Origin of the sequence: Ensifer sp. ENS09 (genome assembly GCF_014852425.1) — a bacterium.
GTDB lineage: Bacteria > Pseudomonadota > Alphaproteobacteria > Rhizobiales > Rhizobiaceae > Ensifer.
Genome location: NZ_JACVBP010000006.1, coordinates 221,292 through 277,991 on the forward strand (window position 1 = coordinate 221,292; position 56,700 = coordinate 277,991).

Annotated in this window: 53 protein-coding genes (2 of these 53 running past the window's edge); 33 read left to right on the forward strand and 20 right to left on the reverse strand. The window is 63.3% G+C overall.

Going from position 1 to position 56,700, the window contains the following annotated elements:
* The 3 genes from IB267_RS27800 to IB267_RS27810 all read left to right on the forward strand — a co-directional run.
* Positions 1 to 100, forward strand: partial view of a DUF1465 family protein gene (locus tag IB267_RS27800; protein WP_043610604.1) — the end only. Its footprint begins 419 nt before the window's first position; 100 of the gene's 519 nt are visible here — the last part of the coding sequence; its start codon lies beyond the left edge, outside the window; it ends in the stop codon at positions 98 to 100.
* 127 nt (positions 101 to 227) lie between these two features.
* Positions 228 to 497 carry a hypothetical protein gene (locus IB267_RS27805; protein WP_192450714.1) on the forward strand — a complete coding sequence of 90 codons (270 nt, stop codon included), beginning with the start codon at positions 228 to 230 and terminating at the stop codon, positions 495 to 497.
* A gap of 48 nt (positions 498 to 545) precedes the next feature.
* Positions 546 to 881, forward strand: a complete 336-nt coding sequence (locus tag IB267_RS27810) for a hypothetical protein (RefSeq protein ID WP_192450715.1) — start codon at positions 546 to 548, stop codon at positions 879 to 881.
* Between the two features lie 105 nt (positions 882 to 986).
* Here the strand turns inward: IB267_RS27810 and rpmE are convergent, their stop codons facing one another.
* Positions 987 to 1,208, reverse strand: a complete 222-nt coding sequence (rpmE, locus tag IB267_RS27815; protein WP_034806140.1) for a 50S ribosomal protein L31 — start codon at positions 1,206 to 1,208, stop codon at positions 987 to 989.
* A gap of 207 nt (positions 1,209 to 1,415) precedes the next feature.
* Between rpmE and IB267_RS27820 the strand changes: the two genes are divergently transcribed.
* Complete coding sequence (locus tag IB267_RS27820; protein WP_192450716.1) at positions 1,416 to 3,218, forward strand: ABC transporter transmembrane domain-containing protein; 1,803 nt, start codon at positions 1,416 to 1,418, stop codon at positions 3,216 to 3,218.
* Positions 3,219 to 3,355: 137 nt separating this feature from the next.
* Positions 3,356 to 4,348 carry a tripartite tricarboxylate transporter substrate binding protein gene (locus tag IB267_RS27825; protein WP_192450717.1) on the forward strand — a complete coding sequence of 331 codons (993 nt, stop codon included), beginning with the start codon at positions 3,356 to 3,358 and terminating at the stop codon, positions 4,346 to 4,348.
* Positions 4,349 to 4,563: 215 nt separating this feature from the next.
* Here the strand turns inward: IB267_RS27825 and IB267_RS27830 are convergent, their stop codons facing one another.
* From IB267_RS27830 to IB267_RS27855, 6 genes are all read right to left on the reverse strand, one after another.
* A complete protein-coding gene (locus IB267_RS27830; RefSeq protein WP_192450718.1) occupies positions 4,564 to 6,210 on the reverse strand; it encodes an FAD-binding dehydrogenase in 1,647 nt (548 codons plus the stop codon).
* 162 nt (positions 6,211 to 6,372) lie between these two features.
* Positions 6,373 to 7,404: a peptidoglycan -binding protein gene (locus IB267_RS27835; RefSeq protein WP_043610615.1), complete on the reverse strand. Its 1,032-nt coding sequence runs from the start codon at positions 7,402 to 7,404 to the stop codon at positions 6,373 to 6,375.
* 3 nt (positions 7,405 to 7,407) lie between these two features.
* On the reverse strand, positions 7,408 to 8,505 hold the full coding sequence (locus IB267_RS27840; protein ID WP_192450719.1) for a MotA/TolQ/ExbB proton channel family protein: 1,098 nt from the start codon (positions 8,503 to 8,505) through the stop codon (positions 7,408 to 7,410).
* A gap of 252 nt (positions 8,506 to 8,757) precedes the next feature.
* Positions 8,758 to 9,558, reverse strand: a complete 801-nt coding sequence (locus IB267_RS27845) for an inositol monophosphatase family protein (RefSeq protein ID WP_034806132.1) — start codon at positions 9,556 to 9,558, stop codon at positions 8,758 to 8,760.
* Between the two features lie 270 nt (positions 9,559 to 9,828).
* The gene (locus IB267_RS27850) at positions 9,829 to 10,968 is read right to left on the reverse strand and encodes a tetratricopeptide repeat protein (RefSeq protein WP_192450720.1); all 1,140 of its coding nucleotides are present in this window, start codon (positions 10,966 to 10,968) and stop codon (positions 9,829 to 9,831) included.
* A gap of 9 nt (positions 10,969 to 10,977) precedes the next feature.
* Positions 10,978 to 11,625 carry a thiamine phosphate synthase gene (locus IB267_RS27855; RefSeq protein ID WP_192450721.1) on the reverse strand — a complete coding sequence of 216 codons (648 nt, stop codon included), beginning with the start codon at positions 11,623 to 11,625 and terminating at the stop codon, positions 10,978 to 10,980.
* A 106-nt stretch (positions 11,626 to 11,731) separates the two neighbouring features.
* Between IB267_RS27855 and IB267_RS27860 the strand changes: the two genes are divergently transcribed.
* Together IB267_RS27860 and IB267_RS27865 are read left to right on the forward strand one after the other, a co-directional pair.
* Positions 11,732 to 12,511: a sulfite exporter TauE/SafE family protein gene (locus IB267_RS27860; RefSeq protein ID WP_192450722.1), complete on the forward strand. Its 780-nt coding sequence runs from the start codon at positions 11,732 to 11,734 to the stop codon at positions 12,509 to 12,511.
* Positions 12,512 to 12,611: 100 nt separating this feature from the next.
* Positions 12,612 to 12,872, forward strand: a complete 261-nt coding sequence (locus IB267_RS27865) for a helix-turn-helix transcriptional regulator (protein WP_034806124.1) — start codon at positions 12,612 to 12,614, stop codon at positions 12,870 to 12,872.
* Between the two features lie 172 nt (positions 12,873 to 13,044).
* Here the strand turns inward: IB267_RS27865 and IB267_RS27870 are convergent, their stop codons facing one another.
* Complete coding sequence (locus tag IB267_RS27870) at positions 13,045 to 13,218, reverse strand: YdcH family protein (RefSeq protein WP_192450885.1); 174 nt, start codon at positions 13,216 to 13,218, stop codon at positions 13,045 to 13,047.
* Positions 13,219 to 13,431: 213 nt separating this feature from the next.
* On the opposite strand from IB267_RS27870, the gene IB267_RS27875 reads away from it, so the two are divergent.
* The 7 genes from IB267_RS27875 to IB267_RS27905 all read left to right on the forward strand — a co-directional run bounded on the left by IB267_RS27875 (position 13,432) and on the right by IB267_RS27905 (position 17,766).
* Entirely contained in the window at positions 13,432 to 13,635 is a 204-nt protein-coding gene (locus tag IB267_RS27875; protein ID WP_057254651.1) for a YdcH family protein, read from the forward strand.
* Positions 13,636 to 13,689: 54 nt separating this feature from the next.
* Positions 13,690 to 14,154: a 5-(carboxyamino)imidazole ribonucleotide mutase gene (gene purE / locus IB267_RS27880; protein WP_060518669.1), complete on the forward strand. Its 465-nt coding sequence runs from the start codon at positions 13,690 to 13,692 to the stop codon at positions 14,152 to 14,154.
* Positions 14,151 to 15,206 (forward strand): 5-(carboxyamino)imidazole ribonucleotide synthase, encoded by a 1,056-nt coding sequence (locus IB267_RS27885; RefSeq protein ID WP_192450723.1) that lies wholly within the window; start codon positions 14,151 to 14,153, stop codon positions 15,204 to 15,206. Before purE ends, IB267_RS27885 begins: the two co-directional genes overlap by 4 nt.
* Positions 15,207 to 15,377: 171 nt before the next feature.
* A complete protein-coding gene (gene ykgO, locus IB267_RS27890) occupies positions 15,378 to 15,503 on the forward strand; it encodes a type B 50S ribosomal protein L36 (RefSeq protein WP_034806120.1) in 126 nt (41 codons plus the stop codon).
* Between the two features lie 78 nt (positions 15,504 to 15,581).
* The gene (locus tag IB267_RS27895; RefSeq protein ID WP_192450886.1) at positions 15,582 to 16,196 is read left to right on the forward strand and encodes a hypothetical protein; all 615 of its coding nucleotides are present in this window, start codon (positions 15,582 to 15,584) and stop codon (positions 16,194 to 16,196) included.
* A 199-nt stretch (positions 16,197 to 16,395) separates the two neighbouring features.
* Entirely contained in the window at positions 16,396 to 16,731 is a 336-nt protein-coding gene (locus tag IB267_RS27900) for a hypothetical protein (protein ID WP_192450724.1), read from the forward strand.
* Positions 16,732 to 16,761: 30 nt separating this feature from the next.
* The gene (locus IB267_RS27905; protein ID WP_192450725.1) at positions 16,762 to 17,766 is read left to right on the forward strand and encodes an alpha/beta fold hydrolase; all 1,005 of its coding nucleotides are present in this window, start codon (positions 16,762 to 16,764) and stop codon (positions 17,764 to 17,766) included.
* A gap of 123 nt (positions 17,767 to 17,889) precedes the next feature.
* Here IB267_RS27905 and IB267_RS27910 read toward each other — a convergent pair whose 3' ends face one another.
* The 3 genes from IB267_RS27910 to IB267_RS27920 form a co-directional block, all read right to left on the reverse strand.
* Positions 17,890 to 18,138, reverse strand: a complete 249-nt coding sequence (locus IB267_RS27910) for a hypothetical protein (RefSeq protein ID WP_192450726.1) — start codon at positions 18,136 to 18,138, stop codon at positions 17,890 to 17,892.
* Positions 18,139 to 18,287: 149 nt separating this feature from the next.
* Positions 18,288 to 19,727: a pyruvate kinase gene (gene pyk / locus IB267_RS27915; protein ID WP_192450727.1), complete on the reverse strand. Its 1,440-nt coding sequence runs from the start codon at positions 19,725 to 19,727 to the stop codon at positions 18,288 to 18,290.
* Positions 19,727 to 20,203: a DUF1036 domain-containing protein gene (locus IB267_RS27920; protein ID WP_051659725.1), complete on the reverse strand. Its 477-nt coding sequence runs from the start codon at positions 20,201 to 20,203 to the stop codon at positions 19,727 to 19,729. The genes pyk and IB267_RS27920 overlap by 1 nt, the downstream gene beginning before the upstream one ends.
* A 192-nt stretch (positions 20,204 to 20,395) precedes the next feature.
* On the opposite strand from IB267_RS27920, the gene IB267_RS27925 reads away from it, so the two are divergent.
* The 3 genes from IB267_RS27925 to IB267_RS27935 all read left to right on the forward strand — a co-directional run bounded on the left by IB267_RS27925 (position 20,396) and on the right by IB267_RS27935 (position 22,006).
* On the forward strand, positions 20,396 to 21,205 hold the full coding sequence (locus tag IB267_RS27925) for an N-formylglutamate amidohydrolase (RefSeq protein WP_192450728.1): 810 nt from the start codon (positions 20,396 to 20,398) through the stop codon (positions 21,203 to 21,205).
* Positions 21,202 to 21,510, forward strand: coding sequence for a DUF1244 domain-containing protein (locus IB267_RS27930; RefSeq protein WP_112985614.1), 309 nt, complete (start codon positions 21,202 to 21,204; stop codon positions 21,508 to 21,510). The genes IB267_RS27925 and IB267_RS27930 overlap by 4 nt, the downstream gene beginning before the upstream one ends.
* Before the next feature lie 232 nt (positions 21,511 to 21,742).
* On the forward strand, positions 21,743 to 22,006 hold the full coding sequence (locus IB267_RS27935) for a DUF2312 domain-containing protein (RefSeq protein ID WP_034806111.1): 264 nt from the start codon (positions 21,743 to 21,745) through the stop codon (positions 22,004 to 22,006).
* 166 nt (positions 22,007 to 22,172) lie between these two features.
* On the opposite strand, the gene IB267_RS27940 is transcribed toward IB267_RS27935, so the two are convergent.
* Entirely contained in the window at positions 22,173 to 24,029 is a 1,857-nt protein-coding gene (locus IB267_RS27940) for a DUF882 domain-containing protein (protein ID WP_192450729.1), read from the reverse strand.
* A 180-nt stretch (positions 24,030 to 24,209) separates the two neighbouring features.
* Positions 24,210 to 25,754 (reverse strand): sigma-54 dependent transcriptional regulator, encoded by a 1,545-nt coding sequence (locus tag IB267_RS27945; RefSeq protein WP_192450730.1) that lies wholly within the window; start codon positions 25,752 to 25,754, stop codon positions 24,210 to 24,212.
* A gap of 188 nt (positions 25,755 to 25,942) precedes the next feature.
* Between IB267_RS27945 and IB267_RS27950 the strand changes: the two genes are divergently transcribed.
* Genes IB267_RS27950 through IB267_RS27960 form a run of 3 tightly spaced genes read left to right on the forward strand, consistent with a single transcriptional unit; the run spans position 25,943 to position 29,677 of the window.
* Positions 25,943 to 27,802, forward strand: a complete 1,860-nt coding sequence (locus IB267_RS27950) for a M3 family oligoendopeptidase (RefSeq protein WP_192450731.1) — start codon at positions 25,943 to 25,945, stop codon at positions 27,800 to 27,802.
* A 46-nt stretch (positions 27,803 to 27,848) separates the two neighbouring features.
* Positions 27,849 to 29,048, forward strand: a complete 1,200-nt coding sequence (locus tag IB267_RS27955) for an aminodeoxychorismate synthase component I (protein ID WP_192450732.1) — start codon at positions 27,849 to 27,851, stop codon at positions 29,046 to 29,048.
* A complete protein-coding gene (locus IB267_RS27960; protein WP_192450733.1) occupies positions 29,045 to 29,677 on the forward strand; it encodes an aminotransferase class IV family protein in 633 nt (210 codons plus the stop codon). Before IB267_RS27955 ends, IB267_RS27960 begins: the two co-directional genes overlap by 4 nt.
* On the opposite strand, the gene IB267_RS27965 is transcribed toward IB267_RS27960, so the two are convergent.
* Positions 29,642 to 30,592 carry a sensor domain-containing diguanylate cyclase gene (locus tag IB267_RS27965; protein WP_192450734.1) on the reverse strand — a complete coding sequence of 317 codons (951 nt, stop codon included), beginning with the start codon at positions 30,590 to 30,592 and terminating at the stop codon, positions 29,642 to 29,644. The genes IB267_RS27960 and IB267_RS27965 overlap by 36 nt on opposite strands.
* Positions 30,593 to 30,745: 153 nt before the next feature.
* On the opposite strand from IB267_RS27965, the gene IB267_RS27970 reads away from it, so the two are divergent.
* The 8 genes from IB267_RS27970 to IB267_RS28005 all read left to right on the forward strand — a co-directional run bounded on the left by IB267_RS27970 (position 30,746) and on the right by IB267_RS28005 (position 40,286).
* Positions 30,746 to 31,624 carry a DUF3445 domain-containing protein gene (locus tag IB267_RS27970; RefSeq protein WP_192450735.1) on the forward strand — a complete coding sequence of 293 codons (879 nt, stop codon included), beginning with the start codon at positions 30,746 to 30,748 and terminating at the stop codon, positions 31,622 to 31,624.
* 192 nt (positions 31,625 to 31,816) lie between these two features.
* The gene (locus IB267_RS27975) at positions 31,817 to 33,268 is read left to right on the forward strand and encodes a homospermidine synthase (RefSeq protein ID WP_192450736.1); all 1,452 of its coding nucleotides are present in this window, start codon (positions 31,817 to 31,819) and stop codon (positions 33,266 to 33,268) included.
* 173 nt (positions 33,269 to 33,441) lie between these two features.
* The gene (omp10, locus tag IB267_RS27980) at positions 33,442 to 33,813 is read left to right on the forward strand and encodes an outer membrane lipoprotein Omp10 (protein ID WP_192450737.1); all 372 of its coding nucleotides are present in this window, start codon (positions 33,442 to 33,444) and stop codon (positions 33,811 to 33,813) included.
* Positions 33,814 to 34,041: 228 nt separating this feature from the next.
* The gene (locus IB267_RS27985; protein ID WP_192450738.1) at positions 34,042 to 35,916 is read left to right on the forward strand and encodes a bifunctional UDP-sugar hydrolase/5'-nucleotidase; all 1,875 of its coding nucleotides are present in this window, start codon (positions 34,042 to 34,044) and stop codon (positions 35,914 to 35,916) included.
* Between the two features lie 123 nt (positions 35,917 to 36,039).
* Complete coding sequence (gene hemH / locus IB267_RS27990; protein WP_192450739.1) at positions 36,040 to 37,077, forward strand: ferrochelatase; 1,038 nt, start codon at positions 36,040 to 36,042, stop codon at positions 37,075 to 37,077.
* Between the two features lie 196 nt (positions 37,078 to 37,273).
* A complete protein-coding gene (locus tag IB267_RS27995; RefSeq protein ID WP_156133928.1) occupies positions 37,274 to 38,269 on the forward strand; it encodes an SPFH domain-containing protein in 996 nt (331 codons plus the stop codon).
* A 3-nt stretch (positions 38,270 to 38,272) separates the two neighbouring features.
* Positions 38,273 to 38,743: an NfeD family protein gene (locus tag IB267_RS28000; protein WP_192450740.1), complete on the forward strand. Its 471-nt coding sequence runs from the start codon at positions 38,273 to 38,275 to the stop codon at positions 38,741 to 38,743.
* 94 nt (positions 38,744 to 38,837) lie between these two features.
* The gene (locus tag IB267_RS28005; RefSeq protein ID WP_192450741.1) at positions 38,838 to 40,286 is read left to right on the forward strand and encodes an outer membrane beta-barrel protein; all 1,449 of its coding nucleotides are present in this window, start codon (positions 38,838 to 38,840) and stop codon (positions 40,284 to 40,286) included.
* A gap of 75 nt (positions 40,287 to 40,361) precedes the next feature.
* On the opposite strand, the gene galU is transcribed toward IB267_RS28005, so the two are convergent.
* Positions 40,362 to 41,249, reverse strand: coding sequence for a UTP--glucose-1-phosphate uridylyltransferase GalU (gene galU / locus IB267_RS28010; RefSeq protein WP_192450742.1), 888 nt, complete (start codon positions 41,247 to 41,249; stop codon positions 40,362 to 40,364).
* Between the two features lie 398 nt (positions 41,250 to 41,647).
* Here galU and IB267_RS28015 point away from each other — a divergent pair, with 398 nt between their 5' ends.
* Together IB267_RS28015 and IB267_RS28020 are read left to right on the forward strand one after the other, a co-directional pair.
* Positions 41,648 to 42,868 carry a lytic murein transglycosylase gene (locus tag IB267_RS28015; RefSeq protein WP_192450743.1) on the forward strand — a complete coding sequence of 407 codons (1,221 nt, stop codon included), beginning with the start codon at positions 41,648 to 41,650 and terminating at the stop codon, positions 42,866 to 42,868.
* A 136-nt stretch (positions 42,869 to 43,004) separates the two neighbouring features.
* On the forward strand, positions 43,005 to 44,255 hold the full coding sequence (locus tag IB267_RS28020; protein WP_192450744.1) for a DUF459 domain-containing protein: 1,251 nt from the start codon (positions 43,005 to 43,007) through the stop codon (positions 44,253 to 44,255).
* 80 nt (positions 44,256 to 44,335) lie between these two features.
* Here the strand turns inward: IB267_RS28020 and IB267_RS28025 are convergent, their stop codons facing one another.
* Both IB267_RS28025 and gltB read right to left on the reverse strand, forming a co-directional pair.
* A complete protein-coding gene (locus IB267_RS28025) occupies positions 44,336 to 45,793 on the reverse strand; it encodes a glutamate synthase subunit beta (RefSeq protein WP_192450745.1) in 1,458 nt (485 codons plus the stop codon).
* Positions 45,794 to 45,901: 108 nt separating this feature from the next.
* Entirely contained in the window at positions 45,902 to 50,626 is a 4,725-nt protein-coding gene (gene gltB, locus IB267_RS28030) for a glutamate synthase large subunit (RefSeq protein ID WP_192450746.1), read from the reverse strand.
* A gap of 554 nt (positions 50,627 to 51,180) precedes the next feature.
* On the opposite strand from gltB, the gene IB267_RS28035 reads away from it, so the two are divergent.
* Entirely contained in the window at positions 51,181 to 52,227 is a 1,047-nt protein-coding gene (locus IB267_RS28035) for a low specificity L-threonine aldolase (RefSeq protein ID WP_192450747.1), read from the forward strand.
* Between the two features lie 9 nt (positions 52,228 to 52,236).
* Here IB267_RS28035 and IB267_RS28040 read toward each other — a convergent pair whose 3' ends face one another.
* On the reverse strand, positions 52,237 to 53,094 hold the full coding sequence (locus IB267_RS28040; protein ID WP_192450748.1) for a LysR family transcriptional regulator: 858 nt from the start codon (positions 53,092 to 53,094) through the stop codon (positions 52,237 to 52,239).
* 95 nt (positions 53,095 to 53,189) lie between these two features.
* On the opposite strand from IB267_RS28040, the gene IB267_RS28045 reads away from it, so the two are divergent.
* Entirely contained in the window at positions 53,190 to 54,182 is a 993-nt protein-coding gene (locus tag IB267_RS28045) for a bile acid:sodium symporter family protein (RefSeq protein WP_192450749.1), read from the forward strand.
* A gap of 93 nt (positions 54,183 to 54,275) precedes the next feature.
* On the opposite strand, the gene IB267_RS28050 is transcribed toward IB267_RS28045, so the two are convergent.
* Positions 54,276 to 54,737 carry an Hsp20 family protein gene (locus IB267_RS28050; RefSeq protein WP_034786801.1) on the reverse strand — a complete coding sequence of 154 codons (462 nt, stop codon included), beginning with the start codon at positions 54,735 to 54,737 and terminating at the stop codon, positions 54,276 to 54,278.
* Between the two features lie 402 nt (positions 54,738 to 55,139).
* Here IB267_RS28050 and IB267_RS28055 point away from each other — a divergent pair, with 402 nt between their 5' ends.
* Positions 55,140 to 56,105, forward strand: coding sequence for an alpha/beta fold hydrolase (locus IB267_RS28055; RefSeq protein WP_192450750.1), 966 nt, complete (start codon positions 55,140 to 55,142; stop codon positions 56,103 to 56,105).
* A 110-nt stretch (positions 56,106 to 56,215) separates the two neighbouring features.
* Here the strand turns inward: IB267_RS28055 and hisN are convergent, their stop codons facing one another.
* Positions 56,216 to 56,700 carry the 3' portion of a histidinol-phosphatase gene (gene hisN, locus IB267_RS28060; protein WP_192450887.1) on the reverse strand. 289 nt of this gene lie beyond the right edge of the window, so only the last 485 of its 774 coding nucleotides appear in the window; the start codon falls outside the window, past its right edge; the stop codon is at positions 56,216 to 56,218.

The following is a 56,700-nucleotide window of genomic DNA, read 5'->3' on the forward strand; positions in this document are numbered from 1 at the left end:
AATCTATCGCCCGCACGAAGCGGCCGCGATCGTCCCGGACAACCAGAACGGCGTCAAGGCGCAGATCAAGCTGCTGCAGACGGCCTTCGGAACCAACTGACGCCGCGCGCAAAGAACAAATCTGAGAAACCAAACCCGCCGCAACAGCAATTGCCGGCGGGTTTTTCTTTGCGACCGGCAGCGGCGGCGGCCGCCCCTCGTCATCGGCAAACAGCGACTTATCGGACATGATCCTCACCGAAGCCGACTTGGCTCCCTTCCGCGACGCGAACGGGCTTGCACATCTGGAACCACTTCCCGGGTTCCTCGAGAGCGCTGCGACGCTACTCAGCCCCGGACGCGTCATCCTGCCAAGCCAGATGTTGACCCCGACCCACAAAGCCTTCGAGACCGAATGGAACGCCTTCGATTCCGGCAGGCCGCGAGAGACGCTCCAGGCGATCCCCGTCCTTGCCTTCCGACGGCACGTACCTGTTCTCAACCCAGCCGTGGAATGACGCGGACTGGTCCATCAGTGCTCAGGATTCTACTGCCAGCAGATCAGGATGATCGCGACGCGCCTGAGGCCGACGCCGGCGATCGCTGCGCATTTGAACGCCATAGTCCGAAAACACCATGACGCGGACGCCGGTTTCCTTCATCCCGACAATCTGCGCGCATCGCAGATCGTGTCTTACGTCGAAACGCTGGCACGCCTGGGCCTCGACTGCGACGTTTCCTGGAGAAACCTCACCGAGGGCGCCTATCCGATCGACGCCACGCAAGCGCATCTCGATCGTCTGACGGAAGAGGCGTTGCCGCCTGCGGAAATCGCCGACTGGTCGGATCCGGAACCGCGACATAACGCCGTCATCCTGCTCCTTGCCTGGAACAGCGACTGAGCGCCGCTGCCCGCAGCGCTGCGCCCGGCGTATCTCCCAAAACCAAGACAGCAAAAAGCCCGGGCCAATGACCCGGGCTTTTTGAAATACCGAAGAGGCGTTCGATTAGAGGCCGAGGCCTTCGAAGCGCTTCTTGAACTTGGAGACGCGGCCGCCGCGGTCCATGAGCTGCTGGTTGCCGCCCGTCCAAGCCGGGTGCGACTTGGGGTCGATTTCCAGGTTCATGGTGGCGCCTTCAGAACCCCAGGTCGAGCGGGTTTCGTATTCGGTGCCGTCAGTCATGACTACCTTGATGACGTGGTAATCGGGATGGATGTCTGCCTTCATAACGATCTTCCTAGAGTTCCAGGGTCCAATTGTCGCAAGGCATTGCGACTTCGAGACCGAACACGTAAATGAAGCCGCGTACCGGCTGAACGGCCACGGCTTCCCAATTCGATGCCGTGCCTATACATCAAGGTCTGCGGGATAACAAGTGCCGCACGGAAGACTCATGGGCAATCCCTTTCCTCCGTGTTTGGCGAAAGGGGTCAAGTGTCGTCAAGAGAAAACCAGGCGCCAACGCGCAAATCCATTCGCCCACTCGCCACGCTGCTTCCCTATCTCGCGCGCTATCGTCACCTGGTCGTCGGCGCCAGCATTTCGCTGATCCTTGCTGCCGTAACCACGCTGGCGCTGCCGCTCGCCGTGAGGCGGATGGTCGACAACGGCTTCTCCAGTCCCGATAGCGGCTTCATCAATACCTATTTCGCGATGCTGATGATGCTCGCCATCGTGCTCGCGCTGGCGAGTGCGGCGCGCTACTACTTCGTCATCACGCTCGGCGAACGCATCGTCGCCGACCTGAGGCGCAGCGTTTTCGACCGCGTCACCCGCCTTTCCGCCTCCTTCTTCGACGTCAACCAGTCCGGCGAGATCGTCTCGCGACTGACCGCCGATACGACGCAGGTGAAGTCCGCAGTCGGCGCCACCGCATCGGTCGCCCTGCGCAACCTGATCCTGTGTCTCGGCGCCATCGGCATGATGGTCTATACGAGCCCCAAGCTTTCGAGCCTCGTGCTGATCGCGATCCCGATCATCGTCTTCCCGCTCGTCGGCTTCGGCCGTTCCGTGCGCCGCCGCTCGCGCCAGGCGCAGGACACGCTCGCTGCCGCCTCGGCCTATGCCGGCGAGGCGATTGCCGCATCGCGCACCGTGCAGGCCTTCAATGGCGAAGCACTTGCCAACAGCCACTTCGGAGCCGCCGTCGAGGATGCCTATGGCGCGGCGCGCGCGGCGATCAAGGCGCGCTCGGTGCTCACCGCTTTCGCCATCACCATGGTGTTCGGCAGCGTCGTCGCGGTCCTGTGGTTCGGCGCACACGACGTGCTCTCCGGCAATCTTTCCGCCGGCACGCTCAGCCAGTTCCTGCTGTACTCGGTCTTTGCCGCGGGCAGCCTCGGCTCGCTGTCGGAAGTCTGGGGCGAGCTTTCGCAGGCAGCCGGTGCTGCCGAACGGCTGAACGAGCTTCTGACCGAAGTCCCCGAGATCCAGGCGCCGGAACATCCGGTCGCCATGCCGGTCCCGGCAACCGGCGCCATCGCCTTCGATGACGTCCATTTCGCCTACCCGTCGCGGCCCGACTACAAGAGCCTCAACGGCCTCAGCTTCAACATCGCGCCCGGCGAGACCGTTGCGATCGTCGGGCCGTCCGGCGCCGGCAAGAGCACCGTCTTCTCCATGCTGCTTCGCTTCTACGACCCCGCCAAGGGCGCGGTGAGCGTGGACGGCGTCGATATCCGCACTGTCGACCCCAAGGATCTGCGCGAACGCATTGCGATCGTGCCGCAGGATGTGACGATCTTCGCCTCGTCCGTGCATGACAACATCGCCTTCGGCATGCCGAATGCCAGCCGCGAAGCGGTGCGTGCCGCCGCCGTGGCCGCGCAGGCGGACGAGTTCATCGGCAGGCTCGACAAGGGCTACGACACCTATGTCGGCGAACGGGGCGTCACGCTTTCCGGCGGCCAGCGCCAGCGCATCGCCATTGCCCGCGCCATCCTCAAGAACGCGCCGGTGCTGCTTCTCGACGAAGCAACCTCTGCCCTTGACGCCGAGAGCGAGACGCTGGTCCAGAAGGCGCTGGACAGCCTGCTGCACGAGCGCTCTACCATCATCATCGCCCACCGCCTGGCGACAGTGCTGAAGGCCGATCGCATCCTGGTGCTGGATCATGGCCGCATCGTCGAGGAAGGAACCCACGCCTCCCTCATCCGCCAGGGCGGGCTCTACGCCAAGCTGGCGCGGCTGCAGTTCAACCATGGTTCAGAGGCCCTGTTCGTCAACGCGCAGAGCTGAGCTGGTCGCACGGCGCGAAAAGCGTCCTCCGATTTGCCGTAAAGCGGTTGCCGACGGAAGGTCGAGCCCTATTGTTATGGGGCCCGGCCGAGGAGGCCGGTATCGCTTTCTGCAGAATTGATCGGGAGGACTACCGCATGGCATTTTCGCACCTGACCCGGCGTGCCACTCTGGCGCTGGGCCTGATGGCGCTGACGGCGCTGCCCCTTGGCTCGACGGCACTGGCTGAGGGCTTTCCCGACCGGCCGATAACGCTCGTCGTTCCCTTTGCCGCGGGCGGCTCCACCGACGTGGTTGCCCGCATCGTCGCGCAGAAAATGTCGGAGGATCTCGGCGAGCAGGTGATCGTCCAGAACGTCGCCGGCGCCGGTGGCAATCTCGGCGCAGACAATGTCGCCCGGGCCGATCCGGACGGTTATACGATCCTGATGGGCACGGTCGCCACCCATGCGCTCAATCCGCTGATCCTGAAGACCAAGCCCTACGACCCCGAGAAGGACTTCGCGCCGATCTCGCTGCTCGTGGTCGTGCCCAACGTGCTCGTCGTAAACCCGGAACTGCCGGCCAAAAACGTCGCGGAACTGCTGGCGCTCCTGAAGGCAAAGCCCGACGAGTATAGCTACGCCTCTTCCGGCAACGGCACGCCCCTGCACCTCTCCGGCGAACTTTTCAAGAAGATGGCCGGCGTCAGCATGCAGCACATTCCCTACAAGGGCGCAGGCCCGGCGCTGAACGACGTCATCGGCAACCAGGTGCCGATCATGTTCGACAACCTCCCCTCCTCCTCCAGCCACATCAATGCGGGAACGCTGAGGGCGCTCGCGGTGACCACGGCGGAACGCGCACCATCCTTCCCGGATGTGCCGACGGTCGCCGAGGCCGGCATTCCGGGCTACGAGACCTACACGTGGAACGCGCTCTTTGCCCCGGCCAACACGCCTGAGCCGGTCGTCGCCCGCCTCAACGAGGCGGCCAACAAGGCGCTGAAGGATCCCGCCGTCGTCGAACGCATGAAGGAATTCAGCGCCACGATCGTTGGCTCGACCCCGGAAGAGCTGCAAGCCCATGTGAAGGCGGAACTGGCGAAGTGGACGCCTGTCGTGCGCGACGCCAACGTTCAGATGGATTGACGATCAGAACGATCGGAGCCGTCATCCGTTGCCACCACCTTCTCCCCGCAAGCGGGGAGAAGTGACGTGTGGCGCGCTCCGTGCGTTTGCGTCAAACACACACGGTGTCCCTCGGATTGAACCCGGATACACCACCCCACACTCGAACGTCGCCTCTTCGCGCTTGGCAGGGAGAGGCTAGTGTGAGGGCACTACGGGTACGTGGGACCGAGCCATCACGCCCCGGCAGCACCCCGTCCCGCAGCCCGGCCGGAAAAGATGCAGCCGCCGAGAAACGTGCCTTCGAGCGCGTTGTAGCCATGCATCCCGCCTCCGCCGAAGCCGGCGACTTCGCCGGCAGCGTAGAGACCGGGCACCGGCTCGCCCGATTGCTCCAACACCTGGCCTGACAGGTTGGTTTGGAGCCCACCGAGCGTCTTGCGGGTCAGAATATGCAGGCGGACGGCAATCAGCGGTCCGGCCTTGGGATCGAGCAGCCTGTGCGGCTTGGCGGTGCGCAGCAGCCGATCACCGCGATAGGCGCGTGCGCCGCGGATCGCGGTGACTTGCGCGTCCTTGGAGAAAGCGTTGGTGATTTCCCGGTCGCGCGCCTCGATCTGCTGCCGCAGATGCTCCAGCGACAGCCGGTTCTCGCCGGTCAGCGCATTCATCGCCGGCACCAGGTCGTCGAGCCGATCGCGCACGATGAAGTCTTCGCCCCTATCCATGAACGCCTGGACGGGCCCCGGCGGGTTCTTGCCGAGCCGCTTTAACAGAAGGGCAATGCTCTTGCCGGTGAGATCGGGATTCTGCTCCGAACCGGACAGCGCAAATTCCTTCTTGATGATCGCCCGCGTCAGCACGAACCAGCTGTAGTCATGGCCGCTGTTGCGGATCGCCTTCAACGTGCCGAGCGTATCGAAGCCAGGCATGGCCGGCGCCGGAAAACGGTTGCCGTCGGCGTCGCACCAGAAGGACGAAGGGCCCGGCAGGATGCGGATGCCATGGTCCGGCCAGATCGGATCGAAGTTCTTCAACCCTTCGGTATAGTGCCACATGCGATCCGCATTGATGACCGCGCCCCGCGCCTGGCTGGCGATCTCCAGCATGCGCCCGTCGACATGATGGGGCACGCCCGCGACCATCGTCGCCGGCGGCTGGCCGAGCCGCTTGCGCGGCCAGTTGCGGCGGACCAGATCATGGTTTCCGCCGATACCGCCTGACGTGACGACGACCGCGTCTGCCGAAATCTCGAAATCGCCGACGATGTCGCGCGAGCTGCGTTCGCCTCGCCCGACCGGATCGTCCTTGAGCAGCGCACCGCGCGCACCCGTCACGCGGCCGTCGGTGGTCACGAGCTCATCGACCCGGTGGCGGAAACGGAAGCGCACGAGACCGCGGCTTTCCGCCTCGCGCGTCAGCCGGATGAACGGTTCGAGCACCGCCGGGCCGGTACCCCAGGTGACGTGAAAGCGCGGCACCGAATTGCCGTGCCCGTGGGCAAGGCCACCGCCGCGCTCCGCCCAGCCGACCACAGGAAACCAGCGCATACCGAGCGAGTGCAGCCAGGAGCGTTTCTCGCCCGCGGCAAAATCGAGATAGGCTTCCGCCCAGAGCCGCGGCCAGTGATCCTCAGGACGGTCGAACTGCGACGAGCCCGCCCAGTCCTGCCCGGCAAGCTCGCGGGTGTCGCGGATACCCATGCGGCGCTGTTCGGGGCTATCGACGAAAAACAGGCCGCCCAGCGACCAGAAGGCCTGTCCGCCGAGGTTCTGCTCCCCCTCCTGGTCGAGCACGATGACCCTGCGCCCAAGTGCTGCCGCCTCCGCTGCGGCGACAAGCCCGGCAAGCCCCGCGCCGATAACCAGTACATCGCAATCCATGAAATGCTCTCCCCCTCGCATCCCATCCGGCACCCCACGCCCTGACACGCGAAGGTTTCCGCAGCCATCGAAATGGCTGCAGAAACTGTTACGCGTACGTCAAGGTCAATTCAAGGGCCGGACTGGCGTCACCGGCGACGGGACGCTCACGGGGCCGAAAGCTTACTTCTCGGTCAGCTTGAGCTCGATGCGGCGGTTCTGCGCCCGCGCTTCCGGGCTTTCGCCCGGCGCGATTGGCTGGTACTCGCCAAAGCCTGCAGCAACCAACCGGTCCGCCGGTACGCCCTTCGAGATCAGGAACTTGACCACCGAGGTCGCGCGCGCCGACGAGAGCTCCCAGTTGTCGGCAAAACGCCCGGCGCCGGAAAGCTGCACATTGTCGGTGTGGCCGTCAACGCGCAGAACCCAGTTGATTTCGGCGGGGATTTCCTTGGCGAGATCGAGCAGTGCGGTGGCGAGCTTGGCCATTTCCGCCTGCCCCGCCGGATTGAGGTCGTTGCCACCGGACGGGAACAGCACCTCCGACTGGAAGACGAAGCGGTCGCCGACGATGCGGATGTTTTCTCGGTCGGAGAGAATTTCCCGAAGGCGTCCGAAGAAGTCCGAACGGTAGCGATTGAGTTCCTGCACCCGCTGGGCCAGCGCCACGTTCAGCCGGCGCCCAAGATCGGCGATCTTGGTCTGCGACTGCTGGTCCTTGGCTTCCGATGCCTGAAGCGCCACCTCGATGGCGGCAATCTGGCTGCGGAGCGCCGCGATCTGCTGGTTCAGGAGTTCGATCTGGCTCATCGCCCGCGCGCTGACTTCGCGCTCGGTCTCAAGCTCAGAGCCGAGACGGCCGATCTTCTGGTTGGCGGCGTCCGAGCTGCCAGCACCCTGGTCTAGCAGGGCCTGAAGCCGCGAGCGTTCGCCCTCAGAGGTGGCGAGCGACGCCTGCAGATTGGCAAGGGAATCCTCGAGATCCTGCTTGCCGCTCTTTTCGAGCGCCAGAAGCTGGGTCAGCTCGTTGATCTGGCTGTTCAGCCGCGTGAGTACCTCGTCCTTGCCACTGATTTCACGGCTGAGCAGAAACTGTGCGAGGACGAAGACGGTCAGCAGGAACATAATCGACAGCAGCAGCGTCGATAGCGCATCGACGAAGCCCGGCCAATAGTCGATCGTGCGCTGAGAGCGGCCTTTTCGCGCGAGCGCCATGGATCATTCCCCTCCGGTCTCTTCCACGCGCGCCTTGGCCGGCACGGCCGGCTTGTCATGTGCTGACGAGCGGTCGGAGATGCCGACGCGCGAAGCCAGCTTGTCGAGCGTCTTGCGCATCGCCTTGGCTTCGTCCTGTTGGGCTTCGATCCAGTCCCGCAGCATCTGCTGCTCGCCGCGCATGTTCTTGACCAGCCCCTGAATGCCTTCTGCGAGGCTTGCCATGGCGGCGGTCGTGCGCTGGTTCGCGCCGCCCTCATGGTTGAGGCGGACGAGCTGGTCGGTGAGCCTCTTCAGCTCCTCGACCGGCGCGCCGGCGGGCAGGTCGAGCGCCGGCGAAAGCTCCGAGCCAACATCGGTCACGGAGGAGAGCCAGTTTTCAAGCTCGGTGTAGAAACGGTTCTGGGCCCGCCCGGCCTGCAGATCGAGAAAGCCGAGGATCAGCGAACCGGAAAGGCCGAAAAGCGACGTCGAAAACGCCGTACCCATGCCGGTCAGCGGTGCCGACAAGCCAGTCTTCAGCGCTGAGAGAATGTCTTCCGTCGTGCCCGATCCGGCGTCCAGGGACTGGATGACCGTATTGATCGAGCCGATCGTTCCAAGCAGACCCCAGAAGGTGCCGAGCAGGCCGAGAAACACGAGCAGCCCGGTCAGGTAACGCGAAATGTCGCGCGATTCGTCGAGGCGGGTGGCGATGGAATCGAGGATCGACCGCAGCGCCGTGGTCGAGATTGCCGTCTGGCGACCGCCGATCAGGGCCCGCATCGGCGCGAGCAGCACAGGATCGCGCCCGACCTTGTCGGCGCTGCCGGCGGCACGAAACGAATTGAACCAGCGCACTTCGGGACGCAAGCCCAGCACGTGGTTGAAGACGAGCAGGATGCCGATCAGCAGGACGCCGAGGATCAGGCCGTTGAGGCCCGGATTGGCGAGAAAGGCATTCTGCGCCTGGCGGAAGAGGATCGCACCCACGAAGCCGACGATGATCAGAAAGACCACCATCGTCCAGAAATAGTGCATGGGGCTCGAGAGCTTGTGCGGGTTGTAGCCGTGTTCCATGCCTTCCCGACCGTTCCATCCGGACAGATGCAGTTTCGTCATGGGTATGAGTATCTCCGCTTCACTTGACGGAACGGCGCCGCGCCGGCCCGGAGCCTATCGCATAATTCCTGAAACCGAAATCGATTCAAGGGCCAATTTGTGCATGCAGCCGCGATCACGTCGCGGCCTGCAGGTCGCCAGTTAGGCACGGGCCTGTGGCGGTGTCGTGTTGCTCCGCCGAGCTTCGCACCAAAAACAAAGCCCCCGATGCGGGCTGCGCGTCGGAGGCTTTGAAACGAAAGGGATGGCGACTTACTTCGTCGGCACCGGGCGGTGAACGACTTCCGTCAGCGCCTTGACGATGTATTCGTTACCGCAGATGACCGAGCCGTCATCGACCGGGCGGGCGCCGCCGTTGATATCGTGCGTCCACCCACCGGCTTCGCGAATGAGAAGCACGCCAGCGGCGATGTCCCAGGCGGCAAGGTCACGCTCCCAGTAGCCGTCGAAACGGCCGGCAGCGACATAGGCAAGATCGAGTGCAGCCGAGCCCATGCGGCGGATGCCGGCGACTTCGCCCATCACGTGGCGCAGCTCGATCAGGTACTTGCCGTGGTTGCCACGGCCAAGATGCGGCGTGCCGGTGGCGATCACGGCATCGGAAAGATGCTTGCGTGCAGCGACGCGCAGACGGCGGTCATTGAGGAAGGCGCCACCGCCGCGCTCGGCCGTGTAGAGTTCATCGGTCGCCGGGTTGAAGACGACGGCGCCGACGATTTCGCCCTGACGCTCCAGTGCGATCGAAACGGCGAAATGCGGGATGCCGTGCAGGAAGTTGGTGGTGCCGTCGAGCGGATCGACGATCCAGCGATGGGCGCCGTCGGTGCCGATGATCTCCTCGCCTTCCTCGCCGAGGAAGCCATAGGTCGGACGAGCCTTCAGGAGTTCTTCGCGGATGAGCTTTTCGGCCTTGCGGTCGGCCTGCGAAACATAGTCGCCGGGTCCCTTGAGCGAGACCTGCAGGTTCTGGACTTCGCCGAAATCGCGGGACAACGACTTGCCCGCCTTGAAGGCGGCCTGAACCATGACATTGAGAAGTGCTGAACGGGCCATCTGGCGATCCCTTGAAAACGAAGGCCGATCGAACGCGTTCGATCGGACGTTGAACCTGCTTGACGAAACATAGGCGCATTGCCGGCCCCAAGGGCAAGCTGCAAACCGTGTTCCGTCGTCAAAAAACCGAGTGAAGTCTCACTCCGCTCGCGCATTGCTGCCACTGTCGTGGCGCCACGAGCAAAACCGCGGCTTCAGAACCACAAAAGCCCCGCGAGTTCAAGCGAAATAGCATGTTTGCCGGCCGGCGGCGACGGGATTCCGCCGCGCTCAGCTCCGGCGATACTTGTTGGCTGCACTCAGCGCCTGCTTCTGCTGCTCTTCGTTCAGGCCGAGGTAGAAGTCCTCGAGCGCATCGTCCTTGAGGCCGGCGCGGCGCGACAGCACATACCATTTGGCCGCCTCGACCGGGTTGGGCCTTGTGCCGATGGCATTGACATAGAGATGCGAGAGCCGGTTCTGCGCCACCACGTTGCCGCCCTCGGCCGCCCGGCGCATCCAGCCGAAGCCGTCCTCCAGGTTCCGATCACCGGCAATGCCTTCGATCATCCAGATGGCGATGTCCAGCTGGGCTGTGTCGAAGCCCGCCCGCGCCGCACGGATCAGCCATTCGCGAGCACGCGCCCGCTTGCTTTCCTCGATGCCGTCGACATTGACCAGGATCTGCGACAACGCATATTGCGCGTCCGCAATGCCCTGCTCGGCCGACTTCTCGTAATAGGGCATAGCCAGCTTCAATCCCTTCGGTCCGGGATTGTCGGCAACGAGCGTTTGCCCATAGTTGAACTGCGCCGAGCCGTTGCCGAGATCGGCCGCCTTCTTCATCAGCTCTTCGGACTTCTTCCGGTCACGCTTGGCGTAGCGCCCCTCCATCAGGATCAGGGCATATTTGAACATCGCCGCCGGATCGCCTTTTTCCGCCGCCTGGCCATACCAGAAGGCAGCCTGCTGCGGGTTGCGCACGACGCCCAGCCCCTGCTGCAGGATTTCGGCGATCAGCGTCTGTGCCGCCGGATCGCCGAGCTGCGCCCGCGGCAGCGCCAGATCCATCGCGGTCAGGTAGTAGCCGCGCTGGAACGCGCCATAGGCCTCGTCGACCTTGCCGACGAAGGGTTTTTCGGCCGGGAGCGCCGGCAATTCCGCACCCATGCGATCGAAAACCCCCACGCCTCCAGACGGCGCCGTGCCGTCTCCCGGCTTCTTTCCCGGGGCCGCGTTCGACTTGTCGCCGGTCTCTGCCCCTTCGGGCATCGCCGCGCCGTTGAAGGGTGTGATGCGGCCGCGTTTTTCGACGCCGGCATCACCGCCGTCACTCGGCTGCTCCTGCGCATGTGCCGGCAGCGCCAGCGCAACGGCCAGGGCGACAAGGGAAAAACCCCTACTCAATCTGGAAGACGGACGGTTCAACATCGAAACGTCTTAATCTTCAAACCGTGGCGCTTTTTCGTCAAGCAACGCGTTGACCGCGGCAACGACGGAAGGCGCCTGTCCCGGCTCACCGAAGACGGCCAGACGAAGCGCCACGAACTCGGCGCCGGTCTCCGCCACAGCAAGCGCCGATTGCGGATCGGTGCCGCCCATGACGATGCAGGGGATCTCGATCATCGACGCCCACCATTCGGCAAGCGCCAGGTTCTTAGAATGCGCCTCCGGCTTGATGTCGCCATCGGTCTTGCCGAAGAACACGTAATCCGGGCGCACTTCGCCGATCTCCAGCGCATGGTGGCGGTCGGCCGCGTTGCCGCCGCCGACGATCAGCTTCGGCGTATGCTTCTCAACCGCCTCGCCGAGCACCTCGGCATTGCCGGCGACATGCAGGCCATCCGCCTTGGCGCGACCGGCAACGCGCGAGTCGCCCGCGATCAGCGCTGCGGCGCCCGCCTCCTGGATGACCGGCACCAGGCGCTCGGCATGCTTCTGGAACTCGGCATCGTCGAGCCCGTATTGCGGCACGATCACCGAGGCGACGTCGCCACCCTTGAGCGCGTCGGCGAGCACCTTGGCACGTTCCACCGCATCGGGCATGTCGGGCGCGATCAGCACCAGGCGGCAGCGTTCTGTTGTCATGCTCAGATATCCATTTCCGGCTGTGCCGCGTAAGCCGCGAAACCAGCGCTCGATTTCATTTCCGAAAACCGATAGACGGAGACTGCAAAAGGATCAACAGCCCCCCATGCTTCCGGATCTCGACTTCTACCTTATCGCCATCCCGGCCGTTCTGCTTGTCGGCCTCAGCAAAGGCGGCATGGGAGAAGCGCTTTCGCTCATGGGCGTGCCGATCCTGTCGATGGCGGTGTCGCCCGTCCAGGCCGCGGCCCTGCTCCTGCCGATCCTGATCGCGATGGACCTTGTATCGCTCTGGATGTGGCGCAAGCATGGCGACCGCAAGACGCTTTTCATGCTTTTACCCGGCGCCATTGCCGGCATCCTCATCGGCTGGGCGACCTCCGCCTATGTCTCGCGTGACCTGCTCCGCCTGATCATCGGCCTGATCACCGTGCTCTTCGTGCTTCGCTACGTCTACAACATCTGGCGCATGCGCCTCGGCATCACCATCGAGCCGAAGACGCAGCGGGCCGGGCCGGCAGCGCTTTGGGGCTCGTTCGCCGGCTATGGCAGCTTTGTTGCGCATGCCGGCGGCCCGCCCTTCCAGATCTATGCGCTGCCGCTGCAACTCGATCCGCGCGAATATACCGGCACGATCGTGCGCTTCTTCGCGATCCTCAACGCAGTGAAGCTCATTCCCTATTTCGCGCTCGGGCAACTGGATCTCAGCAACCTGAAAATCTCGGCGACGCTCTTTCCGCTGGCGATCGTCGCGACCGTGTGCGGCGCCTTTATCGTTCGCCGCATGAAGCCGCAGATCTTCTATCCCTTCATGTATAGCATGGCCTTCATCGCGGGCTCGAAGCTGCTCTGGGACGGTATCGTCGGCCTCGCCGCGGCCGGCTGAGCCGCCACCCAAGTATTACGGAAATATTGCAAAGCAAAATTACCATTTCGCGCCGCACAAAATTCTTGCTGCTTTGCAAAAATTCGCCTAACGTCCGCCCATGACGATCGCGGACCCTTTCGATGCCATTGCGGACCCGAACCGGCGCCACCTGCTGGAGGAGTTGCGGCGCGCGCCGAAAACCGTGAACGAACTGGCAGAAGGCTTGCCGATCAGCCGCCCGGCCGTATCGCAACACCTGAAGGCCTTGCTGGACTGCAATCTGGTCTCGGTATCGGCGAGCGGCACCCGGCGGATCTATGCGATCAACCGGCCGGGTTTCGACCGTCTCAATCTCTGGCTCGACCAGTTCTGGTCCTGAGCGCGGCGGGCGCCGGCAGCGCAAGCGGCACGCCCTGAAAAGAAACAGACCGGGCGTCAAGCCCGGTCCAGCATTTCGTATCTTCCATCGTGGGGATTGGTTCTAAACCTTGTTGCGCCTACTCAGAGGGGAGATGGCGCTTCCCGATAGTCCTGGGAAATACCGTTGATAATCAGTGAGTCGAGGAGCGAAGCCTTTCGATTTCGTCCTTGATGCGCAGCTTCCTCCGCTTGATGTCAGTGATCAGCTCGTCTTCCACAGATGGCTGATTCAGTGCCGTATGAAGCTCCTGTTCCAGGGCGCCATGTTTTTTCTCAAGCGTTGCAAGATGAGCCTCAACAGTCATTTGGCAGTCCCTTCCTTTTGCTTGCATCCGGCACGCAAATGCCGGATGTTCCATGGTTGTAACCTTACTACTGTGCCATGCCATTTTTCATTTGTCGAAGGCGAAATGATGACGACGGATAACTTCCCGTTACCGCCCAAGATGTGATAGAGCGGCGCATGAAATTCCGGTTCGAGGAGGACTTCGCGACCGGGCTGATGGGGATCGCTTTGCATGCCGGACCAGGACCAGGCCGAACTCAGATTGACCGCCGCGCGGCTGAGGCAGGAACATGAAGACTACGACGCTGCCATCAACGCCATGATCGAGACCGGCTGCGACGCGCTGCGGATCCAGCGCATGAAGAAGAAGAAGCTGGCGATCAAGGACAAGATCAGCAAGATCGAAGACCAGATCATTCCCGATATCATTGCCTGAACGCGGAACAGGACAGACGTGATCGACACCACGACCCCACCCGTCGCCATCATCATGGGAAGCCAGTCGGACTGGGAGACGATGAAGAACGCCGCCGATACGCTCGACGCGCTCGACATCCCCTATGAGGCGCGCATCGTTTCGGCCCATCGCACGCCCGATCGGCTGGTCAACTTCGCCAAAGGCGCCCGCGACGAGGGCTTCAAGGTGATCATCGCCGGCGCCGGAGGTGCAGCGCACCTGCCCGGCATGTGCGCCTCGATGACGCCGCTGCCGGTCTTTGGCGTCCCCGTCCAGTCGAAGGCGCTGTCCGGCCAGGACAGCCTGCTGTCGATCGTCCAGATGCCGGCCGGCATCCCGGTCGGCACGCTCGCGATCGGCCGTGCCGGCGCCGTAAACGCAGCACTCCTTGCCGCAGCCGTCCTTGCGCTTGGCGACGAGGACCTCGCAGACCGGCTCGACGACTGGCGTGAACAGCAGACCATTGCCGTTGCCGAGTATCCGGTGGACGAGGCATGACCACCATCGGCATTATCGGCGGCGGCCAGCTTGGCCGCATGCTGGCGATGGCAGCCGCCCGACTGAACTTCCGCACCGTCATCCTCGAGCCGCAGGTCGACTGTCCGGCGGCCCAAGTCGCAAACGATCAGATCGTCGCGGCCTATGACGACGAAGCCGCGCTCGGCGAGCTTGCCGCCGTCAGCGACATCATCACCTACGAATTCGAGAACGTGCCGGTCGGGGCCGCCGAGCGGCTTGCCGCGAAACGTCCCGTCTTCCCGCCGCCGAAGGCGCTGGAAGTCGCCCAGGACCGCCTCACCGAAAAGCAGTTCATCAACGGCTGTGGCATTGCCACGGCACGCTTCCATGCCGTCGACAGCCAGGCCGACCTCGAAGCGGCGCTTGCCGATTTCGGCGGAACCGGCGTCCTGAAAACCCGTCGCCTCGGCTATGACGGCAAGGGACAGCGCGTCTTCCGCTCGACGGCAGACAGCCCGGCCGGCGCTTTTGCGGCACTCGGCGGCGTGCCGCTGATCCTCGAAAGCTTCGTGCCCTTCGAGCGTGAAATCTCGATCATCGCCGCCCGCGCGTCCAACGGCGCCGTTGCCTGTTTCGATCCGGCGGAAAACGTGCACCGCAACGGCATCCTCCATACCTCGACGGTCCCGGCGGAGATCGGCACTGCGACGGGCGAAGCGGCACGGGTTGCCGCCAAGGCGATCCTCGATGCGCTCGGCTATGTCGGCGTCATCGGTGTCGAGTTCTTCGTGCTCGCCGACGGCAGCCTGATCGTCAACGAGATGGCGCCACGCGTGCACAATTCCGGCCACTGGACGGAAGCCGCCTGCGTCGTCTCGCAGTTCGAGCAGCATATCCGTGCCGTCGCCGGACTGCCGCTCGGCAATCCGCGTCGCCATTCGGACTGCGTCATGCAAAACCTGATCGGCGACGACCTCGACGCCGTCCCCGCATGGCTTGCCGAGAATGACGTGCTGGTGCACCTCTACGGCAAGACCGAGGCCCGCACTGGGCGCAAGATGGGCCACGTCACGCGGCTCGTCCGCGGCTGAGAGCCATAGAAATGCGGGGCAAGACGCCAAAATGGGGCGTCTTGTGGTTGACACACCAGGGGTGACACGGTATTTGCCATCCCACCTTAAAGGAGCGCGCTCACGGGCGCGCTTTTGATTGTTAGAGATACCGGGCGAATTTTCATTCCCCGAAACCTGCGGATCAGGAAAATGAAGATCAAGAATTCGCTCAAGTCGCTCAAGACCCGCCACCGCGAAAACCGTCTGGTTCGTCGCAAGGGCCGCATCTACATCATCAACAAGTCCAACCCGCGCTTCAAGGCTCGTCAGGGCTGAGACCCGTCTGGGGACTTGGGAACAGCGCTCAGGCGATGTCCCAGAATTGATTTTGAAGTTATTCCGTGGCGAGCTAACATGCTCGCCATGCGAGTTTTTAGACCCTTGATTCTGGCGTGTTCCGCCTTGCTCGCCATCTCCACGGGAGCTGGCAACCTCTCCTTCGCGGCGGAAGCCTCGGCGCAAACGGAAGCAACCAGCCTCACCACCCCGAAGCAACGGCTCGACGCCCTGTTCGCCGACCTGAAAAAGGAACGCGACCCTGACAAGGCACGCGAGCTTTCCAACCAGATCCGCATGGAGTGGCAGGATTCCGGCAGCGCCACGGTCAACCTGCTGATGCAATGGGCCGACAAAGCGATCGCCGATAACAAGCAGCCGGCCGCTCTCGACATCCTCGACCAGGTTATCGCCCTTGCGCCCAACTATGTCGAAGGCTGGAACCGCCGCGCGACCTTACACTATACGATGGGCAACTACCGGAAATCGATGGCCGACATCAACCGCGTGCTGTCGATCGAGCCCCGCCACTTCGGCGCGCTTGCCGGCATGGCGGCAATCCTCGGCGCCTCCGGCAAGGATGAGCTTGCCATGCGTGCCTGGGAACAGTTCCTGGACATTTATCCCGCCGATCGCAAGGCGCAGGAACAACTGGGCGAACTTGCCGAAAAACTCGCCGGCAGCAAGACCTGACAACGCGCGATCCGGTCGGTTGTCTAGCCCGTCAACGCCCCTCCCCTCCGACAGAACGTCGCTTCTGAAGATCGCGGCAGCGGCGCGCTGTTTCGTCGAGCCTATCTGGGAGGAATGGCATCGCCATGCCGGAGCCGACCGCCCAGCGATCGCCGCGCAAGGCACCTGCGGTCGAACGAGCCTCTTCCTGCAGCGCGTCTTGAACACTCAAGGCTTCGGCGCCGAATGGGTCTGCGGAACGCCGCGCAGCGGGCCGTTGGGGCCTGAAAACGGACCGTTCGGCTTCCGCTGGGGGAAGACCTGGCAAAGCCATGCCTGGGTCGAATGCGGGAATTTCATCGTCGACATCACAGCCGATCAATTCGGCGCGCCTCCGGTGCTCGTTGCCGACCGCATGGACAACCGCTACAACAAAGACAACCGGGATGCGGCGCTGCCAGAGTTTGTGCTGGCCCGCAAGCGTGCTGCGGACGACATCTGGCCGCGATGGCAAAGGATAAACCTCGGCGGCCCCAAGGGTTCAGGCACGCCTTGAAAGACGGGCGCCGGAAGACAAATAGAAACGATGTTCCCAGTCACGCTCCTGTTCCTTGCACTGATACTCGCCGGCATCGCCTACAGCCTCTGGCACGCGCGTGGCTTCGTTCGGCGCTTTCCCAATGTCGGCGAACTGATCGATATCGGCGGCTACCGCATGAACAGCGTGCACCTGCCGGCCGGCGGGCAGGCCGACCTCCTGCCCGTCGTCTTCATTCATGGCGCAAGCGGCAACCTGCTCGACCAGCTGCATGCTTTCGCAACCGCGCTTGATGGTCGCGCCGAGATGCTGTTCGTCGATCGGCCGGGCCATGGCTATTCCGAGCGCGGCGGGCCGGAAAACGACCTGCCGGGTGGCCAGGCGGATGCGATCGCAAGGCTGATGGACAAGCGCGGCGTCGGTCGCGCGGTGATCGTCGGCCACTCCGTCGGCGGCGCGATTGCGGCGAGCTTCGCGCTCAATCATCCGGACAAGACCGCCGGCCTCCTCCTGCTGGCGCCGGCCACCCACCCCTGGCCCGGCGGCATCGACTGGTACTACCGCCTGACGGCACTGCCCTTCGTCGGCTGGCTCTTTGCCCATACGCTGGTAACGCCACTGGGACAGCGACGCATCGAGGGCGGTACGCACTCGATCTTTTCGCCCAACCCGCGGCCGGCCGACTACATCGACAAGACCGGCCCGCATCTGGTGCTGCGTCCTTCGACCTTCCTCAGCAACGCCCGCGACATCGCCAATCTGCACGGCTATCTGACTGCTACCGCGCCCCGCTACCGACACATCGCCGCACCGACCGTGATCATCACCGGCGACAGCGACGGGATCGTTCTGGCCGATATCCACTCGCGCGGGCTGGCGCGCGATATTCCCGGCGCCGAACTGCACTGGATCGGCAATCTCGGCCACAAACCCGACTATGTGGTCACCGACGTGGTCGTTGCCGCGGTCGAGAAACTGGCCGGCAAGCCTGGCGATCTCGAAGCGGCAGTCAAACGCGCCGAAGAAAGGCTCGCCGCCGCCAAGACGCCTTGATCGCGGACCCGACGCCCCTGCCGTCTGAGCAGCCCGTTCCGCCCCGCGCCGTCACGCAAAGTCTCATATCCATAGCCGGTAATGCCGGGATCGTGTCACCGTGTGAGGGAGCATTCGGCTCTGCTAACGGGAGGGATCGGACATGAAAAGAGTGCTTTCAGCCGCGACCTTGACGGCAATGATGATCAGCGGCGGCGCAGGCCCCGCATTCCCTGAGGAAGCCGGTGCCGACAAGGCGATGCCGGCCCTGAGGGAAGAACTGGCAAAAACGAACATCGGCTTCAGCTCTTCGATGTGCGCTTCGATGCCCTTGGACGTGTGACCGTCGGGGTTGGCAAAGCCTTCAAGATCCAGATGGCGACGCTCGGTCATTGGACCAAGGAGGGCGTCGTGGACGAAGATACCTCTTCTGGGACAACCAGGGCTTCATGAAACAGATCGGTCTTGCCCAATAAGGCAGAAACCCCAGGAGCGGATCATCGCGCCTGGGGTCTCGTTGCTGTTCGAAAAAGATGACGGCGTCAGACGCCGCTCATGCCGTCCGAGCCGATATAGGCGATGCGCAGCATGTTGGTCGCGCCGGGGGTGCCGAGCGGCACGCCGGCCGAGATGATTATGCGTTCGCCCGGCTTGCCGAAGCCTTCCGAGGCTACGATGCGGCAGGCGCGGTTGACCATGTCGTCGAGGTCGGTCGCATCCTCGGTGACCACGCAGTGCAGGCCCCAGACGACCGAGAGGCGGCGCGCCGTCTGCACGATCGGCGACAGAGCGATGATCGGCACCTGCGGCCGCTCGCGGGCGGCGCGCAGACCCGTCGTGCCTGACGAGGTGTAGCAGACGATGGCAGAGAGCCGCAGCGTCTCGGCGATCTGGTGGGCAGCGAGCGAAATCGCGTCGGCACCGGTGGCTTCCGGCGGCGTGCGCTGCGCGTAGATGATGCTGGAATAATGCGGGTCGCGCTCGACGTTGCTGGCGATCGACGCCATGGTCGAAACGGCTTCTACCGGATATTCGCCCGAGGCCGATTCTGCCGAAAGCATGACAGCATCAGCACCTTCGAACACGGCCGTCGCGACGTCGGAGACTTCGGCGCGGGTCGGGACCGGAGCCGAGATCATCGATTCCAGCATCTGGGTGGCGACCACCACCGGCTTGCCGGCGCGGCGACAAGCGCGCGTCAGCTGCTTCTGCAGGCCGGGCACCGATTCCAGCGGCATCTCGACGCCGAGGTCGCCGCGGGCGACCATCAGCGCGTCCGATAGCTCGATGATCTCGTCGATGCGGTCGAGCGCCTGCGGCTTTTCGATCTTCGACATCAGGCCAACGCGGCCGCGGGCGATCTTGCGAACTTCGGCCAGGTCTTCCGGACGCTGCACGAAGGAGAGCGCCACCCAGTCGAATTCACCGGTCGCCAGAACCGCGTCGAGGTCGGCACGGTCCTTGTCGGTCAGCACGCCGACGGCGAGCAGCGTATCAGGCAGGCTGACGCCCTTGCGGTCGGAAATCCTGGTGCCGGCGACAACGGTCGTGACGATGCTCTTGCCGTCGGCCTTCTCGGCCTTCAGGTGCAGCTTGCCGTCGTCGATCAGCAGGCGATGCCCGGGCTTGACCGCTTCGAGGATCTCCGGATGGGGCAGATAGACGCGGGTGTTGTCGCCAGGCTCGTCCTTGTTGTCGAGCGTGAAGGTCTGGCCGACCTTGAGATCGACCTTGCCTTCGGCGAACTTGCCGACGCGCAGCTTCGGTCCCTGCAGGTCGCCGAGAATGCCGATCGGCCGGCCGCAGCGCGCCTCGACTGCGCGGATGCGCTGCACCAGCGTGCGCATCACGTCGTGGCTCGCATGGCTCATGTTGATGCGGAACAGATCGGCCCCGGCCTCGTGCAGCTTCTGGATCATCTGCTCGTCCGAAGACGCCGGTCCGAGCGTTGCGAGGATTTTGACTTTTCTGTTCCGCTTCATCAATTCTGGCTTTCCTGCGTGCCGGACGGATCCGAAAGCTGAACCATCCAGCTTCCCTGCCGCCCCGTGTCGTACTCTTTGAATCCCATGCGCTGGAAGCCGCGGGCGAAGCAGTCCTGCACGCCCGTGATTTTGAATTCGTTCTCGGCGACGCACATGTTGACGTCACCGGTCCAGCGACCGCCACGGGCCGCATCTTCCGCGTAAAGATAATAATAACGTGACTGAAGCTCGCCCTCGATCAGGGTCGCGCAGGTGTTGGCAGGCACCTGCCACCAGCCTTCCGTCATCCAGCCATCCTTGGCCCGGTAGCCGATGGCTACGCCGACCAGTGTCTGGGTGCCGTTGCATACGCGAAAGTCGGCGCGTGCATCGCTGGCGAAAAGAAATGAGCTTGATGTTGCCAGGAGAAACAGGAGGATGCCTCCCAGTGTCGTCAGCCCCGGCTTCGCTTTGGAAAAAGGATATCTGGACACGGTTTCCGATGGAACTCCGTTTTGATTTGCGTGGCACTTTCTTGCGACGGGCAGCCCCGAAAGTCAACGCAACTCTAATCGATTACAATCGGTAAATTGCTTTCGGATTTCGTTAAACAGTTGCGTTTTTCTTGCGATTGACGCCCACGCGTGCGATCAGCGAGACGGGGCGCTGAAACGGACTGGAAGGGCATGCAACACTATTCTCCCTATGAGATTATCGAAGCCAAGCCCACAACCGGGCTCGTGCTCCTTGCCGATCACGCGATGAACCGGCTGCCTGCCGAATATGGCAGTCTCGGCCTTCCCGCCGCGGCCTTCGAGCGGCACATCGCCTACGATATCGGTGTCGAAGCGCTCGTGCGGCGCCTGTCGAGGATGCTCGATGCGCCAGCCGTTCTCGGCTGCTTCTCGCGCCTGCTGATCGATCCCAATCGCGGTGAGGACGACCCGACATTGATCATGCGGATTTCCGACGGAGCGATCATTCCGGGAAACCACCCCATCACCGAGAAGGAGTGGGAAAACCGGCTGAACCGGTTCCATCGCCCCTATCACCGCGCCGTCTCCGAGACCATCGGCCGAAGCGCCGAGGCGCATGGCGCAGCACCGCTGGTCATCTCAATCCATTCCTACACGCCAGCCTGGAAGGGCGTCGCCCGTCCCTGGCACGCCGCCGTCCTCTGGGACAGCGACGGCCGCGCCGTGCTGCCGCTGATCGACAGGCTCGAGGCGCCGGGCGATATCGTCGTCGGCAACAATGAGCCCTATGACGGGGCGCTGCGCGGCGATACGATGTTCAGGCATTGCATGGTGCCGGGCATTGCGCATGCCCTCATCGAGGTGCGGCAGGACCTGATCGCCGACGCTGAAGGCGTTGCCGCCTGGGCCGAGCGGCTGGCGCCGATCCTGGCAAGCCTGAACGCCATGCCCGAGCTGCATCGCTACGAGCGGCACATCTCTCGCACCGGCGCCTATGATGAAGAGGACGAGCGACCATGACCGAACTGACCCCGGAGCAACAGATCGCCTTCGAGGCCGCCGCCTTTCGCCGGCTGGTCAACCACCTGCGCGAACGCAGCGATGTCCAGAACATCGACCTGATGAACCTCGCCGGCTTCTGCCGCAACTGTCTGTCCAACTGGTATCGCGACGCCGCCGAACAGGCGGGCGTTCCGCTTGCCAAGGAGGAATCGCGCGAGATCATCTACGGCATGCCCTATGAGGAATGGCGCGAGCGCAACCAGAGGGAAGCATCGGCCGAACAAAAGGCGGCGTTCGAGCTCAACCGGCCCAAGGCGGAATGACCAAAGGTGTATGCGGGCTTCCGCCCGCACTTCGCTCGAACGCCTGAGCCGCTTGAAAATGATAGCCGGATCGCACCGACACAAACCGTCGTGATCAAGGGATTAGGGTCTTTTCGGCCGCCTCTGCCACGGAAATGACCGCGTTGTTGCGCAATCACCCTTGACCTTGGCGGCCGTTCGCGGCACGTCACGGCACCCAAGAAATTCCATTCCCCCTATCAAGGAGAAGACCATGTCGGATGCTCACGGCGTCGCACGCGATCAGCTTCGTGCTTTCATCGAACGGATCGAACGCCTGGAAGAAGAAAAGAAGACCATCGCCGACGACATCAAGGACGTCTACGGCGAAGCCAAGTCCACCGGCTTCGACGCCAAGATCCTGCGCAAGGTCATTTCGATCCGCAAGCAGGATCACGACGAGCGCATGGAACAGGAAGCGATCCTCGACACCTACCTCCAGGCGCTCGGCATGGTGCCGGCGGCCGACGAGGAATAAGCAAGACCTTTTCGAGGCCGCCGGCAGGCGGCCTTCGCCTGCCGCACGTGAACGCCGCAGTAGAGACGCCCGTGCAGCCGGAGCCGGCGTAAGGCGAAGGTAGACGACAGACACGAAAAAGCCCGCCAGGTCGGCGGGCTTTTTCGTGTCTGTGCTTGGTGGAAGGTCAGTTCGTGCTGAACTTCTTCACTTCCATGAAGTTGACGGCATTGCCGCTGAAACGGGCCGTGTCGACGTTTGGTCCGGCGCTGCTGGAGAAGCCGGCCGCATAGACCGTCGTCGGGGCAGTCCGCAGGGACTTGCTGACGAAGCGCGGCGCCTTCACCGGCTTGGAAAGCGTTGCGACGCGGCCAGTCGAAAGCGCCCATTCGGAGATGATCTTCTGGGTCAGCTTCGGTTCGGCGCGCACCGACGAGCGGGTCGCGGCATCGGCGTCGTTCTTCTTCGGTCGGCCGCCCTTGGCCGGCGCTTCCGCCTGCGTGTCAAACGCGCTGTCGAAGATCGCGGCACGTGCATTATTGCCCGACTGCGGCGCGTAGGCTGCCATCTCGATCGGCTGTGGCTGGGCAACAGGCTGGCGCTCAGCCGGGGTCGGCTGGGCAAGCGCCACACGGGTCTTGGCTTCGGCCGCCACATCGCGCGGGGGTTCTGCGGACGCCACGACCGGGCGCTCCGCGAAGGAGGGGATCACGACCTGTGCATCGGCAACGGCGGCGAGCGCCGCGTCACCCGCGGGCCGCATGGCCGGAACCGGCACGAAACCGAGCGCCTGCATGTCCGGCTCAGCATCGGCGGATGCGACGAGCGTGTTCATGTCGCGGCGGTCAAGCATTTGCGGGACCGGAACCTTCATCGAACCGAGGTCGGCAAATTCGCTCGGCATTTCCGAGGTTGGCGGCAGGGCTGCGGCAAGCGCTTCCTGGGCCGGGTTCTTCTCCGGCGCGACGAGAGCCACGGCTACGCCAGCATCGGCAGGCGCCTGCTTGAAGGCGGGCCGCACGGCCGGAACCGGCGCATTGATGTTCTGTTCGGCAGCAACCGTCGGCTCGGCGGCGACAGAACCGGCGACGCCGGGCAACGCTTCCTGAGCGGCGGGCGCAGCAGCCGTCTGCACCTTGGCAGCAGGCGCAGCACCACCTTCGTCATCGGTACCGGGGCCGGCTGCGATTGCCGAGGGTTCTTCATCCTCGTCACCGCCGCCGCCAAACAGCATGGCAAACAGGTTGCCGCGACGCTTGCCGCTAGCCGTATCGCCCGGACCGGTATCGCCACCGCCAGCGACCTGGATCGCCGAGGCACCGACGCGACGCTTGTAGTCGGCAACCGCCTGGTCATAACCGGGAAGCGGCTTACCATCGGACGGCAAATGCATGGTCTTTCCGTCGGGGAAGAGGCGTGCCAGTTCGGCACGGCTCATGCGCGGCCAGGCGCGAACGCCACCGACGTCCATGTGAACGAAAGGCGAGCCGGATGTCGGGTAATAGCCGACGCCGCCCACCTGGAATTTCACGCCGATTTCACGCAGCGTCTTCAGCTTCACATCAGGCAGATAGAAGTCCATCGCCTTGCCGAGCATGTGCTGGCTCTTCTTGGCGACACCCTTCGAGCGCGAACGCAGCATGCCGTTGGTCGCCGGCGAACGATAGGCCGAGACGACGTGGATGTAATCGCGCGAGCCGCTCTTCTGGTAGACTTCCCAGACGAGATCGAGCAGGCGCGGATCCATCTTCGTCGGCTCGTTACGGCGCCAATCGCGCAGGAAGCGGTTGATTTCCTGCAGGCCCTTGGCGTCATAGCGGCCATTGCGCTTGAAGGTGATCTGCGCCTTTTCCTGGGTATGGATGAAATAGAGCTTCAGTGTCCGGGTCTGGCCTGCGGCCTCCACGGGAGGAGCAAAACCAGGCGTCACGAGGGCAGCCGCAAGAGCAACGGATGTCAGAACCTGCGGCACCCGGCGGGTGACCGCCGCGCAGACTCTAGCTAAGGAGCCGAGCGGCTTCTTAAAACCGAACAAATTTGGCATTCAATCCCCGTCCGACGGACAACCGTGCTTCGCTGTCTCAGATGACTGTCAAATAAGGTGACAGCATGGCAAATTTGCCACAGTCGTCACCGCCCCTTATAATATAGTGAACACTTCACTAACAAGGTCTAAACGGCGGTGACTGAATAGCACGGCTAATGAATCGTGAATGCGTCGATTTTATGCCGCCTCTCTCAAAGGGTTATCGGGATCGATGCCATAATCCTTCAGCTTGCGGTAGAGGGTAGACCGGCCGATACCGAGCTTGCGGGCCACCTGGCTCATCTGGCCGCGGTAGAATTTCAGCGCAAAACGAATCAGTTCCTCCTCGACTTCCGCAAGCTTGCGCACGTCTCCGCCCTCGTCGACGCTGGCGATCGCGTTCTCCATGCGTGCGTCGCCGGAGGCCTCTGCCTCCATGGATTTCGCCGCACTCGCAAAGTCCGGATAGACGCTCGACACGGTCTCGCCGCCAGCCGCCGCCCGCTCCGGACCAGCCTCGCCCCAGGAGAAACCGGCGCGGTCGGAAACCACATAGCCGGGGATCTGAGTGGCGATCTGCGGGAAATCCTTCACCGTCAGCTCGTTGCCCTCGGCAAGCACGACAGCGCGGAAGATCGCGTTTTCGAGCTGGCGGATATTGCCCGGCCAGTCATAGGCCGTCAGAAGCGCCAGCGCGCCGCTCGATACCGTCAGCGGCTGGTTTAGCCGCTGCTCGGCGGCAAAGCGCTCGACGAAGGAGCGCACCAGCACCGGGATATCTTCCTTGCGCCGGCGGAGCGCGGGGATGGTGATCGGGAAGACGTTGAGACGATAGTAGAGATCCTCGCGGAACCGCCCTTCGCGCACTTCGTTGATCAGGTCCTTGTTGGTGGCCGAGATCAGCCGGACATTGACCTTCTGCGGATGGCGCGCACCGATCGTCTCGACCTCGCCCTGCTGAACCGCGCGCAGAAGCTTCACCTGGACTTCCAGCGGCAGGTCGCCGATCTCGTCGAGGAACAGGGTCCCCCCGTCGGCATCGACGAACTTGCCCGTATGCTTTTCGGTCGCGCCGGTAAAGGCGCCCTTCTCGTGGCCGAAGAGAATGCTCTCGACCAGATTGTGCGGGATGGCGCCACAGTTGACGGTGATGAAGGGCTTGCCCACCCGGTCGCTTGCCGACTGGATGGCGCGCGCCACCATTTCCTTGCCGACGCCGCTCTCGCCTTCGAGCACGACCGGAATGTTCGACTGCGCGGCGCGGCGCGCAAGGTCGATCACCCGGATCATCGCCGGGCTTGCAGAGACGATGTCGTCGAAGCCGACGGCGCCGCCGCGCGGACGGCGCGAGGTTTTGACCTTGCCGTCACGGCTCGCCATCTTTAGCGCGTTACCGATCGCCACCGACAGCCGCTCCGGAGAGACCGGCTTGACCAGGAAGTCGAAGGCTCCGGCCTGCATCGCGTGCACCACGGTCTCGATGCCACCCTGTCCGGTCTGGACGATGACGGGCGTGTCGACGCCGCGCTCGGCCAGCGCTTCGAGAAAGCCATGGCCGTTCATTTCGGGCATCAGGAGATCGAGCAGGATGACATTGATCATGCCGCCCTTGCGCTCCAGCAGCTCCAGACCGCTGCGGCCGTTATCGGCGAGATGCGCCACATGACCGAGACGCTCGATCATGTTCGTCAGCAACCGGCGCTGCACCGGATCGTCATCAATGACCAGAATGTGTGATGTCACGGAAGCCTCCTGCTCTGGACACGCGGTACTCTTTGGCCAACCTCATGTGCCAAATCACGTCAGGCATCTGTGCCATAAAGGGCTGAACATCATGTTTTGAGAAATGCTTGCATTTTATCCATTGCCGGCGATAGCAATGGGGCCCATATCGCTTGCCTCTTCCTGTCACGAACGAGAGAAATCCGACGATGACCTTCCGCCCCTTCGCCCCCGAGCAATTTGTTGTCCGCGCCGCCGCCGGCCAGAGCCATGGCGCGGTCGCCGACCTCGGTGACCTACCCTCCTGGCGGCTGGAGGACCTTTATCCCTCCGCGTCCTCGGATGCGTTTCGCAACGACATGAAGAAGGCCGATGCCGACGCAATCGCCTTCGAGGCCAAGTGGAAGGGCAAGCTGGCCGAAGCGGCGACGAAGAGCGGTGACACCGGCATCGGCGCTGCCGTGCGGGAATTCGAGGCGCTCGAAGACATCATGGGGCGCATCGCCTCCTTTGCCGGTCTCACCTATTTCTCCGACACGTCGAAGCCCGAAAACGGCAAGCTCTATGGCGACGTGCAGTCGAAGCTCACCGACATGTCGGCGCATCTCTTGTTCTTCTCCTTGGAGCTGAACCGGATCGACGACGCGATCCTCGACAAGGCGCTCGAAACAGATGCGCTCGCCGCCCATTACAAGCCCTGGCTGACAGACCTGCGCAAGGACAAGCCCTATCAGCTCGACGACAAGCTGGAGCAGCTTTTCCTGGAGAAATCGATGACGGGCGCAGCCGCCTTCAACCGGCTGTTCGACGAGACGATGGCAAGCCTCACCTTCACGGTCGACGGTGAAACGTTGCCGCTCGAGGTCACCCTGAACCTGCTTCAGGACCCGTCGAGCGATGTTCGCAAGAAGGCGGCGATGGCGCTGGCGGAAACCTTCAAGGCCAACATCCGCACCTTCACGCTGATCACCAATACGCTCGCCAAGGACAAGGAAATCTCCGACCGCTGGCGCGGCTTCAAGGATATCGCCGACAGCCGGCATCTGGCCAACCGCGTCGAGCGCGAGGTCGTGGACGCGCTCGCCGAAGCGGTCAAATCCGCCTATCCGCGCCTGTCGCACCGCTACTATTCGCTGAAGGCCAAGTGGCTCGGCATGGAACAGATGGATTTCTGGGACCGCAACGCGCCGTTGCCGGAAACGCCGAATGCGCTGATCTCCTGGGACGAAGCCAAGGACACGGTGCTCTCCGCCTACAATGCCTTCGCTCCGGAAATGGCCGATATCGCCCGCCGCTTCTTCGACGAGCGCTGGATCGACGCGCCGGTGCGCCCCGGCAAGGCGCCGGGCGCCTTTGCCCACCCGACGGTGCCGTCGGCCCACCCCTATGTGCTCGTCAATTATATGGGCAAGCCGCGCGACGTGATGACGCTCGCCCACGAGCTCGGCCATGGCGTGCATCAGGTGCTCGCCGGCGGTCAGGGCGCGCTGATGGCCTCGACCCCGCTGACGCTCGCCGAAACGGCGTCCGTCTTCGGCGAGATGCTGACTTTCCGTGCGCTGCTCGACCAGACGAAGGACAAGCGCGAGCGCAAGGCCATGCTCTCCCAGAAGGTCGAGGACATGATCAACACGGTCGTGCGCCAGATCGCCTTCTACGAGTTCGAGCGCAAGGTGCACACCGCGCGGAAGGAAGGCGAGCTGACGGCCGACGATATCGGTAAGCTGTGGCTGTCGGTGCAGAACGAGAGCCTTGGCCCGGCCATCCGGATTTCCGAAGGCTACGAGACCTACTGGGCCTATATCCCGCACTTCATCCATTCGCCCTTCTACGTCTATGCCTATGCCTTCGGCGACTGCCTGGTGAACTCGCTCTACGCCGTCTACCAGAACGCCGAACAGGGCTTCCAGGACAAGTACTTCGAGCTTCTGAAGGCCGGCGGCACCAAGCACCATTCCGAACTGCTCGCCCCCTTCGGCCTCGATGCCACCGATCCGTCGTTCTGGGCACAGGGACTGTCGATGATCGAAGGGCTCATCGACGAACTCGAAGCGCTTGATAAGGCCTGATCCGGACAAAACGTCCGGATCACGGCGCGATCGACAAGACGACTTTATGAGCGACACTGCACCCTATGTGCTGTTCCGGGACGACAGCGAAAGCCGCACCACGGTTTTCGCATCGCCTTCGCGCGTCATTACGGCCCGCACGAAGGCCGAATTTGTCCGCGGCCTTGCCGCGCTCGAACGCGCGCACAAATCAGGCAAATGGATTGCCGGCTTCATGTCCTATGAGGCCGGCCACCTCTTCGAAGAGAAGCTCGAGGGTTTTGCCGAGGAAAATCGCAAGACGCCGCTGATGTCATTTGGCATCTTCGATGCGCCGAGCGAGGATCATCCCCTCGCCGAGCCGCAGCGGCGCACCGAGAACGAACCCTTCTTGAGCGAACCGCGAGCCGGCTGGGATTTCGATACCTACCGCGAACGTTTCGACCGCCTGCACCTGCATCTGCGAAAGGGCGATTGTTACCAGGCAAACCTGACGATGCCGATCCATGCCCGCTGGTCCGGCGACCCGCGGGCCGCCTTCTGGTCGCTGATCGACCGACAGCCGGTCAAATACGGCGCGCTCGTCGCGCTCGACGGGCCAGTGCTCTTGTCGCGCTCGCCGGAGCTTTTCTTCCGTGTCGATGCGGACGGCTGGATCGAGACCCACCCGATGAAGGGCACGGCCAAGCGCGGCGCGTCGGCGCTGGAAGACGCCGAGATCATCGCCGCCATGCGCGCCGACGAAAAGACCCAGGCCGAAAACCGGATGATCGTCGATCTCCTGCGCAATGACATCTCGCGCATCACCGAGGTCGGCACGCTTGAGGTCCCCAAGCTCTTCGACATCGAGACCTACCCGACCGTGCACCAGATGGTGAGCCACGTCCGAGCAAAGCTCCTGCCCGAGATCAGCCTCAAGGATATTTTCACGGCGCTCTTCCCCTGCGGCTCGATCACCGGGGCGCCGAAGATGCGCGCCATGGAAATCCTGCACGACCTGGAAGACGGTCCCCGCGACGCCTATTGCGGCGCCATCGGTTTCATCGCCCCGAACGGCGTGATGCGGTTCAGCGTCGCGATCCGGACGATATCGCTCTTCGAAAATGGCGATGCCGTCTTTAATGTCGGCGGCGGCATCGTCTTCGACAGCACCGCCCAGTCCGAATACGAAGAGTGCCTCCTGAAGGCCCGCTTTGCCGTTGGCGACGACAGGATCGCGCTCGGCGAAGGCGATGTCGCGCCCGCCGACGACGCGGTCGTCCGATGACGGATTTCTCGTTGATCGAAACCCTGCGCTACGAGCCCGAAGCCGGTTTCATCCGCCTGCGTCTGCACCTCGCCCGGCTGGTCCGATCCGCCCGCCGTCTCGGCATTTCGGGCGCCGATGGCGCGCAGGCCGCGCTGCTTGCAGCGGTCAAGGCCGGCGATGGCGGCGCCGCGCTTCGCGTTCGCCTCGACCTCTTCCCGGACGGCCATATCGAGGTGAAGACCGCCCCCTTCGCGCCGCTACCCCAAGATACGGTCTGGCGGGTACGGGTTGCCAGCACCCGGCTGAAGTCGGGCGATCCGCTGCTGCGCTACAAGACCAGTCGCCGCGCCGCCTATGAGGCAGCCCGCGGCGAGTTCGGCCCGAGCGAGGCCGACGAAGTTCTGCTTCTGAACGAGAACGATGAGGTCTGCGAAGGCACGATCACCTCCGTCTTCCTCGACGACGGCAGCGGCGTCCTCAAGACGCCGCCGATCGCCTGCGGCCTGCTTGCCGGCGTGCTGCGTACCGAGCTCATCTGCCAGCGCCGCGCGCGAGTTGCGCGGCTTTCACTTGACGACCTCGCCCGCGGCGACCTTTATCTCGGCAACTCGTTACGGGGCCTGATCCGGGTGAACCTCCTGGTCTGAGCCGGGAAGCGTGTGGCGCCTGACCTGGTCCCGCCCATCGCGCTTGGCGAGATAGAGCGCCTGATCGGCGCGTGCATAGAGGTCGCTGACCGTGTCCCCGTCGCGATACTCCGCAACCCCGACCGAACAGGTGTAGAAGAACTCCGGGATGTTCTCGAGCGGGCGGGAATTGCGCACCCGTTCGAGCAGACGATCGAGAATGCGGTGGCCCTCGCTGATGGTAGTATCAGGCAGGATGAGCATGAATTCCTCGCCGCCAATCCGCCCGAAACAATCCGAACGGCGAACGAATTCCTGCATCTGCCGGGCGAAATCGAGCAACACCTCGTCGCCGCGCTGGTGCCCATGGCGGTCGTTGATCGCCTTGAAGTAATCGATGTCGATGATCGCGACGCAGCCCCACATATGCGGGTTCTCGGCGCAGTTGGCGATGAACTCGGTGAGACGCCCCATCGTGTAGCGGCGGTTGGGCACGCTCGTCAGCTCGTCAACCTGGCCGGCCCGAAGCGCGAAGTCGCGGTCCTGCCTGAGCTCGCGCTCCTCCGCATGGATGGCCGTCACGTCGACGGCGATGCACAGCATGCAGCCGTCCGCGTCCACTGTCTCCGTCATCCACATCCAGCGACCGTCGTGCAGGTCGGTTTCCATGGCGCGGAACGGCACCTTGCCGCGCCGATGCATCGTCGAGGCGATCCAGGCATCGATGTCTTCGGTCTTGAGGATCGTTCCGTGGCCGGCAGCGTGGTTCCGGCGCATGATTTCCTCCCAGGTCGGGCTCTCATCCGGGCCGACATGGTAGGCTGCGCGGAATGCCGGATTGGCAAACCGCAGGCGATCATGCTGGTCGTAGAGCGCGATCAGCACGGGTGTTTTGCTCTGTAAGGCCGCAAGAGCCTTGAGATGACTACCGGTCACGGTCTGTCACGCCTCCGGGTCGGACAACGATCAATTATGGCGCGAAGCGGATGCTTCTAGCGAAGCTATAGCACGAACAGCTTGTGGCAAGCGTTTCATCGTGCGAAACGATAGGGATATGGTTAAATCACAGCCTTGGTGCGGCCGCTGAGCATGAAGCATACGCCTTACGACGGTTCTTCAAAACCTTTCACCATCGGCCTTGCCCAGCTCGACCCCGATAGCTGGATCGAGCCGGACGACCAGCTGCAGCACTACCTCTGCGAAAAGAAGCGGCTGCTTGCGCAAGCGCGCGGTACCGTGTTCGCCGCCGCTGACGGAACGCAGGACGCGCAGCGCGAACTGCTCGACGTTCTGCTCGACTACCTGCCGGCCGCCTATCCAGAGATCTACCGCCGCGACGGCGACCGCATGATCGTCGGCGGCGAGCCCGTGCCGCTCGACGGCGATGAGCCGCTGGCCGTTTCGGGCTCGCTGGTCCAGGACGATCTTGCCATCATGCAGAAGACCGACGACGGCTGGCGCCTCAACGCCGCCTATGTCGCCTTTCCTTCCTCCTGGTCGCTCGCCGAAAAATACGGCCGCACCATGAACGAGATCCATGGCCCCGTCCCGGGCTTCGAGCATGGCACCCGCAACGCCGAGCTGATTGCCCGGATGTTCGACAATCTGCCGCCGGGCCGTTTCGTCGAGCGCTTCAACTGGGCGGTCAATGTCGACGGCGCGCTGCACCTGCCGAAATCGAAGTCCGAGGGCATTGCCGCCAGTGCCATCGAGATGACCGAGGAGCGCACCTTCATCCGCATCGAACGGCAGACGCTGCGCAAGCTGCCTGAGACCGGCGCGCTCGTCTTCACCATCCGCATCTATTCGGACCCGCTGGCGATGCTGCGCAAGCGGCCGGATGCCGCAGCGCTGGCCGCGTCCTTCGTCGAACAGCTGCGCGCCCTGACCTTGCCGCAGGCCGCCTACAAGGGGCTTGTCAGCAAGCGGGACGGGCTGATTGGAGCACTGCTTACGATCGCCGGTTAAGCACACTCTCAAATAGCGGTTGACCGACCGGCTCTTTATTGTGACAGCAATCTATGCTCTACAGCGCCGCGTGCCCCACGGGCACAGCGGCCGTTTCGGCACACTCGCACGAGCCAGACAGCGGCCACAGCCGCTTCCTCATGCTTAGTCACCCACCGCCACAGGGAAAGTTTTCTCAGGAGTAAGACAAAAATGGCAGATACCACCTATCCGGTTTACGGCGAGATCACCGGTCCGATCGTCATGATCGGTTTCGGCTCGATCGGTCGCGGCACCTTGCCGCTGATCGAGCGCCACTTCAAATACGACAAGAACCGGTTGATCGTGGTCGAGCCCCGTGAGGACGCTGCCGACAACGAGCTGTTCGAACGGCATGGCGTACGCCACGTTCGCGCGCATGTGACGAAGGACAACTACAAGGAACTGCTGAAGCCGCTTCTCACCGAAGGTGAAGGCCAGGGCTTCTGCGTCAACCTGTCGGTCGACACCGGCTCGGTCGATCTGATGAGGATGTGCCGCAAGCTTGACGTTCTCTACATCGACACGGTCGTCGAGCCGTGGCTCGGCTTCTATTTCGACAGCGAAATGGACAATGCCGAGCGCACCAACTATGCGCTGCGCGAAACCCTGCGTAAGGAAAAGGAAAAGAACCCGGGCGGCACGACCGCGGTTTCCACCTGCGGCGCCAATCCGGGCATGGTCTCCTGGTTCGTCAAGCAGGGCCTCCTCAACCTCGCCAACGACCTCGGCGTAAAGTTCGAAGAGCCGCATCAGGACGACCGCGAAGGCTGGGCCAAGCTGATGAAGAAGGTCGGCGTCAAGGGCGTGCACATCGCCGAGCGCGACACCCAGCGTACCAAGAACCCGAAGCCCTTCGACACCTTCTGGAACACCTGGTCGGTCGAAGGCTTCATCTCCGAGGGCTTGCAGCCGGCCGAACTCGGCTGGGGCACCCATGAAAACTGGATGCCGAAGAACGCCAAGAAGCACAAGAAGGGCTGCAAGGCGGCGATCTACCTGGAGCAGCCGGGCGCCAACACCCGCGTGCGCAGCTGGTGCCCGACCCCCGGCCCGCAGTATGGCTTCCTCGTGACCCACAACGAGGCGATCTCGATCGCCGACTTCTTCACGGTTCGCGACAAGGAAGGCGAAGTCACCTATCGCCCGACCTGCCACTACGCCTACCATCCGGCCAACGACGCCGTTCTGTCGCTGCACGAAATGTTCGGCAACGGCGGCAATGCCCAGCCGGTCCACCACGTCCTTGACGAAAAGGAACTGGTCGACGGCGTCGACGAACTCGGCGTGCTGCTCTACGGCCACGACAAGAACGCCTACTGGTTCGGCTCGCGCCTGTCGCTCGAAGAAACCCGCCGCATCGCGCCTTACCAGAACGCCACCGGTCTGCAGGTGACCTCGGCCGTTCTCGCCGGCATGGTCTGGGCTCTCGAGAACCCGAAGGCCGGCATCGTCGAAGCCGACGAGATGGACTACAAGCGGTGCCTCGAAGTGCAGCTGCCCTACCTCGGCCCGGTCGAAGGTCACTACACCGACTGGACCCCGCTCGACGGTCGCCCGGGCCTCTTCCCGGAAGACATCGACACCAAGGATCCGTGGCAGTTCAAGAACATCCTCGTTCGCTAAGCTGCTGAGACGTAAGCGCATCCGGCCCGGGTCACGAACGTGCCCCGGGCCTTTTCATCTCTGGCGGAAAAGCCCGAGGCCGCGGCCTGCCGCTCTTGCTTTCAACTCATGATCGCGGCATGGTCTGCCGGAATGAAACAATCCGCTCGACCCAAACGCGGGGGAAATCGCCTATGAAGCCATTCGCCGTTCTGACCCTAATCGCAACCGCGGCCGCGCTTGCCTCCTGCCAGTCGTCGCCACGGATCATCGATAACGGTGGACAGCCGGCACGCCAGGCATCAGGCGTCGAGGGCTCCTGGGTCGACCCGAACGGTATCGTCTCGACATTTGCCGGCGGTACCTTCTCCACGCGCACGACCGACACCAACCAGCTGCTCGCCTCGGGCAACTACGTCAAGACGAGCCCGACGCTTGTCGAGATCAACATGACCTCGCTGGTGCGCAACACTCAGTCCAAGGTCGCTTGCGCTCTGGTCACGCAGAACCAGCTCAACTGCACCACCGACGCCGGGGCACAGTTCTCGCTCGCGCGTCGCGGCTAATTGAGAAAACAGGCATGTATCAAAGGCCCCTCCGGGGCCTTTTTTCGTTGCAGGGCCGTGGTTTACCCTCGTTGCAATTTGGCAAGCCCCTCGAAGCTTTAACGCTTGAAGTCGCCCGCAAGTGATGAAAACATCCGGCCCGGCAAAGCCACCCCGATCGTGGGGACCGGATCCGTTTCGACGGCCGGATACGGTCGGACGACAATAGGCAAAAAACAGGAGAACATCATGATCAGACACGTGCGGACCGGCCTGATGACCGCGTCCATTCTTGCCCTCTCCTCGGGCGCAGCCTTCGCCGATTATGAATTGAACATCCTGCATATCAACGACCTTCATTCCCGCATCGAATCGATCAACAAGTTCGATTCCACCTGCTCGGCGGAAGAGGAAGGCAAGAACGAGTGCTTCGGCGGCGTCGCGCGCCTGAAAGCGCTGATCGACCAGAAGCGCCAGGACCTCTCGGGCAAGAACTTGCTGCTCTTGAACGCCGGCGATAACTTCCAGGGCTCGCTGTTCTTCACCACCTACAAGGGCCTGGCGGAAGCCGAATTCCTCAACCTGATGAAGTTCGACGCGATGACCGTCGGCAACCATGAATTCGACGAGAGCGAAGACGGCCTTGCCGGCTTCCTCGACAAGATCGCCTTCCCTGTTGTCACCGCCAACGTGCTGCCGAGCGTCAAGTCGAAGATCGGCGACCGCATCAAGCCGTCGCTCGTGCTCGACGTCGGCGGCCAGAAGGTCGGCATCGTCGGCGCGGTTGCCAACGACACGCCGGAACTTTCCTCCCCCGGCCCGGACATCCTGATCGGTGACGACGTCGCCACCACCACGGCAGCCGTCGAGGAACTGAAGAAGCAGGGCGTCGACAAGATCATCGCACTCACCCATGTCGGCTATCCGCGCGACCTCGCGGCCATCGCCAAGATCCCGGATGTCGATGTCGTCGTCGGCGGCCACTCGCACAGCCTGCTCTCCAACACCGATGCGAAAGCCGAGGGTCCTTACCCGACGATGGTCGACAACCCCGGCGGTTACAAGGTTCCGGTGGTCCAGGCCGGCTCCTACACCAAGTATCTCGGCGACCTCGTCGTCACCTTCGACGACAAGGGCGTGGTCAAGTCTGCCAAGGGCGACCCGATCCTCGTCGACAGCTCGATCAAGCCGGATGAGGCAGTGCTTGCCCGCGTCGCCGAACTCGGCAAGCCGATCGAAGAACTGCGCTCGAAGATCATCGCCAAGACCGAAGCGCCGATCGACGGCTCGCGTGAGAATTGCCGCGCCAAAGAGTGCGAGATGGGCAGCCTGCTCACCGACGCCATGCTCGACCGCGTCAAGGGCCAGGGCGTGACCATCGCCATCACCAACGGCGGCGGTCTGCGCGCTTCCATCGATGCCGGCGACGTTTCGATGGGCGAAGCCATCACCGTGCTGCCGTTCCAGAACACCGTTGCGACCTTCCAGATCAAGGGCGACGGCATTCGCGCAGCGCTTGAAAACGGCCTCAGCAAGCTCGAGGAAGCTGGCGGCCGTTTCCCGCAGGTGGCCGGCATGAAGTTCTCCTTCGACAAGTCGAAGCCGGTCGGCAGCCGCGTCGTCTCGGTCGAGGTGAAGGAGGGCGAGGCCTATGTCCCGCTCGATCCGGCCAAGACCTATTCGCTCGTCACCAACAACTACATGCGCAATGGCGGCGACGGCTACGACGTCTTCAAGACGCAGGGTGAAAACGCCTACGACTACGGTCCGGGCCTCGAAACCGTGCTTGCCGACTACCTCGCCGCCCACCAGCCGTTCAAGCCCTATACCGATGGCCGCATCACCGAGGTCGCTTCGGCGGCCGGTGCGGCAACGGCCGAGCCGGCGGCGGACGCAAAGCCTGCTGCCGACGCCACGACAGCCCAGCCGGCGGCAACGGCCGGCGGCACCGCGGCAGCGAGCGGCCCGCAGAAGCATGTGATCGCCAAGGGCGACACGCTCTGGGACCTCGCCAAGGCTTTCTACGGCGAAGGCGCGCTCTGGAAGAAGATCTCCGACGCCAACGGCAAGCCGGCGCCGCGCCACCTGCATGTCGGCACGGAACTGGAGATTCCGGCAAAGTAAGACAATTTGCCTCTCCTTTCAGAGCCGGCGCGGGCTTCCCCGCGCCGGCTTTTCTTTTTAGAAGAACTGGAAACCGAAGGAACGAAAGCGGTGTCCCGATACGGGGACCCGACGAGGATGAAGATGACCGATCAGCTTGCCGTGACCACTCCTGCCAACCACCCTTCCGTCAAATCCGGAAAGGTCGGCATCCTGCTGGTCAATCTCGGCACCCCCGACGGCACCGACTACACCTCGATGCGCCGGTACCTCAAAGAGTTCCTGACCGACCGCCGGGTGATCGAGTGGTCGCGGCTGTTCTGGTATCCGATCCTGTTCGGCATCGTGCTCAACACCCGCCCCGGCAAGGTCGGCAAGGCCTACGAGATGATTTGGAACAAGGATCTGAACGAGAGCTACTTGCGCACCTATACCCGCAACCAGGCGACGCTGATGGCAAAAAGCTTTGCCGACCAGTCCAACGTGATCGTCGACTGGGGCATGCGTTACGGCCAGCCGTCGATCGCCTCGCGCATGGAGACCCTGCAGAAGGCCGGATGCGAGCGCATCCTTGTCTTCCCGCTCTATCCGCAATATGCCGCCGCCACCACGGCCACCGTCAACGACAAGGCCTTCGAGGCGCTTCTGAAGATGCGTTGGCAGCCGGCGCTGCGCACCGTCCCGCCTTATCACGACGACCCCGTCTACATCGACGCCCTGGCGACCTCGATCGAGCGTCACCTGGCGACGCTCGACTGGGAGCCGGAAGTGGTGCTCACCTCCTTCCACGGCATTCCGAAGAGCTACTTCGACAAGGGCGACCCCTATTACTGCCAGTGCCAGAAGACCGCTCGGCTGCTGCGCGAAAAGCTCGGCTGGGCGAAGGACAAGCTTCAGGTCACCTTCCAGTCGCGCTTCGGGCCCGAGGAATGGCTGCAACCCTACACCGACAAGACGGTCGAAAAGCTCGCCCAGGATGGCGTCAAGCGCATCGCCGTGCTCAATCCCGGCTTCGTCTCCGACTGTCTGGAAACGCTGGAAGAGATCGCCGAGCAGGCGGCTGAGAGCTTCCATCACAATGGCGGCGAGAAGTTCACCCACATCCCCTGTCTGAACGACAGCGCCGAAGGCATGGCCGTGCTCGAACACGTCGTGCGCCGGGAGCTTGCCGGCTGGCTTTGAGCCTCCCGCCAGCCCATTTGAAAACGGCACGCCGATCACCACCTCAGGATGAAGGAGCCGCGCGCTTGCCCACCGGCGAGTGCGCCTTTCTAACATTTTGAATTTACGCGCAATCCGCGGAAAACCGATTCCGAACGGAAACGGAATACGCTAGACTGCAGCCACAGGTCGAGATTGCAATTTAAGGGGGTAGATCTTGGGCGGAATGGATATCGTCGTCATTGGCTTCGTGGTGCTTATCATCCTGGTCCTCTTCATGGGGATCAAGACGGTGCCGCAGGGCTACCGCTATACGATCGAACGCTTTGGTCGTTACACGAAAACGCTTGAGCCTGGTCTCAACCTGATCGTTCCCTTCATCGACCGGATCGGTGCGAAGATGAACGTGATGGAACAGGTGCTCGACGTACCGACCCAGGAAGTCATCACCAAGGACAATGCCAGCGTCTCGGCCGATGCCGTCGCCTTCTATCAGATCCTGAACGCGGCGCAGGCCGCCTACCAGGTCGCACACCTGGAAAACGCCATCCTGAACCTGACGATGACCAACATCCGCTCGGTCATGGGTTCGATGGATCTCGACGAGCTCTTGTCCAACCGCGATACGATCAATGACAGGCTGCTGCATGTCGTCGACGAAGCCGCCAGCCCCTGGGGCATCAAGATCACCCGCGTCGAGATCAAGGACATCGCACCGCCGAAGGACCTGGTCGATGCCATGGCGCGGCAGATGAAGGCCGAGCGCGAGAAGCGCGCGCAGGTGCTGGAAGCCGAAGGTGCCAGAAACGCGCAGATCCTGCGCGCCGAAGGCGCAAAGCAGTCGGCGATCCTGCAGGCTGAAGGCCAGCGTGAAGCAGCCTTCCGCGACGCCGAAGCGCGCGAACGTCTGGCGGAAGCCGAGGCGAAAGCGACCAAGATGGTCTCCGAGGCCATTGCGGCCGGCGACGTGCAGGCGATCAACTACTTCGTCGCGCAGAAGTATACCGAAGCGCTCGCTTCGATCGGCACCGCCAACAACCAGAAGATCGTGCTGATGCCGATGGAAGCCTCGGCGCTGATCGGTTCGCTCGGCGGTATCGGCGCCATCGCCAAGGAAGTCTTCGGCAACGGTGACACCACGCCGGCGAGACCGCGCCAATCGACGCCGCGCACCACGCCGGCCTTCCCGGCCGATCCCTCGCAAGGGAAGTAACCCATGATCGAACGAGCCATTCAAGAACTCGGGCCCTGGAGCTGGTGGGTTCTGGGTTTCGTGCTTCTGGCAGCCGAGCTCGTCGCGCCCGGCGTGTTCCTGATCTGGATCGGCGTCGCGGCCCTTGTCGTCGGCATCCTGTCCCTCCTCCTTTGGGAGGTCGGTTTCTGGATTTGGCAGGTTCAGCTGGTGCTTTTCGCCCTGCTGTCGGTGGCGGCCGTTCTGCTCGGCCGCCGCTTCGTTCTCTCCACCTCCGAGATATCCGACGAGCCGCTGTTGAACCAGCGCGCCGAAAGCCTCGTCGGACGCACGGCGGTGTTGGAGAAACCGATCGCCGAGGGCCGAGGACGGATCCGGCTCGACGACACGTTCTGGATCGTCGAGGGGCCGGACCTGCCGGCCGGCACGCGGGTGCGCGTCGTTTCCACCAACGGCCGCAACCTGACCGTCGAAGGCGTAACCGCAAGCGGCTGATGCCACGACGTTTTTTCCGCTTGGAAACGATTGCTTAACCACGTCGCTTTACGATTGCGAAAGGATTGCAATCAGACTCGTGGACAAACGGCATATGGTGCCAGGCACATCTCGCTCGACCAAAGGAGACGCGCGGCGTTCGGCCTCGCTGGCGTTGCTGCTGGCTGGCACGGCGCTGCTTGTCCCGACGTCCTTGAACGCCCAGACCGCCACGACCGCGCCGGCGACGACCTATACTGCCGGCACGGCACCGTCAGCCGTCCCGGCCACGACACCCGCGATCACCGATCCGCAGACGACCGGCGCCGTCAGCGCCGACGACCTGACACCGGCTTCAAACGAGGACTACCTCCGCCTGAACCAGCGCGAGCCGACGCTCGACGGCCTGCGGCTGCGGGCCTATGACCCCGAATACGATCGCGCAGCGGGCATTCGCCTCGGCACCTTCACGCTGCGCCCGAGCGTCAGCGAGACCATCAATCACGAATGGCGCAAGGACGGCGACACCAAGACCAACCGCGGCTATCTCGAAACCGGAATTCGCGGCACCTTGACGTCGGACTGGTCGCGGCATCAGCTGATCGTCACCGGCGAAGGCGTGCTGCAGAACAACATCTCCGGCGAGGGCGAGGAAGAGCCGCGCGCCAATGTCGATGCCGAATTGCGCCTCGATCTGTGGGACGAAACGATCGCCCGTCTGCGCGCCGGCTACAGCTTCGAGCGCGAAGACGCCGACGACCCGAATGCGGTTTCCAACGCCAAGAACCAGTCGGCGGTCAACACTTACCGCCTCGGCGCGGCTGTCGAGCGCGATTTCGGCCTGATCCGCGGCTCGGTCGGCATCGATTTCGACCGGCGCACCTATGGTGATGTCGAACTCGAAAACGGCACGAACCTGTCGGTCAAGTATCGAAACCGCAACACCGGCATGCTCACCGCCCGTGTCGGCTACGAACTGTCGCCGGCGCTGATCCCGTTCCTCGAAGCCTCCGTCGGCAAGTCGCTCTACGACCTGCGCGAAGATCCGCTCGGCTTCGAGCGCTCCTATCAGACCTATGCCGGACGCGGCGGTATCGAACTCGACCTCGGCGAGAAGCTCTATGGCGAGCTCGGCCTCGGCTACGAGACCTACAATTTCGAGGACGATCGCCTTGGCGACCTCCGCGGCCTCTCGATCGATGGCCGTCTCAACTGGTCGCCGCAACGCGGTACCGACGTGCTCTTCGCCGTTTCGACCGACCTCAACCCGTCGACGACGGCGGGCGATGCGGGCTCGATCGACTACAACTTCACCAACATCATTACCCACCAGATGCGCTCGGACCTGGTCGCGCGACTGACGAACAACCTGACGCTCCGCAACTACCCCTCGAACGCCCGTTCGTCGGACGAGACCACCTGGCGCACCGGCGCCGGCCTCACCTACGACATCAACCGTTATTTGGCGCTGACGGGCGACGTCAGCTACGAGCGTACCACCCGCGATCAGGGCGACACCACCGACATCACCCGTGTCGGCGTCGGGTTGACGCTCCGCCGCTGAGGCAATCCGATCATCAGATAAAAAAGGCCGCGCCCGATGGGCGCGGCCTTTCTGCCTTCGAGAAGAGAAAGCCGATTACTTCAGGCTGGCGAGCAGGCTCTTCAGCGGACCTTCCACGGTCGGGCGAATGTCGCCACGCTCGAGCGCAAACGCAACGTTTGCCAGGATGAAGCCGTCCTTGGCGCCACAGTCATAGGTATCGCCACGGAAGTGGTAGGCGGCAAACTGCTGGCTGTCGGAAAGCTTGAGCATGCCGTCGGTCAGCTGGATCTCGTTGCCGGCGCCACGCTCCTGCTTTTCGAGGATAGGGAAGATCTCCGGCTGAAGGATGTAGCGGCCGTTGATGAAGAAGTTCGACGGGGCAGTGCCCGGTGCCGGCTTCTCGACCATCTTGGTGATCTTGAAACCTTCGCCGACCTTGTCGCCGACGCCGACGATGCCGTATTTGTGCGCCTGGTCCGGCGCGCATTCCTCAACCGCGATGACGTTGCCGCCGCTCTGCTCGTAGAGCTCGACCATGCCCTTGAGGCAGCCCTTCTCGCCCTTCATGATCATATCTGGCAGGAGCAGCGCGAAGGGCTCGTTGCCAACGAGTTCACGGGCGCACCAGACTGCATGGCCAAGGCCGAGCGGCGCCTGCTGGCGGGTAAAGCTGGTCGTTCCCGCCTTCGGCAGGATGCGGTCGAGCAGTTCGATCTCAATCTTCTTGTTGCGCTCGCGCAGCGTCTGGTCGAGCTCGACCTGAATGTCGAAATAGTCCTCGATGACAGCCTTGCTGCGGCCGGTCACGAAGATCAGATGCTCGATACCGGCTTCCAGCGCTTCGTCGACGACATATTGAATGACCGGCTTGTCCACCACCGTCAGCATTTCCTTCGGCACGGCCTTGGTCGCCGGCAGGAAACGGGTGCCCAGTCCTGCGACCGGGAACACGGCTTTGCGGACTTTACGCTTGTCGGTCATCGATACCTCCTTGAAAGGATTTCACTCATAACTCTTGCCGAATGGTCCTGGACGTCAATCCGTCCCGAACCATACAGCGCTCCGTAATGGAGCCGCAATCTCTATGCCGTCAGCTGAACACAGCATGAACCGACGCAACAAATGCATATGCGAACTCCACGACCAACGCTTGACATTTTCTGTGGCCGAAGACGCCACCACATTTTCATGGTAAAGGGTTTGTTGACCACGTTTCTGTAGATTCGTTGCAATCCGGCAATGCAACAAGCGCGGCCGGATCCGAAACAGGAGCCGCCGACGACTGCCCCCACCGTCCAGGCTGGCCCCAGACTGCCACCTTGCGGAGTGATTCGGGCCATGACGGCCGAAGCTCCGCAGAGAAACGGAACCGACAGCTGATGATCAGAAACCACAGGACGTTTTTCCGTCATATCGCAGCCGCCCTCGTCCTATCCGCCGCCACGCTCGGCACCTCCCCCGCTCGCGCCGATACCGGGTTCCAGAACTGGATCAACGAGTTTTACGCGACCGCCGCTCAGGCAGGCATCACCAAGGCAACCTACCGCCAGGCCTTTGCCGGCGTAAAGTCGCCCGACCAGACGGTGATCGACAAGGCCAACTACCAGCCGGAGTTCAAGCACAAGATCTGGGAATATATCGATTCCCGCGTGAACCCCTACACCAAGCGCGTCGGCCAGGAGATGGCGACCAAGCACGCTCGCACGCTGAACGCGCTGGAGAAACACTTCGGCGTCGACAAGACCATTCTGCTCGCCATCTGGTCGATGGAGTCCAACTACGGCGCCGTGCTGGAAAAGGACGACCGCCTGCACTACGTGCCGCGCGCGCTCGCCACCCTTGCCTATGCGGATCCGAAGCGGTCGAACTATGCCAAGAAGCAGCTGATCGCCGCGCTGAAAATTCTGCAGAAGGGCGATATCACCCCGCGTGAGCTGACCGGCTCCTGGGCGGGCGCCATGGGCCACACCCAGTTCATCCCCACGAGCTACCTGCTCTATGCGGTCGACGCAGACGGGAACGGTCACCGCGACATCTGGAACTCCGTGCCGGACGCGCTGGCAACCGCCGCCAACCTTCTGAAGAAGAACGGCTGGCAGCCGGGCGAGACCTGGGGCTACGAGGTCGCTCCGCCGGCCAATGCCGCGAAGTATTCCGGCCAGACGAAGACGCTCAAGGAATGGGCGTCGCTCGGTTTTGCCCGGCCGAACGGCAAGGGCTTCCGCAATGGCAGCACACGTGCCGAGCTCAAGTTGCCGAGCGGTGGCCAGGGGCCCGGCTTCCTGATGACCAAGAACTTCTTCGTCATCAAGCGCTACAACGCGTCCGACAGCTACGCGCTCGGCGTCGGCCTGCTTGCCGACCAGATCGCCGGCTACCAGGGGATGCAACAGCGCTGGCCGCGCCCGGACGGATCGCTTGATATCAGCGAGAAGTTCGAGTTGCAGAACCGGCTGAAGGAGCTTGGCTACTATAGCGGCGAAGTCGACGGCAACTTCGGCTCCGGCTCCAAGGCCGCGATCCAGGCGTTCCAGTCGAAGAACGGGCTGGCGCCGGATGGAGAGCCGACCCAGATGCTGCTGCGGGCGCTGCGCAACTAGCAGGCTCGAAACGGTTTCACGATCTGCGTATCCGTGAGATAAAAGACCGAAAAGGCGCGCTGCATTCCCTGCGGCGCGCTGATCCGTGACAGCGGCCAGGCGCCGCCGGAACACGTATGAACGGGCAGAAAAGCAGATGACGAGCAAGCGCAGCAGGCAACAGGGCCGGACGCCGTTCGGGATTGCGACGATTATGATCGCGCTCGCGGCCATGCTCACCGTGAGCCTGTTCGCCAGCTTTGCCGAGGCGCAGGAGCGGGTGCAGCGGCGCAATCTGTTCCAGATGCTCTTTGGCGGACTGAGCCGTGAGCGGCCGGTCTATGAGGACCGGGACTATTTTCCCGAACAGCCGCGCCCGAAGCGCCAGCGCCAGCCGCAACAGCGCCAGAAGGGCCTGGGTCAACAGAAGCAGAAGCCGAAACCTGCCGACACCGCTGCCCCGACGCCCGTGGTGGTGGAAAAGGCGCCGGATGCCAAGAAGGTGCTTGTCGTCGGCGACTTCATGGCCGGTAGCCTTGGCGACGGCCTGAAGACCGCCTTCGAGATGACGCCCGGCATCACCATCGAGACACGCGCGAACGGCTCGTCCGGTCTCGTGCGCGAGGACTATTTCAATTGGCCCGGCACGCTGCCGGGCTATGTCGGCGAAGTGAAGCCGTCGGTCATCATCATCAGCTTGGGCGCCAACGATCGCCAGCAGATGCAAATCGGCAGCACCAAGGAGAAGTTCCGCTCCGACCTTTGGACGGAAGAGTATCGCAAACGCGTCAACGCGCTGGCAGCCCTTGCGCGCAAGGAAAAGCTGCCGGTTCTCTGGGTCGGCATGCCACCATTCCAGTCGGCCGCCATGACCGCCGACATGGTCACCTTCAACGGTATCTACCGCGAGGAAATTGAGAAGGTCGGCGGCCAGTTCGTCGACATCTGGGACGGTTTCGTCGACGAGGGCGGCAAATTCGTGCTGACCGGGTCCGACATCAACGGCCAGCAGGTGCGCCTGCGCGGCGCCGACGGCGTCAACCTGACCAAGGCCGGCAAGCGCAAGCTCGCATTTTACGTGGAGAAGGACATCCGCCGGCTGCTCGGCGATGCCGCCGCGACCGACAAAAACGTACCGGGCGCCGACGAACTCAAGGACCTCGTGGTGACCGCACCGCTCGGCAACGAGGATATCGTCAAGACCCAGCCGATCGGCCTGACCGATCCGGCGCTCGATGGCGCCGCATCCCTGCTCGGCGGCGCAGCACCGGACAAGGGCAACGGCAAGAGCCCGCGCGACCTGCTGGTGGGCAAGGGCGACGTCGCCGCCGCCCCGGCCGGCCGCGTCGATGACTTCCGCCTGTCGAAACCGAGCACGGTGATCAGCAACCCGGTGATCCGCAACTAGATCGACGAACAGTCCTGCCCGGCCACAAAAAAAGCCCCGCATCGCTGCGGGGCTTCTTTCATGCTTGGGAGTGAACTTGCTTAGCGCGGCAGGGTCGTCGAGCCCATCAGCGCCTCGTCGATCGCACGTGCCGCCTGGCGGCCTTCGCGGATCGCCCAGACGACGAGCGATTGGCCGCGGCGCACGTCGCCGGCCGTCCAGAGCTTGTCGACTGAGGTCTTGTAGTCGCGCTCGTTGGCGACGACGTTGGTCGAGCCGCGGCGGTCGGTGTTGAGCGTCAGCTTGTCGCCGAGATCCTTGATCACGCTGTTGGTGAAGGGACCACTGAAACCGATGGCGATGAAGGCAAGATCCGCCTTGATGATGAACTCCGTGCCGGCGACCGGCTTGCGGCGATCATCCACCTGGCAGCACTTCACGCCGGTCAGGTTGCCGTCCTCGTCGCCGATGAACTCAAGGGTCGCCACCTGGAACTCGCGGATGGCGCCTTCGGCCTGGCTGGAAGAGGTGCGCATCTTCGTCGCCCAGAACGGCCAGACGGCGAGCTTGTCTTCCTTTTCCGGCGGCTGCGGACGGATGTCGAGCTGGGTCACCTTGACGGCGCCCTGGCGGAAAGCGGTGCCGACACAGTCGGACGCGGTATCACCACCGCCGACGACGACGATATGCTTGCCGCCGGCAAGGATCGGCTGCGACGGCCAGCCGACGCTGTCGATGTTCTCGCGACCGACACGGCGGTTCTGCTGCACCAGATAGGGCATCGCATCATGAACGCCGGCGAACTGGACGCCCGGGATGCCCGCGTCGCGCGGGGTCTCGGAGCCGCCGCAGTAGAGCACGGCGTCATGCTCGTCGAGCAGGCGCTGCATCGGCACATCGACGCCGACATTGATGCCGCAATGGAAAGTGACCCCTTCGCCGCGCATCTGGTCGACGCGGCGATCGATGAAGTTCTTTTCCATCTTGAAGTCCGGGATGCCGTAGCGCAGCAGGCCGCCGGGCTTGGTCTCGCGTTCGTAGACGTGAACCTCGTGGCCGGCGCGGGCAAGCTGCTGGGCCGATGCCATGCCGGCAGGTCCCGAGCCGATGACCGCGACCTTCTTGCCGGTCTTGGTGACGGCCGGCTGCGGCACGATGTAGCCCATCTCATAGGCTTTGTCGGCGATCGCCTGCTCGACGGTCTTGATCGCCACCGGGGTGTCTTCGAGGTTCAGCGTGCAGGCTTCCTCGCACGGCGCCGGGCAGACGCGACCGGTGAATTCCGGGAAGTTGTTGGTCGAATGCAGGTTGCGGATCGCCTCGTCCCAGTTGCCGTTGTAGACGAGGTCGTTCCAGTCCGGGATCTGGTTGTGCACCGGGCAGCCGGTCGGGCCGTGGCAATAGGGGATGCCACAGTCCATGCAGCGTGCCGCCTGCTTCTGCACTTCCGGTTCTGACATCGGAATGGTGAATTCGCGAAAATGGCGGATGCGGTCGGACGCCGGCTGGTACTTTGCCACTTGCCGGTCGATCTCGAGAAATCCAGTTACCTTACCCATCGTTTCATCCTGAAAGCTTTGCGTCTGAACAGGCGCTTTTTGCGAGCGCGCGTGAGAGGCCCCCGAACCGATCTGCAATGAACCGGGAGCCTTGGTCACCGGGGCCTCCTATTCGGCCGCCTCTGCCATTTTCATGCGTTCCATATCCTCGAGCGCACGGCGGTATTCGACCGGCATGACCTTGCGGAATTTCGGCCGATAATCCGTCCAGTGATCGAGGATCTCCTTCGCCCGGGGCGAACCCGTGTGGTGAAGGTGGTTGGAGATGAGCTGATAAAGCCGCTCCTCGTCATGGCGCGTCATGTCGCCCGACACGTCGACCATGCCCTTGTGCATGATGTCGCCGCCGTGGTGATGCAGCTTCTCCAGCATGTCGTCCTCTTCCGGAACCGGCTGCAGCTCGACCATCGCCATGTTGCAGCGACGGGCGAAATCGCCTTCCTCGTCGAGCACATAGGCGACACCGCCCGACATGCCGGCCGCAAAGTTGCGGCCCGTTCCGCCGAGCACGACGACGACGCCGCCGGTCATGTATTCGCAGCCGTGGTCACCCACGCCCTCGACGACCGCGACAGCACCAGAGTTGCGCACGGCGAAACGTTCGCCGGCCACGCCGTTGAAGTAGCACTCGCCCGAGATCGCGCCGTAGAGCACGGTGTTGCCGACGATGATCGATTCTTGCGGAACGATCGTCGCATTTTCCGGCGGCCGGACGATGATGCGACCGCCCGAAAGACCCTTGCCGACATAGTCGTTACCGTCACCCACGAGATCGAAGGTGATGCCGCGTGCGAGGAACGCGCCGAAGGACTGGCCAGCCGTGCCCTTGAGGGTCACGTGGATGGTGTCGTCCTTCAGGCCCTTGTGGCCCCAGCGCTTGGCAAGCGCACCGGCAAGCATCGCGCCGGCCGAACGGTCGACGTTCTTGATCTCGGCTTCGATCTTGACCGGAGCCTTGGTTTCGAGCGCGACCGCCGCTTCCTTGATCAGCTTGCGATCGAGAACGTCGTCGATCGGGTGCTGCTGGCGGATCGTCCAGTAGGTCTCTTCCTTCTTGGCTTCCACCTTGTGGAAGATCTTCGAGAAGTCGAGGCCGTTGGCCTTCCAGTGCGCCAGCGCACCGTCTTTTTCGAGCAGTTCCGAAGCGCCGACGATGTCGTTGAGCTTCTTGACGCCGAGCGACGCCAGGATCTCGCGCACTTCCTCGGCGACGAAGAAGAAGTAGTTGATGACGTGCTCGGCCGTGCCCTTGAAGCGCTTGCGCAGCACCGGATCCTGGGTCGCAACGCCGACGGGACAGGTGTTGAGGTGGCACTTGCGCATCATGATGCAGCCGGCGGCGATCAGCGGGGCGGTCGCAAAGCCGAACTCGTCGGCGCCGAGCAGGGCGCCGATGATGACGTCGCGACCGGTCTTCAGACCACCGTCGACCTGAAGGGCAACACGCGAGCGCAGGCCGTTCAGCACCAGCGTCTGCTGGGTTTCGGCTAGGCCGATTTCCCAGGGACTGCCGGCGTGCTTCAGCGAGGTCAGCGGCGATGCGCCGGTGCCGCCGTCGAAACCGGCAACGGTGATGTGGTCGGCGCGCGCCTTGGCAACGCCTGCGGCAACCGTGCCGACGCCGACTTCCGAGACGAGCTTGACCGAGACATCCGCTTGCGGATTGACGTTCTTCAGATCGTAGATCAGCTGCGCCAGGTCTTCGATCGAATAGATGTCATGGTGCGGCGGCGGCGAAATCAGGCCGACGCCCGGGGTCGAATGGCGGGTCTTGGCAACCGTCGCATCGACCTTGTGGCCGGGCAGCTGGCCACCTTCGCCGGGCTTGGCACCCTGCGCCACCTTGATCTGCAGCATGTCGGCATTGACCAGGTATTCGGTGGTCACGCCGAAGCGGCCCGACGCGATCTGCTTGATGGCCGAACGCTCGGGGTTCACGGAACCGTCGGGCAGCGGCAGGTAGCGGTCGCTTTCCTCACCACCCTCGCCGGTGTTCGACTTGCCGCCGATCCGGTTCATGGCAATCGCCAGCGTCGTATGCGCCTCGCGGCTGATCGAGCCGAAGGACATGGCGCCGGTGGAGAAGCGCTTGACGATGTCGGCAGCCGGCTCGACTTCGTCGACCGAGATCGGCTTGCGGCCGAGAGCCTCTGCGCTCTTGATCGTGAAGAGGCCACGGATCGTGTTCATGCGCAGCGCCGAGGTGTTCACCATCTCGGCGAACTCACGGTAGCGGTCCTGGGCATTGCCGCGCACGGCGTGCTGCAGCGAGGCGATCGCGTCCGGCGTCCAGGCATGGCTTTCGCCGCGCATGCGGAAGGCATATTCGCCGCCGATGTCGAGCGTGTTGGCGAGAACCGGGTCGGCACCGAAGGCCGCCTTGTGGCGAGCAACGGTTTCAGCAGCGATCTCTTCGAGGCCGATGCCCTCGATCGTCGTCGCCGTGCCGAAGAAGAACTGGTTGACCAGCTTCGACGACAGGCCGATGGCGTCGAAGATCTGCGCACCGCAATAGGACTGGTAGGTCGAGATGCCCATCTTGGACATGACCTTGAGAATGCCCTTACCGACAGCCTTGATGTAGCGGTAGACGACCTCGCTGCCGTCGACTTCCTTGGGGAAGTCGCCACGCTTGTGCATGTCGGTCAGCGTGTCGAAGGCGAGATAGGGGTTGATCGCCTCGGCGCCGTAGCCGGCGAGCAGGCAGAAGTGGTGCACTTCGCGCGGTTCGCCGGATTCCAGCACGATGCCGACCGAGGTGCGCAGACCCTTGCGGATCAGATGGTGGTGTACCGCAGCGGTCGCAAGCAGCGCCGGGATCGCAACGCGATCCGGACCGACCTGACGGTCGGACAGCACGATGATGTTGTAGCCGCCCTTAACCGCCGCTTCCGCGCGCTCGCAGAGCCGGTCGAGCATTTCGGGCATGCCTTCGGCACCGCGCGAAATGTCATAGGTGAAGTCGAGCGTCTTGGTGTCGAAACGATCTTCGGTGTGGCCGATCGAGCGGATCTTTTCGAGATCGCCGTTGGTCAGGATCGGCTGGCGCACCTCGAGCCGCTTGGCATGCGCCATGCCTTCGTGGTCGAGGATGTTCGGACGCGGACCGATGAAGGAGACGAGGCTCATCACCAGCTCTTCACGGATCGGGTCGATCGGCGGGTTGGTGACCTGCGCGAAGTTCTGCTTGAAATAGGTGTAGAGCAACTTGCGCTTGTCCGACATCGCCGAGATCGGCGTGTCGGTGCCCATCGAGCCGATCGCTTCCTGGCCGGTCGTCGCCATCGGCGACATCAGGATCTTGGTGTCTTCGAGCGTGTAGCCGAAGGCCTGCTGGCGGTCGATCAAGGAGACGTCGCGGCGCAGCGCACGCGGCTCCACCGGCTTCAGTTCCTCAAGGATCAGCTGGGTGTCTTCAAGCCACTTGCTGTAGGGGTGCTTCTGGGCGAGCGACGACTTCACCTCCTCGTCGGAGATGATGCGGCCCTGCTCCATGTCGATCAGCAGCATCTTGCCCGGCTGCAAGCGCCACTTCTTGACGATCTTGCCCTCGTCGACCGGCAGCACGCCGGCTTCCGATGCGAGGATAACGCGATCGTCAGAGGTGACGATGTAGCGGGCCGGACGCAGACCGTTGCGGTCGAGCGTCGCGCCGATCTGGCGACCGTCGGTAAAGGCGACCGCGGCCGGTCCGTCCCACGGCTCCATCAGCGCTGCGTGGTACTCGTAGAACGCCTTTCGCTCAGGCGACATCAGCTGGTTGCCGGCCCATGCCTCGGGGATCAGCATCATGACGGCATGCGACAGCGAGTAGCCGCCCTGGACCAGGAACTCGAGTGCATTGTCGAAGCAGGCGGTGTCCGACTGGCCCTCGTAGGAGATCGGCCAGAGCTTGGAGATGTCGTCGCCGAAGAGCGGCGAGGAGACCGAAGCCTGGCGCGCCGCCATCCAGTTGACGTTGCCGCGCAGCGTGTTGATTTCACCGTTGTGCGCGACCATGCGGTACGGGTGCGCCAGCTTCCATGACGGGAAAGTGTTGGTCGAGAAGCGCTGATGGACGAGCGCCACCGCACTTTCGAACCGCGGATCGGCCAGGTCCTTATAATAGGCGCCGACCTGATAGGCGAGGAACATGCCCTTGTAGACGATCGTCGAGGACGACAGCGAGACCGGGTAGAAGTTGCTCTCCTCGCCCTTGTATTCGTCATAGATGCGGTTGGAGATCACCTTGCGCAGCGTAAAGAGACGGCGCTCGAACTCCGGGTTCGTGGCGGCGTCACGGCCGGCGCCGATGAAGATCTGGACATGGCGCGGCTCGGTCGCGGCGATCTCGGGCGCCTTCGACAGCGACGAATTGTCGACCGGCACATCGCGGTACCCGATGAGCACCTGGCCCTCTTCCGTGACGACGTCCTTGATCACCTGCTTGAAGTGTTCGACGAGCGCATCGTCCTGCGGCATGAAGATGTGGCCGACGGCATATTCGCCGGCCTTCGGCAGGGTGATGCCTTGCTTGGCCATTTCCTCGCGGAAGAAGCGGTCGGGAATCTGCACGAGGATGCCCGCACCGTCGCCCATCAGCGGGTCGGCGCCGACGGCACCGCGGTGCGTCAGGTTTTCGAGCATGAAGAGGCCGTCGCGCACGATCTGGTGCGACTTCTGGCCCTTCATATGGGCGACGAAGCCGACGCCGCAGGCGTCATGTTCGTTGCGCGGATCGTAGAGTCCCTGTTTTCGCGGCAGGCCAGTCGGGAATGCGGGCGTTTTTTCAGCCGTCGCAACGCTGTGTGCGAGGTTGAGCCCAGATTGCTGTGATGGCGAATGATCCGTCATCGTTTTCCCTCCTGTTGAACCCGGCACCGCCGGGCATGGCACCGCCCGCGCATGACTCTTCGTTGCGCGCAAAGGCACGCCGAAAAGCCGGGGCACTCATCGTCTCATGATCCTGATCAGGTCGCAAATAAGCACGGCATCATCAGGCACTGATGTCTGCGACCATCCTGACGGCGGGCGATAACAACCGGATGAAATCCGGTTAGCCCCCCCGCTTCGCACGCCGGCTGCCACTTTTTTAGGCACTCACGGCGATTGTTCCGGTCCCTAGACCGAAATAGGACAGCAAACCTGTCCTATTTCATGTGCTCTATGCCAGAAACCACCCCCCTCCGCAAGAGGCATATCAGCAAATAATAGAGAAGATTTTGCCGAACATTGCCGGAAATTTCCGGCTTTTATAATTTAATTACGGCATATCGCCGTTTTCTTCCTTTTGGTTTCAAACTGGTCTCCTGTTGGCCTTTCGGCCTCTCACCGTGATTGATCCGGCTATAAACTCGGCTAAGGTCGGCAAAAGCCGTCGAAATGACGGTGAAACAGGGTGAGAAGTGATGATTTTTTCGTCTGATAACTGGGCTGGCGCCCATCCCGCGATCGCCGAAAGCCTGATGGCGCATGCCGGCGGCTACGCATCGGCCTATGGCACCAGCGAGCTCGACCGGAAGGTGGAAAAGAAGTTCGCGGAGATTTTCGAAAGGGAGGTCGCCGTCTTCTTCGTCGGCACCGGTACGGCCGCCAATTCGCTGGCCCTGGCGACGGCCAACCGCGCCGGCGGTGTCGCCTTCTGCCATCGCGAGGCCCATGTCATCGCCGACGAATGCGGCGCGCCCGAGTTCTTTTCGCATGGCGCCCGCCTGAAACCCGTCGACGGACCGCGGGGCAAGATGGAGGCCTCCCGCCTTGAAGCCGAGATCCGCCGCTTCCCGCTCGACAACGTCCACGGCGGCCAGCCCAGTGCGGTATCGCTGACGCAGGCGACGGAAAGCGGCACGGTCTATTCGCTCGCTGAGATCGAGGCGATCTCGGCCGTCGCCAAGGGACACAAGCTGCCGCTGCACATGGATGGTGCGCGCTTGGCCAACGCGCTGGTCAGCCTCGACGTAACGCCCGCCGAAATGACCTGGAAGCGCGGCGTCGACATCGTCTCCTTCGGCGGCACCAAGAACGGCTGCTGGTGCGCCGAGGCGCTGGTGCTGTTCGACCTCTCCAAGGCGCATGAGATGCACTTCCTGCGCAAGCGCTCCGCCCAGCTTTTCTCCAAGTCGCGTTTCGTCTCGGCGCAGTTCGACGCCTACTTCGCAGGCGATCTCTGGCTGAACCTCGCCCGTCACGCCAACGCCATGGCCACACGTCTGGCCGAGGGCATCGCCGCCGCAAAGACGAGCCGCCTTGCCTGGGCGGCCGATGCCAACGAGGTCTTCGCCATCATCAGCAAGGACGTGGCGACGAAGCTCAGGCAGGATGGCGCCGTCTTCTACGACTGGCCGGTGCCGCACGATCTTGAGGGCAAGCTTGCCAAGAACGAGGGCCTCTATCGCCTCGTCACCAGCTTTGCGACCAAGGCCGAGGACGTCGACCGCTTCGTCGCCGGCTGCTGAACCCTTCCCTCAACCCTGCCCTTGCAGGGTCCTCAGATTGGCGAGGATTTCGACCGAGAGTGCTGCACTCAGCTTTCGGTCGACGCCCTTGCTCGGCACCAGCACGAATTCCACGTCTTCGAGCGGCGGCAGGAGGCCGGCGGGGATTTCCTTGAGCCCTGACGGCACCATGCTGCGCGGCTGCACGAGCACGCCCATGCCGGCCCGGGCCGCCGCCGTCAGGCCGCTAAGGCTGCCGCAGGTGCACACGATCCGCCACGGCAGGCGGTTCCGGTCGAGCACTTCGAGCGCGACGCTACGGGTGATGCTCGGCGGCGGAAAGGCGATCAGCGGCAGCACCTTGTCACGCTTGATCCTTTCCGGGTCACGCGCCAGCCAAACCAGTGGTTCGCGATAGACGAGCTCGCCCCTGAGGTCGCCGAGCCTGCGCTTGGCAAGCACGAGGTCTATCTCGCCATTGTCCTGCATCTGGTAGAGCACGCCGCTCAAGGCGACCGTCAGTTCGAGGTCGACCGACGGGTGGGCGCGCACGAAATCTTCGAGCACCGCCGGCAGCCGGCTCATGACGAAATCCTCGGAGACGCCAAGCCGCAAGCGTCCGCGCAGGCTGCTTTCGGCAAACAGCGCCCGCACCTCGCCGTCGATCGCCAACATCGAGCGTGCGTGCGCAAGCAGCGCCTGCCCGTCCGCCGTCAGCGAAACGCGGTGCGTGTCCCGAGCGACAAGCGTGCGCCCGAGCGAAGCCTCGAGCCGCTGGATATGCTGGCTGACCGTCGATTGCCCGAGCGACAGTTTTTCCGCTGCAAGCGTGAAGCTGCCCATCTGTTCGAGAGCGACGAAACTGCGCAACTGCACGAGATCCAACATGGCTCATCTCATTTCGTGATAACTGTTATTCCTTGCATCCTGCTTCACAATGAGCGATCCCCGCAAGACGTTCGTTAACGAGCAAGTGAGCTGAGATGCGCCGCTACCTTCCCGATACCTTCACGATCCTGCTTCTGGCGACGGTGCTGCTTGCATCCGTCCTGCCGATCCATGGCGAGGCAACCGAGTGGTTCGGACTGGCGACGAAGGTGGCCGTCGGCATGGTCTTCTTCCTGCACGGCGCGCGCCTGTCGGGCGACGTGGTGATCGCCGGCATCCTGCATTGGCGGCTGCACCTCACGATCCTTGCCTCGACCTTCGTGCTCTTCCCGCTGATCGGCCTTGCAATCGGTTTTGTGCCGGAATCGATCCTGCCGCAGTCGCTTTACACCGGCATTCTTTTCCTCTGCGTGCTGCCCTCGACGGTGCAGTCGTCGATCGCCTTCACCTCCATGGCCGGCGGCAACGTACCGGCAGCGATCTGCTCGGCGTCGGCCTCCAACATTTTCGGCATGTTCCTGACGCCGCTGCTCGTCGGGTTGCTGTTTTCCGCCGGCGGCCATGGCACCGTCACGCTCGACGCGGTCAAGCAGATCCTGCTGCAGCTGCTTGCCCCCTTCGTCATCGGCCAGATGCTGCAGCCCTTGATCGGCAACTGGATCCGCGCCCGCAAGGGACTGTTGGCGCCGGTCGATCGCGGCTCGATCCTGATGGTCGTCTACCTCGCCTTCAGCCAGGCGGTGACGTCGGGCCTGTGGCAAACGTTCTCGCTGACCGATCTCGGTGTGCTCGTCGTCATCGAAATCGTCATGCTGGCGCTTGTGCTCGCCGTCACCATGTACGGCAGCCGCCTGCTCGGTTTCGACAAGGCCGACGAGATTGCCATCACCTTCTGCGGCTCGAAGAAGAGTCTGGCGAGCGGCGTGCCGATGGCAAGCGCCATCTTCGCCGGCCAGAACATCGGCGCGATCGTGCTGCCGGTCATGCTCTTCCACCAGATCCAACTGATGGCCTGCGCGGTGATCGCGCAGCGCTACGCAGCGAGGAAAGCGGCAACCTCGGCGGTGCCGGTGCCGGCCCAGACCTGATCCAGCGCTGATTGATCCGACAACAAAAAACGGCGCCCTGACGGACGCCGTTCTTTGTGGGAGGCCTGTTTCGTGCCTGGTCGGGCAAGATATTTAGAGGGTCTGAGCCTCGATCTGCTTCGGCTGCGACGCGACCGACGCGATCTCGATCCGGCGGGGCTTGGCGGCTTCCGGGATCTCGCGGGTAAGATCGATATGCAGCAAGCCGTTCTTCAGGGAAGCGGACTTGATCTCCACGTGATCGGCGAGCTGGAAGCGGCGCTCGAAGGCGCGCTTGGCAATACCGCGATGGAGAAACTGGCTTTCTTCGCCCTTGTCCTCGGCTTTTTCGCCCTTGACCGTCAACGTGTGTTCACGCGCCTCGATCGAAAGCTCGCTCTCGTCGAAGCCGGCGACGGCCATGGTGATGCGGTAGGCATTTTCGCCGGTGCGCTCGATGTTGTAGGGCGGATAGGTCTGGGCTTCACCCGGCTGGCCGAGACTGTCGAGCATGGTGAACAGGCGGTCGAAACCAACGGTGGAACGGTAAAGGGGGGAGAAATCGAAGTGACGCATGGTGTCCTCCTTGGAGCAACGTTTGCGATGTCTGGTCGGCCACCCCATTCTGGCAGTGGCAGGACCGGTGAACGGACCCGTCTTCGGCGCCCGTGACCCTGATTTGGGGAGGCGATTTGACGACTTCAAGACGCCCCCGTCGACGATTTTTCCCCGAACCCGTTTTCGTGAACCCGACATGAACGCCGGCTTCGGCTGCCGTTCAGCCCGGCGGGACTAAAACGAAATCCTGGGCCGCAACGCCCAGGCTGAAGTGACATGTCCCTTCCCCTTCAGCGGCCGGAAACGGTGATCGTCCGGATTTCACCCACCGTTTCCGGCTTTTTTCTTTGACGGCGAAGACCCTGCCGCCTATCCCTTGATGCTATCGATCAACACGCTTTCACCTCCGGCCTCGACCCCATGACCTCGATCCTCCACGCGACACCGGACAATCCGATCCCGGACAATCATGTCGCTGGCTTTTTCGATGGCATCGGCGGCCGCAAGATCCGCTATGCGATCTTCAAGACGAAGCAGCCGGTGGCGCGTGGCACGGTCGTGCTGCTGCAGGGCCGCAACGAATCGATCGAGAAGTATTTCGAGACCATTTCCGACCTGACCGCAGCCGGCCTCTGGGTCGCTACCTTCGACTGGCGTGGCCAGGCAGGCTCCGAGCGGCTGCTGGCGCACCCCGGACGCGGTTATGTCGATCACTTCTCCGATTACGAGCGCGATCTCAGCACCTTCCTCGAACAGATCGTGCTGCCCGATACCCGCCTGCCCTTCTCGATCGTCGCCCATTCCATGGGCGCGCTCGTCGCCTTGTCGCTCGCACCGATGCTGGCAAGCCGCATCGACCGGCTGGTGGTGCTGGCCCCCTTCGTCGGCCTTGGCGGCCAGGCGCTCGGCGAAAAGAGCATAGCGACGGTTGCGACCTTCATGCGCCTGGTCGGCCTCGGTGCCCTGCCGGCACATCCCGACAAGGGCAACCGTCCCTTCGAAAACAACGTGCTGACAGCGGACCGCCGCCGTTACGCCCGCAACATCGCGCTGACCGACGCGCATCCGGAACTGAGGCTCGGGCCCCCGACGGCGCGCTGGCTGAGCGAGGCTTTCCACGCCATGCGCCGGATCCTCCGCCGCGAACATCTGACCCGCATCACCTTGCCGACGATCATCCTGGCACCGACGGCCGATCGCCTGGTGCCCCATGTCGCCGTCGAATGGCTGGCGCGCAATTTCCGCGCCGCCCAGATGATCCCGATCGATGGCGCCCGCCATGAACTGCTGCACGAGGCGGACCGCTATCGCGCCCAGGCGATGGCGGCGATCCTCGCCTTCGTCATCCCCGAAGAAGGCGACGCGCGCGAAACCACCGCCGCCTGAAGCCAGCGCGCGCGCCCGACAACGCCGCTCGCCCTATCGGACGTACGAAGGTCTCTGTAACACTTTGATTTTACGGATGTCTGCACCCGTTGCGCGAGGCGCAGGGTGCATCAGCCCTTCAGGATTTCCAGCGCCTGCGCGTGCAGTTCGGCATTGCCGGCCGCAATGATCTCGCCGCCCATTTCCGCTGGGCCGCCCTGCCAGTTGGTGACGATGCCGCCGGCCTGCTCGATCAGCGGAATGAGCCCGCCGACATCATAGGGTTTCAGCCCGCATTCGATCACCAGATCGACATGGCCGGCAGCCAGAAGCGCAAAGGCGTAGCAATCGCAGCCATAGCGGAACAGCCGCACCTTGCTTTGTACCGCCTCATAGCCGGTCTTGAGATCGCCGGAATACAGATGCGGAGAGGTGGTGAAAAGCACCGCGTCGTCGAGAGATTTGCAGGCGCGCGTCGAAAGCACCTGCTCGCCATCCGGTCCACGGTAGATCGATTTCGTGCCGTCGGCGAAGTAGCGCTCGCCGGTGAAAGGCTGGTCCATCAGGCCCATGACCGCATCGCCATTGCGATAGAGGCCCACCAGCGTGCCCCAGA

Coding starts and splice junctions, on each gene's coding strand:
- IB267_RS27805 (WP_192450714.1), top strand. CDS start 228: ATGATCCTCACCGAAGCCGACTTGGCTCCCTTCCGCGACGCGAACGGG.
- IB267_RS27810 (WP_192450715.1), top strand. CDS start 546: ATGATCGCGACGCGCCTGAGGCCGACGCCGGCGATCGCTGCGCATTTG.
- rpmE (WP_034806140.1), bottom strand. CDS start 1,208: ATGAAGGCAGACATCCATCCCGATTACCACGTCATCAAGGTAGTCATG.
- IB267_RS27825 (WP_192450717.1), top strand. CDS start 3,356: ATGGCATTTTCGCACCTGACCCGGCGTGCCACTCTGGCGCTGGGCCTG.
- IB267_RS27830 (WP_192450718.1), bottom strand. CDS start 6,210: ATGGATTGCGATGTACTGGTTATCGGCGCGGGGCTTGCCGGGCTTGTC.
- IB267_RS27835 (WP_043610615.1), bottom strand. CDS start 7,404: ATGGCGCTCGCGCGAAAAGGCCGCTCTCAGCGCACGATCGACTATTGG.
- IB267_RS27840 (WP_192450719.1), bottom strand. CDS start 8,505: ATGACGAAACTGCATCTGTCCGGATGGAACGGTCGGGAAGGCATGGAA.
- IB267_RS27845 (WP_034806132.1), bottom strand. CDS start 9,558: ATGGCCCGTTCAGCACTTCTCAATGTCATGGTTCAGGCCGCCTTCAAG.
- IB267_RS27850 (WP_192450720.1), bottom strand. CDS start 10,968: ATGTTGAACCGTCCGTCTTCCAGATTGAGTAGGGGTTTTTCCCTTGTC.
- IB267_RS27855 (WP_192450721.1), bottom strand. CDS start 11,625: ATGACAACAGAACGCTGCCGCCTGGTGCTGATCGCGCCCGACATGCCC.
- IB267_RS27860 (WP_192450722.1), top strand. CDS start 11,732: ATGCTTCCGGATCTCGACTTCTACCTTATCGCCATCCCGGCCGTTCTG.
- IB267_RS27865 (WP_034806124.1), top strand. CDS start 12,612: ATGACGATCGCGGACCCTTTCGATGCCATTGCGGACCCGAACCGGCGC.
- IB267_RS27870 (WP_192450885.1), bottom strand. CDS start 13,218: ATGACTGTTGAGGCTCATCTTGCAACGCTTGAGAAAAAACATGGCGCC.
- IB267_RS27875 (WP_057254651.1), top strand. CDS start 13,432: ATGCCGGACCAGGACCAGGCCGAACTCAGATTGACCGCCGCGCGGCTG.
- purE (WP_060518669.1), top strand. CDS start 13,690: ATGGGAAGCCAGTCGGACTGGGAGACGATGAAGAACGCCGCCGATACG.
- IB267_RS27885 (WP_192450723.1), top strand. CDS start 14,151: ATGACCACCATCGGCATTATCGGCGGCGGCCAGCTTGGCCGCATGCTG.
- ykgO (WP_034806120.1), top strand. CDS start 15,378: ATGAAGATCAAGAATTCGCTCAAGTCGCTCAAGACCCGCCACCGCGAA.
- IB267_RS27895 (WP_192450886.1), top strand. CDS start 15,582: ATGCTCGCCATGCGAGTTTTTAGACCCTTGATTCTGGCGTGTTCCGCC.
- IB267_RS27905 (WP_192450725.1), top strand. CDS start 16,762: ATGTTCCCAGTCACGCTCCTGTTCCTTGCACTGATACTCGCCGGCATC.
- IB267_RS27910 (WP_192450726.1), bottom strand. CDS start 18,138: ATGACCGAGCGTCGCCATCTGGATCTTGAAGGCTTTGCCAACCCCGAC.
- pyk (WP_192450727.1), bottom strand. CDS start 19,727: ATGAAGCGGAACAGAAAAGTCAAAATCCTCGCAACGCTCGGACCGGCG.
- IB267_RS27925 (WP_192450728.1), top strand. CDS start 20,396: ATGCAACACTATTCTCCCTATGAGATTATCGAAGCCAAGCCCACAACC.
- IB267_RS27930 (WP_112985614.1), top strand. CDS start 21,202: ATGACCGAACTGACCCCGGAGCAACAGATCGCCTTCGAGGCCGCCGCC.
- IB267_RS27935 (WP_034806111.1), top strand. CDS start 21,743: ATGTCGGATGCTCACGGCGTCGCACGCGATCAGCTTCGTGCTTTCATC.
- IB267_RS27940 (WP_192450729.1), bottom strand. CDS start 24,029: ATGCCAAATTTGTTCGGTTTTAAGAAGCCGCTCGGCTCCTTAGCTAGA.
- IB267_RS27950 (WP_192450731.1), top strand. CDS start 25,943: ATGACCTTCCGCCCCTTCGCCCCCGAGCAATTTGTTGTCCGCGCCGCC.
- IB267_RS27955 (WP_192450732.1), top strand. CDS start 27,849: ATGAGCGACACTGCACCCTATGTGCTGTTCCGGGACGACAGCGAAAGC.
- IB267_RS27960 (WP_192450733.1), top strand. CDS start 29,045: ATGACGGATTTCTCGTTGATCGAAACCCTGCGCTACGAGCCCGAAGCC.
- IB267_RS27970 (WP_192450735.1), top strand. CDS start 30,746: ATGAAGCATACGCCTTACGACGGTTCTTCAAAACCTTTCACCATCGGC.
- IB267_RS27975 (WP_192450736.1), top strand. CDS start 31,817: ATGGCAGATACCACCTATCCGGTTTACGGCGAGATCACCGGTCCGATC.
- omp10 (WP_192450737.1), top strand. CDS start 33,442: ATGAAGCCATTCGCCGTTCTGACCCTAATCGCAACCGCGGCCGCGCTT.
- IB267_RS27985 (WP_192450738.1), top strand. CDS start 34,042: ATGATCAGACACGTGCGGACCGGCCTGATGACCGCGTCCATTCTTGCC.
- hemH (WP_192450739.1), top strand. CDS start 36,040: ATGACCGATCAGCTTGCCGTGACCACTCCTGCCAACCACCCTTCCGTC.
- IB267_RS28000 (WP_192450740.1), top strand. CDS start 38,273: ATGATCGAACGAGCCATTCAAGAACTCGGGCCCTGGAGCTGGTGGGTT.
- IB267_RS28005 (WP_192450741.1), top strand. CDS start 38,838: ATGGTGCCAGGCACATCTCGCTCGACCAAAGGAGACGCGCGGCGTTCG.
- galU (WP_192450742.1), bottom strand. CDS start 41,249: ATGACCGACAAGCGTAAAGTCCGCAAAGCCGTGTTCCCGGTCGCAGGA.
- IB267_RS28015 (WP_192450743.1), top strand. CDS start 41,648: ATGATCAGAAACCACAGGACGTTTTTCCGTCATATCGCAGCCGCCCTC.
- IB267_RS28020 (WP_192450744.1), top strand. CDS start 43,005: ATGACGAGCAAGCGCAGCAGGCAACAGGGCCGGACGCCGTTCGGGATT.
- IB267_RS28025 (WP_192450745.1), bottom strand. CDS start 45,793: ATGGGTAAGGTAACTGGATTTCTCGAGATCGACCGGCAAGTGGCAAAG.
- gltB (WP_192450746.1), bottom strand. CDS start 50,626: ATGACGGATCATTCGCCATCACAGCAATCTGGGCTCAACCTCGCACAC.
- IB267_RS28035 (WP_192450747.1), top strand. CDS start 51,181: ATGATTTTTTCGTCTGATAACTGGGCTGGCGCCCATCCCGCGATCGCC.
- IB267_RS28040 (WP_192450748.1), bottom strand. CDS start 53,094: ATGTTGGATCTCGTGCAGTTGCGCAGTTTCGTCGCTCTCGAACAGATG.
- IB267_RS28045 (WP_192450749.1), top strand. CDS start 53,190: ATGCGCCGCTACCTTCCCGATACCTTCACGATCCTGCTTCTGGCGACG.
- IB267_RS28050 (WP_034786801.1), bottom strand. CDS start 54,737: ATGCGTCACTTCGATTTCTCCCCCCTTTACCGTTCCACCGTTGGTTTC.
- IB267_RS28055 (WP_192450750.1), top strand. CDS start 55,140: ATGACCTCGATCCTCCACGCGACACCGGACAATCCGATCCCGGACAAT.